Annotated in this window: 54 protein-coding genes, 1 rRNA gene and 3 pseudogenes (1 of these 58 running past the window's edge); 46 read left to right on the forward strand and 12 right to left on the reverse strand. The window is 47.9% G+C overall.

Going from position 1 to position 57,671, the window contains the following annotated elements:
- Window positions 1–102, forward strand: a 5S ribosomal RNA gene (gene rrf, locus LCF57_RS09855); the annotation flags it as partial.
- Between the two features lie 238 nt (window positions 103–340).
- Here rrf and LCF57_RS09860 read toward each other — a convergent pair.
- From LCF57_RS09860 to LCF57_RS09875, 4 genes are all read right to left on the reverse strand, one after another.
- Complete coding sequence (locus LCF57_RS09860) at window positions 341–1,441, reverse strand: CobW family GTP-binding protein (protein WP_226000529.1); 1,101 nt, start codon at window positions 1,439–1,441, stop codon at window positions 341–343.
- A 21-nt stretch (window positions 1,442–1,462) separates the two neighbouring features.
- Window positions 1,463–2,440 carry a TIGR03943 family putative permease subunit gene (locus LCF57_RS09865; protein WP_226000530.1) on the reverse strand — a complete coding sequence of 326 codons (978 nt, stop codon included), beginning with the start codon at window positions 2,438–2,440 and terminating at the stop codon, window positions 1,463–1,465.
- Between the two features lie 8 nt (window positions 2,441–2,448).
- Window positions 2,449–3,450: a permease gene (locus tag LCF57_RS09870; protein WP_226000531.1), complete on the reverse strand. Its 1,002-nt coding sequence runs from the start codon at window positions 3,448–3,450 to the stop codon at window positions 2,449–2,451.
- 230 nt (window positions 3,451–3,680) lie between these two features.
- Window positions 3,681–3,911 (reverse strand): GTP-binding protein, encoded by a 231-nt coding sequence (locus LCF57_RS09875; RefSeq protein WP_318840656.1) that lies wholly within the window; start codon window positions 3,909–3,911, stop codon window positions 3,681–3,683.
- Between the two features lie 62 nt (window positions 3,912–3,973).
- On the opposite strand from LCF57_RS09875, the gene LCF57_RS09880 reads away from it, so the two are divergent.
- The 7 genes from LCF57_RS09880 to LCF57_RS09910 all read left to right on the forward strand — a co-directional run bounded on the left by LCF57_RS09880 (window position 3,974) and on the right by LCF57_RS09910 (window position 10,755).
- Complete coding sequence (locus LCF57_RS09880; protein WP_226000532.1) at window positions 3,974–5,053, forward strand: CobW family GTP-binding protein; 1,080 nt, start codon at window positions 3,974–3,976, stop codon at window positions 5,051–5,053.
- Entirely contained in the window at window positions 5,050–6,162 is a 1,113-nt protein-coding gene (locus LCF57_RS09885; RefSeq protein WP_226000533.1) for a FecCD family ABC transporter permease, read from the forward strand. The genes LCF57_RS09880 and LCF57_RS09885 overlap by 4 nt, the downstream gene beginning before the upstream one ends.
- Window positions 6,159–6,947 carry an ABC transporter ATP-binding protein gene (locus tag LCF57_RS09890; protein WP_226000534.1) on the forward strand — a complete coding sequence of 263 codons (789 nt, stop codon included), beginning with the start codon at window positions 6,159–6,161 and terminating at the stop codon, window positions 6,945–6,947. Before LCF57_RS09885 ends, LCF57_RS09890 begins: the two co-directional genes overlap by 4 nt.
- A 42-nt stretch (window positions 6,948–6,989) precedes the next feature.
- On the forward strand, window positions 6,990–8,012 hold the full coding sequence (locus LCF57_RS09895; protein WP_226000535.1) for an ABC transporter substrate-binding protein: 1,023 nt from the start codon (window positions 6,990–6,992) through the stop codon (window positions 8,010–8,012).
- A 211-nt stretch (window positions 8,013–8,223) separates the two neighbouring features.
- Window positions 8,224–8,931 (forward strand): metal ABC transporter ATP-binding protein, encoded by a 708-nt coding sequence (locus LCF57_RS09900; RefSeq protein WP_226000635.1) that lies wholly within the window; start codon window positions 8,224–8,226, stop codon window positions 8,929–8,931.
- Complete coding sequence (locus tag LCF57_RS09905; protein WP_226000536.1) at window positions 8,877–9,734, forward strand: metal ABC transporter permease; 858 nt, start codon at window positions 8,877–8,879, stop codon at window positions 9,732–9,734. The genes LCF57_RS09900 and LCF57_RS09905 overlap by 55 nt, the downstream gene beginning before the upstream one ends.
- A 40-nt stretch (window positions 9,735–9,774) precedes the next feature.
- The gene (locus LCF57_RS09910) at window positions 9,775–10,755 is read left to right on the forward strand and encodes a metal ABC transporter substrate-binding protein (RefSeq protein WP_226000537.1); all 981 of its coding nucleotides are present in this window, start codon (window positions 9,775–9,777) and stop codon (window positions 10,753–10,755) included.
- 189 nt (window positions 10,756–10,944) lie between these two features.
- On the opposite strand, the gene LCF57_RS09915 is transcribed toward LCF57_RS09910, so the two are convergent.
- Complete coding sequence (locus tag LCF57_RS09915) at window positions 10,945–11,523, reverse strand: NAD(P)H oxidoreductase (RefSeq protein WP_226000538.1); 579 nt, start codon at window positions 11,521–11,523, stop codon at window positions 10,945–10,947.
- A 238-nt stretch (window positions 11,524–11,761) separates the two neighbouring features.
- Here LCF57_RS09915 and LCF57_RS09920 point away from each other — a divergent pair, with 238 nt between their 5' ends.
- Both LCF57_RS09920 and LCF57_RS09925 read left to right on the forward strand, forming a co-directional pair.
- Window positions 11,762–12,151 (forward strand): winged helix-turn-helix transcriptional regulator, encoded by a 390-nt coding sequence (locus tag LCF57_RS09920; protein ID WP_226000539.1) that lies wholly within the window; start codon window positions 11,762–11,764, stop codon window positions 12,149–12,151.
- 109 nt (window positions 12,152–12,260) lie between these two features.
- Window positions 12,261–12,948 (forward strand): annotated as a pseudogene (locus LCF57_RS09925) (transposase); the annotation flags it as partial.
- 215 nt (window positions 12,949–13,163) lie between these two features.
- Here LCF57_RS09925 and LCF57_RS09930 read toward each other — a convergent pair.
- Window positions 13,164–13,376 (reverse strand): helix-turn-helix domain-containing protein, encoded by a 213-nt coding sequence (locus LCF57_RS09930; protein WP_226000540.1) that lies wholly within the window; start codon window positions 13,374–13,376, stop codon window positions 13,164–13,166.
- Window positions 13,377–13,672: 296 nt separating this feature from the next.
- Between LCF57_RS09930 and LCF57_RS09935 the strand changes: the two genes are divergently transcribed.
- From LCF57_RS09935 to LCF57_RS09960, 6 genes are all read left to right on the forward strand, one after another.
- Window positions 13,673–14,035 carry a response regulator gene (locus LCF57_RS09935; RefSeq protein WP_264083565.1) on the forward strand — a complete coding sequence of 121 codons (363 nt, stop codon included), beginning with the start codon at window positions 13,673–13,675 and terminating at the stop codon, window positions 14,033–14,035.
- A gap of 82 nt (window positions 14,036–14,117) precedes the next feature.
- Window positions 14,118–14,606 (forward strand): hypothetical protein, encoded by a 489-nt coding sequence (locus tag LCF57_RS09940; protein ID WP_226000541.1) that lies wholly within the window; start codon window positions 14,118–14,120, stop codon window positions 14,604–14,606.
- A 63-nt stretch (window positions 14,607–14,669) separates the two neighbouring features.
- A complete protein-coding gene (locus LCF57_RS09945; RefSeq protein ID WP_226000542.1) occupies window positions 14,670–15,050 on the forward strand; it encodes a VOC family protein in 381 nt (126 codons plus the stop codon).
- A gap of 248 nt (window positions 15,051–15,298) precedes the next feature.
- Window positions 15,299–15,493, forward strand: coding sequence for a hypothetical protein (locus LCF57_RS09950; RefSeq protein WP_226000543.1), 195 nt, complete (start codon window positions 15,299–15,301; stop codon window positions 15,491–15,493).
- A 12-nt stretch (window positions 15,494–15,505) separates the two neighbouring features.
- Window positions 15,506–15,841, forward strand: a complete 336-nt coding sequence (locus LCF57_RS09955; RefSeq protein WP_226000544.1) for a YolD-like family protein — start codon at window positions 15,506–15,508, stop codon at window positions 15,839–15,841.
- Between the two features lie 76 nt (window positions 15,842–15,917).
- Window positions 15,918–16,262 carry a cupin domain-containing protein gene (locus tag LCF57_RS09960; RefSeq protein ID WP_226000545.1) on the forward strand — a complete coding sequence of 115 codons (345 nt, stop codon included), beginning with the start codon at window positions 15,918–15,920 and terminating at the stop codon, window positions 16,260–16,262.
- A gap of 98 nt (window positions 16,263–16,360) precedes the next feature.
- On the opposite strand, the gene LCF57_RS09965 is transcribed toward LCF57_RS09960, so the two are convergent.
- Window positions 16,361–17,230: an aminoglycoside 6-adenylyltransferase gene (locus tag LCF57_RS09965; RefSeq protein WP_226000637.1), complete on the reverse strand. Its 870-nt coding sequence runs from the start codon at window positions 17,228–17,230 to the stop codon at window positions 16,361–16,363.
- Window positions 17,231–17,401: 171 nt separating this feature from the next.
- Here LCF57_RS09965 and LCF57_RS09970 point away from each other — a divergent pair, with 171 nt between their 5' ends.
- The 15 genes and pseudogenes from LCF57_RS09970 to LCF57_RS10040 all read left to right on the forward strand — a co-directional run bounded on the left by LCF57_RS09970 (window position 17,402) and on the right by LCF57_RS10040 (window position 36,450).
- Complete coding sequence (locus LCF57_RS09970; RefSeq protein ID WP_226000546.1) at window positions 17,402–17,944, forward strand: GNAT family N-acetyltransferase; 543 nt, start codon at window positions 17,402–17,404, stop codon at window positions 17,942–17,944.
- 300 nt (window positions 17,945–18,244) lie between these two features.
- Window positions 18,245–19,619 (forward strand): annotated as a pseudogene (locus tag LCF57_RS09975) (diaminobutyrate--2-oxoglutarate transaminase).
- 12 nt (window positions 19,620–19,631) lie between these two features.
- A complete protein-coding gene (locus LCF57_RS09980) occupies window positions 19,632–21,101 on the forward strand; it encodes a DHA2 family efflux MFS transporter permease subunit (protein WP_226000547.1) in 1,470 nt (489 codons plus the stop codon).
- Window positions 21,102–21,126: 25 nt separating this feature from the next.
- Entirely contained in the window at window positions 21,127–23,103 is a 1,977-nt protein-coding gene (locus LCF57_RS09985; protein WP_226000548.1) for an IucA/IucC family protein, read from the forward strand.
- The gene (locus LCF57_RS09990; RefSeq protein WP_226000549.1) at window positions 23,100–24,950 is read left to right on the forward strand and encodes an IucA/IucC family protein; all 1,851 of its coding nucleotides are present in this window, start codon (window positions 23,100–23,102) and stop codon (window positions 24,948–24,950) included. Before LCF57_RS09985 ends, LCF57_RS09990 begins: the two co-directional genes overlap by 4 nt.
- Window positions 24,944–25,705, forward strand: a complete 762-nt coding sequence (locus LCF57_RS09995; protein ID WP_226000550.1) for an HpcH/HpaI aldolase family protein — start codon at window positions 24,944–24,946, stop codon at window positions 25,703–25,705. Before LCF57_RS09990 ends, LCF57_RS09995 begins: the two co-directional genes overlap by 7 nt.
- Before the next feature lie 139 nt (window positions 25,706–25,844).
- On the forward strand, window positions 25,845–27,014 hold the full coding sequence (locus LCF57_RS10000; protein ID WP_226000551.1) for a type III PLP-dependent enzyme: 1,170 nt from the start codon (window positions 25,845–25,847) through the stop codon (window positions 27,012–27,014).
- Window positions 27,011–29,086 (forward strand): IucA/IucC family protein, encoded by a 2,076-nt coding sequence (locus LCF57_RS10005; protein ID WP_226000552.1) that lies wholly within the window; start codon window positions 27,011–27,013, stop codon window positions 29,084–29,086. Before LCF57_RS10000 ends, LCF57_RS10005 begins: the two co-directional genes overlap by 4 nt.
- 106 nt (window positions 29,087–29,192) lie before the next feature.
- Window positions 29,193–30,809, forward strand: a complete 1,617-nt coding sequence (locus tag LCF57_RS10010) for an AraC family transcriptional regulator (protein WP_226000553.1) — start codon at window positions 29,193–29,195, stop codon at window positions 30,807–30,809.
- 97 nt (window positions 30,810–30,906) lie between these two features.
- The gene (locus LCF57_RS10015; RefSeq protein ID WP_226000554.1) at window positions 30,907–31,884 is read left to right on the forward strand and encodes an ABC transporter substrate-binding protein; all 978 of its coding nucleotides are present in this window, start codon (window positions 30,907–30,909) and stop codon (window positions 31,882–31,884) included.
- A gap of 110 nt (window positions 31,885–31,994) precedes the next feature.
- Window positions 31,995–32,993 (forward strand): FecCD family ABC transporter permease, encoded by a 999-nt coding sequence (locus LCF57_RS10020; protein ID WP_226000555.1) that lies wholly within the window; start codon window positions 31,995–31,997, stop codon window positions 32,991–32,993.
- 2 nt (window positions 32,994–32,995) lie between these two features.
- Window positions 32,996–34,087 (forward strand): FecCD family ABC transporter permease, encoded by a 1,092-nt coding sequence (locus LCF57_RS10025; protein ID WP_226000556.1) that lies wholly within the window; start codon window positions 32,996–32,998, stop codon window positions 34,085–34,087.
- Between the two features lie 45 nt (window positions 34,088–34,132).
- The gene (locus LCF57_RS10030; RefSeq protein WP_226000557.1) at window positions 34,133–34,948 is read left to right on the forward strand and encodes an ABC transporter ATP-binding protein; all 816 of its coding nucleotides are present in this window, start codon (window positions 34,133–34,135) and stop codon (window positions 34,946–34,948) included.
- On the forward strand, window positions 34,920–35,798 hold the full coding sequence (locus tag LCF57_RS10035) for an IucA/IucC family C-terminal-domain containing protein (RefSeq protein ID WP_226000558.1): 879 nt from the start codon (window positions 34,920–34,922) through the stop codon (window positions 35,796–35,798). Before LCF57_RS10030 ends, LCF57_RS10035 begins: the two co-directional genes overlap by 29 nt.
- A 19-nt stretch (window positions 35,799–35,817) precedes the next feature.
- Entirely contained in the window at window positions 35,818–36,450 is a 633-nt protein-coding gene (locus tag LCF57_RS10040; RefSeq protein WP_226000559.1) for an RraA family protein, read from the forward strand.
- A 78-nt stretch (window positions 36,451–36,528) separates the two neighbouring features.
- On the opposite strand, the gene LCF57_RS10045 is transcribed toward LCF57_RS10040, so the two are convergent.
- Window positions 36,529–37,359 (reverse strand): class I SAM-dependent methyltransferase, encoded by an 831-nt coding sequence (locus tag LCF57_RS10045; protein ID WP_226000560.1) that lies wholly within the window; start codon window positions 37,357–37,359, stop codon window positions 36,529–36,531.
- Between the two features lie 117 nt (window positions 37,360–37,476).
- On the opposite strand from LCF57_RS10045, the gene LCF57_RS10050 reads away from it, so the two are divergent.
- The 4 genes from LCF57_RS10050 (at window position 37,477) to LCF57_RS10065 (ending at window position 42,052) form a co-directional block, all read left to right on the forward strand.
- Window positions 37,477–38,205 carry a glycosyltransferase family 2 protein gene (locus LCF57_RS10050; RefSeq protein ID WP_179032329.1) on the forward strand — a complete coding sequence of 243 codons (729 nt, stop codon included), beginning with the start codon at window positions 37,477–37,479 and terminating at the stop codon, window positions 38,203–38,205.
- A 258-nt stretch (window positions 38,206–38,463) separates the two neighbouring features.
- Window positions 38,464–38,817: a hypothetical protein gene (locus tag LCF57_RS10055; RefSeq protein ID WP_226000561.1), complete on the forward strand. Its 354-nt coding sequence runs from the start codon at window positions 38,464–38,466 to the stop codon at window positions 38,815–38,817.
- A gap of 514 nt (window positions 38,818–39,331) precedes the next feature.
- On the forward strand, window positions 39,332–41,680 hold the full coding sequence (locus LCF57_RS10060) for a hypothetical protein (protein ID WP_226000562.1): 2,349 nt from the start codon (window positions 39,332–39,334) through the stop codon (window positions 41,678–41,680).
- A gap of 54 nt (window positions 41,681–41,734) precedes the next feature.
- Window positions 41,735–42,052 carry a hypothetical protein gene (locus LCF57_RS10065; protein WP_226000563.1) on the forward strand — a complete coding sequence of 106 codons (318 nt, stop codon included), beginning with the start codon at window positions 41,735–41,737 and terminating at the stop codon, window positions 42,050–42,052.
- A gap of 129 nt (window positions 42,053–42,181) precedes the next feature.
- On the opposite strand, the gene LCF57_RS10070 is transcribed toward LCF57_RS10065, so the two are convergent.
- Window positions 42,182–43,711, reverse strand: coding sequence for a glycosyltransferase (locus tag LCF57_RS10070; RefSeq protein WP_226000564.1), 1,530 nt, complete (start codon window positions 43,709–43,711; stop codon window positions 42,182–42,184).
- A gap of 239 nt (window positions 43,712–43,950) precedes the next feature.
- On the opposite strand from LCF57_RS10070, the gene LCF57_RS10075 reads away from it, so the two are divergent.
- The 7 genes from LCF57_RS10075 to LCF57_RS10105 all read left to right on the forward strand — a co-directional run bounded on the left by LCF57_RS10075 (window position 43,951) and on the right by LCF57_RS10105 (window position 52,930).
- Window positions 43,951–44,814, forward strand: coding sequence for a glycosyltransferase family 2 protein (locus tag LCF57_RS10075; protein ID WP_226000565.1), 864 nt, complete (start codon window positions 43,951–43,953; stop codon window positions 44,812–44,814).
- 42 nt (window positions 44,815–44,856) lie between these two features.
- Entirely contained in the window at window positions 44,857–45,999 is a 1,143-nt protein-coding gene (locus tag LCF57_RS10080) for a DegT/DnrJ/EryC1/StrS family aminotransferase (protein WP_226000566.1), read from the forward strand.
- Complete coding sequence (locus tag LCF57_RS10085) at window positions 45,996–46,637, forward strand: acetyltransferase (RefSeq protein WP_226000567.1); 642 nt, start codon at window positions 45,996–45,998, stop codon at window positions 46,635–46,637. Before LCF57_RS10080 ends, LCF57_RS10085 begins: the two co-directional genes overlap by 4 nt.
- 312 nt (window positions 46,638–46,949) lie before the next feature.
- Window positions 46,950–49,019: a bifunctional aldolase/short-chain dehydrogenase gene (locus tag LCF57_RS10090; protein WP_226000568.1), complete on the forward strand. Its 2,070-nt coding sequence runs from the start codon at window positions 46,950–46,952 to the stop codon at window positions 49,017–49,019.
- 439 nt (window positions 49,020–49,458) lie between these two features.
- The gene (gene rhaI, locus LCF57_RS10095; protein ID WP_226000569.1) at window positions 49,459–50,679 is read left to right on the forward strand and encodes an L-rhamnose isomerase; all 1,221 of its coding nucleotides are present in this window, start codon (window positions 49,459–49,461) and stop codon (window positions 50,677–50,679) included.
- Window positions 50,676–52,151, forward strand: a complete 1,476-nt coding sequence (gene rhaB, locus LCF57_RS10100; protein ID WP_226000570.1) for a rhamnulokinase — start codon at window positions 50,676–50,678, stop codon at window positions 52,149–52,151. The genes rhaI and rhaB overlap by 4 nt, the downstream gene beginning before the upstream one ends.
- Window positions 52,152–52,171: 20 nt before the next feature.
- Entirely contained in the window at window positions 52,172–52,930 is a 759-nt protein-coding gene (locus tag LCF57_RS10105; protein WP_226000638.1) for a DeoR/GlpR family DNA-binding transcription regulator, read from the forward strand.
- Between the two features lie 38 nt (window positions 52,931–52,968).
- Here the strand turns inward: LCF57_RS10105 and LCF57_RS10110 are convergent, their stop codons facing one another.
- Window positions 52,969–53,193, reverse strand: coding sequence for a hypothetical protein (locus LCF57_RS10110; protein WP_226000571.1), 225 nt, complete (start codon window positions 53,191–53,193; stop codon window positions 52,969–52,971).
- A gap of 67 nt (window positions 53,194–53,260) precedes the next feature.
- Here LCF57_RS10110 and LCF57_RS10115 point away from each other — a divergent pair, with 67 nt between their 5' ends.
- Genes LCF57_RS10115 through LCF57_RS10125 form a run of 3 tightly spaced genes read left to right on the forward strand, consistent with a single transcriptional unit; the run spans window position 53,261 to window position 56,254 of the window.
- Window positions 53,261–53,989 carry a (Fe-S)-binding protein gene (locus LCF57_RS10115; protein WP_226000572.1) on the forward strand — a complete coding sequence of 243 codons (729 nt, stop codon included), beginning with the start codon at window positions 53,261–53,263 and terminating at the stop codon, window positions 53,987–53,989.
- Window positions 53,986–55,506, forward strand: coding sequence for a LutB/LldF family L-lactate oxidation iron-sulfur protein (locus tag LCF57_RS10120; protein WP_226000573.1), 1,521 nt, complete (start codon window positions 53,986–53,988; stop codon window positions 55,504–55,506). The genes LCF57_RS10115 and LCF57_RS10120 overlap by 4 nt, the downstream gene beginning before the upstream one ends.
- Window positions 55,499–56,254 carry a LutC/YkgG family protein gene (locus tag LCF57_RS10125; protein ID WP_226000574.1) on the forward strand — a complete coding sequence of 252 codons (756 nt, stop codon included), beginning with the start codon at window positions 55,499–55,501 and terminating at the stop codon, window positions 56,252–56,254. Before LCF57_RS10120 ends, LCF57_RS10125 begins: the two co-directional genes overlap by 8 nt.
- 12 nt (window positions 56,255–56,266) lie before the next feature.
- On the opposite strand, the pseudogene LCF57_RS10130 reads toward LCF57_RS10125, so the two are convergent.
- Both LCF57_RS10130 and LCF57_RS10135 read right to left on the reverse strand, forming a co-directional pair.
- Window positions 56,267–56,578 (reverse strand): annotated as a pseudogene (locus LCF57_RS10130) (sensor histidine kinase); the annotation flags it as partial.
- A 162-nt stretch (window positions 56,579–56,740) separates the two neighbouring features.
- The gene (locus LCF57_RS10135) at window positions 56,741–57,166 is read right to left on the reverse strand and encodes a CHRD domain-containing protein (RefSeq protein WP_226000575.1); all 426 of its coding nucleotides are present in this window, start codon (window positions 57,164–57,166) and stop codon (window positions 56,741–56,743) included.
- A 169-nt stretch (window positions 57,167–57,335) separates the two neighbouring features.
- Between LCF57_RS10135 and LCF57_RS10140 the strand changes: the two genes are divergently transcribed.
- Window positions 57,336–57,671 carry the 5' portion of a hypothetical protein gene (locus LCF57_RS10140; RefSeq protein WP_226000576.1) on the forward strand. Its footprint extends 87 nt past the window's final position, so the window shows 336 of its 423 coding nt (coding positions 1–336); the start codon lies at window positions 57,336–57,338; its stop codon lies beyond the right edge, outside the window.

Consider the following 57,671-nt stretch of genomic DNA (forward strand, 5'->3'; position numbering starts at 1 on the left):
GGAGGGGTTCCACACGTACCCATCCCGAACACGACCGTTAAGCCCTCCAGCGCCGATGGTACTTGGACCGCAGGGTCCTGGGAGAGTAGGACGCCGCCAAGCAAAAATAGTATGACCCTACAGGGTCATATCAGGCTGTCGAGAAATCTCGATGGCCTTTTTTATTCCCACTTCATTCAATACAACACCTTTTATATTGTATAATATAATAATTCTCCGTTTAACCGCAGACTTAAAATTTATGCTAGTAATGACTTTTAGAGGTCAAAGGAACAGTCTTTTATAACGGATTTTGCAGATTCCAGTGAGACTCTTTTTACTCTCAAACCCATTCTGTCAGTTACAGTGAAACGAAGCATTGCTCCCATTGATCGGCAATAGATGCCTTGTCCAGTTGCTCCCCAATAAGCGTGACATACCCCTGACTTACCGGAAGAGCTGTAGGCTGCCATTCGAAGTGATTTCCCGAGTATTGCAAAAGCATTGTACCTTCCTCTGGAAGCACGCAATAGCCTTTCGCCCGAAGCAGTGAGGAGCCAAGCCCGGTCAGGAAATTTTCCAAACGCTGTTTTTCCAGCTGCTGTGGAGAATGTTGATGAAGGGTTAAGCTCTCCAGACGGGAAAACGAAGGCGATTGATGAAGATCATGGCTATGGCTGTGCGCAGAAATAACTTTGAATGCCGCACTTCTGGAAATACTGGCAGGTCGTCCAATCTCTTTGATCGTAGTGGGAATGGACGTGGCGACTGCATCGGTTGGCTGTGCCTGTACGGGGACGAGTTGAGGCACCTGCTTAGGTTTGGCAGCAACGGATAAAGGGGCCAGGGCAGGCTTCAGCAGTGGCTCAAGGTCAACCCGGCAATATGCAGTCGTTTGCAGCTTGGCGGTATCGTTGTGCTTGCGAATACTCTTGATGACCTTCGTCACTTCACGGCTACTTGCGGCATCCGTCTTGTTCACCACAATGAAGTCTGCGGTGCGAAGCTGCCCGTGCAGAGTCCGAACCAGCTCCTTGTCAGCGGTGAAGCGGCTGTTGTATTCATGAAAAAGCTTTGCGTCCACAACACTGATGCTTTGAACCAGATAGAGCCGATTGGCCAGCAGCGGGGAGCGCAGCTCTTCCAGCACTTGCTCAGGGTTGGCTACTCCCGTAGTTTCCATAAAAATCAAATCTGGCTCCTGGCTGAGGAGGGTATGCAGAGCACCTGCCAGTTCGCTTTTTTTGCTGCAACAAATGCAGCCCTCCAGCAATCCTTCCACAGTTACGTCAGGCATTTCTTCTGAAATGATGGCGCCGTCTACGTCAACTTCACCCATTTCATTCATTAATACCGCAGCACGAAGCGGAATTTGACGGGTATGGGCCAGTAGGCGCAGAAGCAGGGTCGTTTTGCCGCTACCGAGAAAACCGCTGATTAAAATCACAGGAACCTTGTTCATCTTTTATCCTCCTTGCTAGGGTTAGTGTGCTGCATTTAAGCGATCAAAAGCAGCTACCGAGTCTGCTTGGGTGTAGACATAAGGAGATTCCGGCTGCTTGACTTCGGTTATCTTGTCGGATCGAATTTCAAGTATAGGCGCATTGTCCTTTTGCGTGGCATGCAAGGTTCCTTCAATGGTCACCCAGGTATCCTTGTCAAAGGACGAGAGCTTGTGGGATTGAACAATGATCCCGAAGGGCATGGCATCAGCAGTACAACATATGACCAGGAACCTTCCTACTGCAAATAGACCTTTATCCCGCAGATTACTGTCTTTATAGACAAAGCCGGTCACCTGTACTTTTTTTCCTTCAAAAGCGTGCTTGTATAATTCGATGGCTCCGATGGTTTCAGAGAAAATTTCCGGCTTGATCTGTATGATGGGCTGCTGATATAGGCGTTTTGCCAGCTCGGCGAATTCAGTATTGTACTTGTCAGGCGGAACGAACAGCTTATCCAGCATTTCTTGATTCCACTTGCTCTTCGATGGATGCGAAGCGGACACAGAAGACGATGTTGATAAAATGCGGGATGCGGGGGCTTGGGTGGGCTGTAAATCTGTTTTGCGCCGGATATCCGGGTTAGGGTAGGTGAAGGACATTCCCTTTTTGGCCGCCATATCACTACCAAGCGCCTGATTGGGCAGCAGGGCGCCGAACAGCAGCGGAATGAGCAACATTCCATATACAAGCATTTTTTTGAACCAGCTTTGAGGTAACGGATGCTCGCAATCACACATATCCTCACCGTCTCGCTCCCCAACTATTCCATGCCATGCCATTGCCAAAGCGATGAACAACAATGGCACAGGGCAGAGCAGAAGCAACTTTTGCATGTGTGGCGCCAAGTAGTAATGAAGTGCGCTTGTGCGGCTTAATGTGATGATATATACAGCTAATCCGATCATGAGCAAGGAACGCATACCATACTGCCAGCGGATGCTAAAGGCTGTATTCACGCTAGTATTCACCTCCCGAATAACCATTCAGCAGCTATAGAGCCAACCAGGACAAGCGAAATAATGAGCAGACATAGGACGGCGACAAATTTGGTGCGGAAGGTGCTTAGCAGCATAAGTGTACCTTTGAAATCGAGCATCGGCCCGAGCACAAGAAAGGCTGCCAGCGGACCTAATGTAAAGGTATGCGAAAAAGCGGTAGCAACAAAGGCATCAGAGGTTGAGCACAGCGACAGTACATAGGCAAAGCCCATCATAAAGGCATAGGAGCCAGCCGCTCCACCGCTTAACGAAAGCATTTCATCGCGCGGGATGAAGGTTTGAATACAGGCTGTCAATAATGCGCCAATAATAAGATATTTGCTCATGTCCAAAAATTCATCACCAGCATGTACAAAAAAGCCTCGCATAGTGCGCTGATGCCGATGAGTTTGGTCGTTCTGCTTCTGCTGGTTAAAAGACAGCAATGACCGTTTGAGCGGGTGTACACGCACAAAGGTATATACAATTAGTCCAATAATTGCGGAAACGGCAAAGGCTAGCCCCATGCGAACGGCCGTGACTTCGGGATGGGAAGGGAACGCCATCATCGTTGCAGCCAGCACTACGGGATTGATAATGGGTCCGCTTAATATAAAGGTAATGCCCATATAGGCAGGCATTCCCTTGAGCATCAATTGACGAACGACAGGGATCATGCCGCATTCACAGATCGGAAACAGCAGCCCCAGCAAGGAGGCCAGCAGGACACCCGGTACAGGATGCGCAGGCGCCATTTTACGTATCCACGTTTCTGATACAAGCCATTGTAAAAGAGAGGAGACGAGGACGCCGATAAGTAGAAATGGCATGGCTTCCAGGAAAATGCCCATAAATACTGTTTTTAACGACTGCATCTGACTCATATCCAACGAGCGAAGCCACCGGGGAGATAGCATAATAAGCACTGGGATAAGAAAGGTGAATGGAATCATAAAAGGCAGCATCTTCAACAGCGTACTGTTTTTCATTAGACGTCTCCTCGGAAATAAGGGTTGTTGTCTACATCCTATGCCTGTTACAGGACAAACATGCCCGCTGAATAGCGTTTGGATTACTGTCTATATTGACAAGTCCGAGTGTGTTCATATATTTATGTTTATTAATCGTAAATATTACGATATGTAAAAAAGTACAAAAAACCTCCAAATCTCACGCTTCAGTAGGATTGGAGGTTCTTTGTGTTATATGGGAATGTGAGCTACACAGCTACACAGGAAGCAAAGTTGCTGCGGAACCACTGCTCGTCCAGATTTCGGCCGATAATGACGATTTCACTGCGGCGCGGCTCATTCTCTTTCCAGGCTCGGTCTGTCTGTGTGCCAAATAGCATATGAACGCCCTGAAAAATGACACGTTTGCTGACATTTTGTAAATTCAGAATGCCTTTATAATTATTAGTAATTATTACGATTAAAATCCGATAAATGATTGCAAGAAGGAAATTTTTACGGTACGATCCATATTAAATGTTGTAAAGACAAGGAGGATTTTATGATACCGATTGCTGTTTTATCTGGATTTTTGGGCAGTGGTAAAACAACTCTTCTTCAGCATGCACTGGCTTACTATAAAGGGCAGGGCCTCAAGCCGGCTATTTTGATGAATGAGTTGGGCGATGTTAATCTGGACGGCAGTTTGGTGAACGGTCAAGCTCCCATGAAGGAAATGCTTAGTGGTTGTATCTGCTGCACTATTCGCGGGGACCTGGGCGTTGAATTAATGAATCTTGCCGAAGAATATAAACCGGACGTGATTATCGTCGAATGTACCGGAGTAGCCAATCCAATGGAAATTGTAGATGCCGTGACAGATGCTTCTATGTATTCCACTATGGTTTTACAATCCGTTATTACGGTGATGGATGCGCGTCAATTTTTGGATTTTGCCTCAGGTAACGAGAGAAGCAAGTCGTTTCGTTTGATGCAGGATCAGCTTCGATGCGCTTCCAAGCTGATTATCAATAAGACTGATTTACTGGCCGCGGGAGAGTTGCAGAAAGTACAAGCCCTCGTCAAGGAATTAAATCCTTATGCCCTGACCGTAAATACACAACGGAGCGACGTAGACGCGGATGTATTTTTCTCCATTCAAAGAGAGGATCGTATAGATGCCTTGCATTCAAAGGAGTCCATAGCCGATAACGGGAATGATCATCATTCGGAAAGTCATCTGCACGCTCATGATGACCATGCAGATCATGACCATCATAATCATAATCACGACCACGACCATGACCATGGCCACGGCCACGGGGAGCATTATCATTCCTACGACCATGTTGTCGTACACACGCATTTCTTCGGGCAACCTGTGCCGCGATCCAAGTTTGAACAGCTGTTCCGCAGCTTGCCCGCTGAAATTTACCGTGCCAAAGGAATTGTACGTTTTCTCGAAACAGAGGGTCAGATGATGTTCCAGTTTGCTTACCGAGAGTTGGAAATTATTCCGATTCGTCCGCAAAAATCGGTGAATGATGTTGCGGTCCTTATGGGCGAAAATTTCTCTGCTTCTGAGATCGAAGAACGATTGAGAACGCTGGAAACGGCCGAAAAGCCATGGATTAGTTCATGACCTCAGGAACGAGTAGCGTTTATCCATCAAAACATAATTCTAACGCCCATATAGCTGGAAAATCTGCTATGGGATTTACTACAATTCTGCTGTTATTGGCAGCTGGGTTGGTGCTGTCGATTACAGTCGCAGTCATGCTCGGTCCTGTGGCTGTCGCGCCAGGAACGGTATGGCGAATTGCTCTGTCCCATCTTCCCTGGCTGGACCAGTGGATACCTGTGACATGGACCAGGCCGGAGCAATATATCGTCTGGGAAATCCGTTTTCCACGCGTGCTGCTGGGCGTTATCGTAGGGGCAGGGTTAGCCGTTACAGGGGCCGCTATTCAGGCCTTAATTCGTAATTCGTTAGCAGACCCCTATATTTTAGGAGTCTCGTCCGGGGCTTCAGTTACAGCGACCCTGGTTATTGTGTTTGGAGCCTTTGGTATCCTTGGACGGTTCGCGCTGCCTTTGTCTGCTTTTTTAGGCTCGCTGGCAGCGATGCTTATGGTGTTCGCATTAGCCCGTGTGGCCGGACGGATATCGACGACCCGATTACTGCTGGCAGGCGTGGCGGTGTCCATGATGCTGTCGGCTGTGACCAGCTTTATCGTTACGATGGCTCCTAATGAAAAGGGTATCCGCGACGCGATGTATTGGATGATGGGCAGTCTGGCAGGCGCACAGTGGGATACGCTTCTTATTCCGACCCTCATTATAGCTGGCGGGACGATGATCCTGCTGACTCAATACCGCTCACTGAACGCTCTGCTGACAGGCGAAGAGGCAGCAGTAACGCTCGGTGTGAACGTACAGACGTTTCGCGTGCTTCTCGTCATTATAGCCTCGCTTCTAACCGGGGCGGTTGTGGCGGTTAGTGGCTCAATTGGCTTTGTCGGGCTGATGATTCCGCATATCGTGAGACTGATGGTGGGATCGGATCATCGCCGTGTTCTGCCGGTCAGTCTGTTGGCGGGAGCTATCTTTGTTGTGTGGGCAGACGTATGTGCCCGGCTCGTGCTGGCTCCGCAAGAGCTGCCGATCGGCATTGTGACAGCCGTTTGCGGAGGACCCTTTTTTGTGTGGCTGCTGCGGCGCAGTTCCTATTCATTTGGAGGCGAAAAATGAATATAGAAGTCGAACACATCACCTTCAGTATTCACGATAAGCGGCTGATCGAAGACATCTGCCTTCAGGTCAAAAAGGGAGAGCTGGTCGGTCTGATTGGTCCGAACGGCAGTGGCAAATCAACGCTGCTCAAAAATATGTACCGTGTACTAAAGCCTGACAACGGATGGATAACACTGGATGGCAGGGATATGCTGCGCATGAAGTACAAGGAAACGGCCCGGCAAATGGCGGTGGTGAGTCAGGATGCACCTCAGACGTTTGATTTTTCAGTACGGGACATCGTCTTGATGGGCCGCCACCCGCATAAAAAGCTGTTGGAGGCGGATACCACTGTCGATTATGAATTGGTAGAACAGGCATTGGAACGGGTAGGCATGGACACTCAGGCCGATCAGAGCTTTGCAACCTTGTCCGGTGGTGAAAAACAACGGGTGCTGATCGCCAGAGCGCTGGCTGGACAGGCGAAATTTCTTATGCTGGATGAGCCGACGAATCATCTGGATATCCGGTATCAGCTGCAAATTCTTGATTTGGTCAAAGCGCTTCAGGTAACTACGCTTGCTGCACTGCATGATCTGAATTTGGCGGCTTTGTATTGTGACCGAATGTATGTATTACAAGAGGGCAAGGTGGTAGCCTCCGGTAAAACAGAGGACATACTTCAGTCGAATCTGCTGCGCAGTGTTTTTGGAGTGGAGACGGAAATCTGCATCCATCCGAAAACCGGTAAGCCGAATATTACCTTTTTACCGGATTCTCTTAGGAGAGAAGACCATTTTTGATCTAAACAGAATGCAGCTATTATAAGAGAGGGGGCAGTACATATGAAAAAATATAGCAAACGCGCAATATCATGGATTATGCTCGCTTTGGTGACGGTGCTGCTACTATCAGCTTGTGGAACAGGAAACACGGCTCAAACAACCGATTCAGCTACAAATGGACAACAGTCTGCCGCATCGCAATCGGCGACCAAAGAGACGCCGGTAAAGCTTGAGAATATGGGCGTTAAGATGATATTTCCCGAAGCTCCCAAACGCGCAATTACACTGAACCAGCACGCAACAGAGGTGATGCTGGCTCTTGGGCTGGAGTCCTCCATGGTAGGAACAGCGTATTTGGATGATCAGATTTTACCGGAGTATAAGGCTCAATATGACAAAATCCCGGTGCTGGCCAAGCAGTATCCGTCTAAAGAGGTATTTATGGCTGCTGCGCCGGATTTTGCTTATGCGGGCTGGAAGAGTGCCTTTAATGATAAAAATCTCGGTTCCCGTGAGGAGCTTGCGAAGCAGGGAGTGTCGACCTATGTACAGGAATCATCCAATAAGCCGGGTCCAACGTTAGAAGATGTATATCTGGATATACTAAATATTGGACGCATTTTCCGGGTTGAAGACCGGGCAGACAAGCTGGTAGGTGACATTCGTGGACAAGTGCAGTCCATTCAGACTCAAATTGGTAATGTAGAGAAGGCACCGAAGGTGTTTGTTTATGATAGCGGCGAAGATAAGCCTTTTACGGCTGCCAACAATTATCTGACCTCGTTGATTAAAAGTGTAAAGGCGAAAAATATTTTTGATGATATTAACAAAAGTTTTGCTGAGGTAAGCTGGGAAGAGGTTGTGAGCCGTAACCCTGACGTCATTGTAATTCTAGACTACGGAGACACCTCGCTGGAGGATAAAGAGAAGCTGCTTCTAAGCAAGCCTGCACTGGGAGGTGTGGAAGCGATCAAAAACAAACGGTTTGTGATGCTGCCTCTGTCCGCAGCGGCTGAAGGCATACGCGCACCGATTGCATTGAAAACCTTGGCTGTAGGTCTGTACCCGGACAAAGTGAAGTAAACAAAAGAGTTGTCAAAGCATTGACGAACCTTGCCTAAACTGTTAAACTTGCTAATGCGTAAAGGTTACGTTTATCGAACGCTTCTTTTTTTAATACCAAATCGTAATAATTACGGTAGATGGTTTAATGATCATAAACGACCTGGAGAATCTGCGCAATGATGATTGCTCAGTGGCTCCAGGCTTTTTAAAGGAAAGGGAGATTTGCGTCATGTTATTGGCCTCATTGGAACAAGTCACTTTTGGCTACGGAGACGTTCCTAACTTGGTGGATGCCAATGTTGAAATTTTTTCCGGAGAATTTGTGGCAATTACCGGACCGAATGGTGCTTCCAAATCAACAATGCTTAAACTGTTACTGGGTTTGCTTCAGCCTTGGCGGGGCAAGGTGTTTATGTCTGACCGCACAGGTGAAGGCAAGAAGCTCGTTGTTGGATTTGTATCGCAACAAATCGCTGCCTTCAATGGCGGATTTCCAAGTACGATTCTGGAATTTGTCCGTTCAGGAAGATACACGCATGGTTCCTGGTTGCGCCGTATGCGGCCTGAGGATCATGCCTTGACGGAGCAGGCGCTTCGTCAGGTAGGGATGTGGGAATTGCGTCATCGTAAGATTGGCGAATTGTCCGGTGGACAGAAGCAGCGCATTTGTGTTGCACGCGCGCTCGCTCAGGAATCGGATTTGCTTATTTTGGATGAGCCTACAACAGGTATGGATCAGGAAAGCCGCCATCATTTCTATGACTTGATGAATCAGCAGGTCAAGGAATATGGAAGAACGGTGGTCATGGTCACGCATGGACTATCGGAAGTGCAACATTATTTGGATCGTATTATTGAGCTTGAGAGGAAGGAAGATGGCGGATGGAAATGCTGCACTACGACTTCATGCAGCGGGCATTTTGTGCCGGTGGGGTAATTGCACTGCTGGCCTCGGTGCTTGGAGTGTACCTGATGCTGCGGCGTCAGGCTCTGATGGCGGACATGCTATCGCATGTATCGCTGGCAGGGGTAGCAGCGGGCGCCTATTTGGGCATGAACCCGACGATCACCGGTTTTATTGTAGCTGTGATCGGTGCGATTATCGTTGAATATGTCCGCAGGTCCTATAAAACATATAGTGAGATTTCTGTGGCTATTATTATGGTCGGCGGTTTATCGACGGCTGTTATTTTAATGAATCTGAATCAGAGCATTAATAAAGGGTTTTCTGCTTATTTGTTCGGTTCGGTGGTAGCGGTCAATCAGACAGAATTGATGTTGATGATCGTTGTGGCTGTGATCGGAGGCATTTTCTTTTTTGTCTTCCGACGCCCTTTGTACCAAATTACCTTTGATGAAGAAACAGCGAAGACAAACGGCCTTCCCGTCAAATCCATTTCATTTGCGTTTAGTATTTTGACGGGGATGATTGTAGCTGCTGCAATGCCGATTGTCGGTGTGCTGCTTGTCTCTTCACTAATCGTGCTCCCTGCTGCGCTGGCCATACGAATTGCACCGAGCTTTGCGGTAGCCATCTGGATATCTATGGTAACGGCTCTGATCGGCGTATTTACGGGTTTAACTGCCTCGTATGAACTGAGTACGCCCCCAGGGGGAACCATTGCTATGGTGCTATTATTATGCCTGATCTTGGGAGTGGGTATTCAAAAGCTGGTACGCAAGCTGAGTAAACAGCAGACTTCTCGACGGAAAAATGCGGTACGCAGTGAGAACAATTAAAAATAGCAACTAATAATAAACAGATAAAGGAGTTATGAACATGAATACATGGTTCAAAAAATCATTCGTATTGTCTGCGGGACTGGCACTTATTTTGTCCGGCTGTGGAGTCCAATCTGATCATACAGCTACAAAACCTTCCCAAACCGAGCCGGGTACGGAGCAAAGCGGTAAAAAGCTGAATGTGGTTACCACTTTTTATCCGATGTATGAATTTACAAGGCAAGTTGCCGGAGAGCATGCGAACGTAACGGCCCTGATTCCTGCCGGTGCTGAGCCACATGACTGGGAACCGAGCGCCAAGGATATGGCACAGATCAAGGACGCTGACGTATTTGTCTATAACGGTATCGTCGAAGGCTGGGCAGAGCAGGCTTTGAGCAGCGCAGCCAACGACAAGCGTTTTGTAGTTGAAGCGAGTAAAGGGCTGAACCTGATGGAAGGTACTGCTGAGGAGGAAGAAGCGCATGGAGAGGAAGGCCATGATCACGGTCATGTGCTCGACCCACATGTATGGCTTGATCCCGTATTGGCGCAAAAGGAAGTAGAGGCTATTGAAGCGGGGCTTGTAAATGCCGATCCTGCCAACAAAGCCGATTATGAAAAAAATGCAGATGCTTATATCGCCAAGCTGAAAGATCTGGATACAGCGTTCAAAACAGGTCTGAAGGATGTAAAACGCAAAGACTTTATTACACAGCATGCTGCTTTTAGCTATTTGGCCAAGCAATACGGTCTGACTCAAGTACCGATTGCCGGACTTTCTCCGGAGCAAGAGCCTACACCGGACAAACTGGCGGATATTATCAAATTTTCCAAAGCAAACAATGTAAAAACCATTTTCTTTGAAACCCTCGTAGATCCGAAGGTTGCTCAGACCGTTGCTACTGAAATCGGTGCAAAAACGGATGTTCTGAATCCGCTCGAAGGACTGACAGATGAAGACAAACAGAACAACCTCGACTACCTTGGGGTGATGAAAAACAATCTTGAGGCTTTGAAAAAAGCTTTGAATGAATAAAGTCTGTAAACTGACATCGGTATGACCACGGTGTCAGTTTTTTTATGTCTATATAAACTGGACTTAAAAGCTATTTATCGTGCCACTGCGCATCCGGATGGTGCTTCCCATCGCCACCGCCCCCGGATTTCTTGAATAAAGCCTTTAATCAGGGTATAAATCCGGGGAAGTGATGCTTCCGAAGCGAGCTTAATGATCCTTGGCATAATTCAAACCTAAGAGATAAGCTTGGTTCAGCAGCATTTCGTAATGACCGGGATTTGAATCCAGAGTCTCATATAAGAATTCAACCTTGGAATTGGAAACACCGCAATAATCTGCAATTCCCACATTCAGCAGATGAGTAATCATTTCATCATAGTTACGCTTTTTCATCTGTTCTTTCGAAACGCCAGCCAAACCAATCCACAAGACATGCTGATGATGAAGGTGGTTCGAACCGTACGCAAACCCATTGTTCCATACACGGTCAATATACCCCTTTAGCATAGCCGGCAAATGCCACCACCAAAGTGGAAAAATAAATGCCAAAGCATCATGCTCCTTCATCCGCCTTATTTCCATTTCTACTTCAGGGGAAAAGGACTGTTCCGCAACTGACCAATCGGGTTCATCTGCTCCTTTTAAAACAGGATCAAAACCAATCCCGTGCAAATCCAATATCTCATAGTCGTGGCCAGCCTCGGCAAGACCTTGTACGAAACGACCGGCCACCTCAAAGGTCAAGGAATCTTTTCTCGGGTGTGAAACAACGCTTAATACTTTCATGCTTGTATCTTCACTACCTTTCTCAACAGCTAATTTCTAGCCATGATCAATGGCTGATGCTATTATAAACAGTAGGAAAATGATCTGGAAGTACGCACTTTTAAGTTCTATAGGATGATACAGGTGCCATAGGAACATGGAAGTACCCTAGGTAGATTCCCTAGAAACTGACCTGAGTAAAGGATTGAAGTGATGGGTTGCTTTAAGCAAACGTAGCCTTTTAACGGAGGTTTAAGAGATGACTGAACAGATGAAAAATAGCGTTCAAAAGAAGTATCAAGTTGGAGTGGAAGCGGCTTTAGAAGTAATGGGAGGAAAATGGAAGCCTTTAATTATCTACCATTTGATGACAGGGCGGAAACGAACGTCTGAGCTTCGTCGGTTAATGCCTGGCATTACTCAAAAAATGCTGACCACTCAGCTCAGAGGCCTGGAAAAGGATGAGATCGTTACACGAAAGGTTTATAATGAGATCCCTCCTAAAGTGGAGTATGAGTTAACGCACTACGGCTGGGGATTAAAACCCGCGCTAGACCATTTATGCTATTGGGGAGAGGATCACCTGGAAAAGATTCATGGAGACAAATCCAAGGTTTTGGAAGAATTCCAAGGCTGCTGTATAGAGTAAATTTAAGTTACTACTATAAATGAGCAAATTCACTTTCAGTAAATTGCAAAAACAAAATAAATAGAGACAGAGCGATCGCCACCGCACGACGATTGGACTTATGGTCTATACCAAGATTGATCACGTATGCGACATGGCCGCGACGCTGCCTCTTCCCCCTCACGGTGGCTATGGCTGGTCGATACCTGGTTTACTTGTGCCCGCATGATCGACAGTTATGCTGCTGCAGGCTACCACCTGATCGACGGTCTGAAATGCAATCGTATTCTTTATCCGCAAGGCATCCGTATTTCTGTACAAGATTTTGCTGCCCACCTTCGCAAGGAAGACGTTCGCCTCGTGACCGTGAACGGAACTTCGTACTGGACGTACCGATATGAAGGTCCCTTAAACGATATTGAAAATGCTGTTGTCCTCCTGTGCTGGCCGGAGCAAGCGTTCGGAGAGCCCAAAGCACTGCGTGCGTTTTTGTGCACGGATGTCTCCTTGGATACGGAAACGATCTCGAGCTATTACAGCAAGAGATGGCCCATTGAGCTCTTTTTCGCCAGTCTAAGAATAACCTTGGCTTCGACAAGTACCAGGTTCGTTCAGTAACCGCTTTTGTCCGTCTTTGGGCGTTGCTTGCGTAAACGCATTTGTACTGCACCACTGGGTTGGGGCTGCTTTGCCGATTTGGCGATGGGTTGCGTACCGTCCGCAAGCAAGTCCAACTGGACCGGCTTCAGTTTGTTTACGATTGCGGTCATAAAGGCATTCCTTTCCACTTGGTTTGTAAACAGCTCAAGGGCGCTTAATGCCATTTGGTTGTTTATGGATCCGTTTTTGCTTATTTATAGGAATAAATACAAAAGAAAGGACTATCACAATTTGTAGGACTTGTTAGTCGTGTTTTACAACTTTATGATTATATTTACTTATTACTGTAAGCATTTTCTCTATATGCAGAGCATAAAAAAACGATCTATCTCCATTAGACAGGAGAGTGATCGTTTTTTTTCGTTGCATGGGATTATTCCAGAACATCGCTCAGGTTATGTCTCTGACCTGTAAGATTTTCTAATGTATCGAGAATAGGACTTAATGTTTCCAGATCTATGCGTTTGGTCTTACCATCGCACATATCGTAAATTAAGTTCGGTCGAACTTTTGCTTCGCGAGCCAAGGCATTTTTTGTGATTCCTGCTTTGCCCAATGTTTCTTCTAGCTTTATATTTATCGCCAAAGATCATCACCTCCTGCGAAGTGGCACGATTGATGACTTTTAAATTCAACTTACATAGTGCTAAGGTTTCACTGGATACCTAGTACTTTGTGATCTTCACCCTACAGGAATGAATTACGTCATTGTGAAACGTTTTTTTGAAAACTAATTCTGTGGTAGCTAGTTTCCAATTGCTTTTATAATTCAATGGTAGCGTTTTTGTTTTTACAGATTTTTTCTATTAATTATGCTCGTTTTTTCACCGATATTGAACTTTGGAGATGGATATAATCTTATAACAGATTGGAGCGATTATTTTGGCAACAGTTGTAATAGTGGATGATTCTTTATTTATGCGATCTGTGCTTAAAGATATTTTTCTGGATTTAGGTCACTCTGTTATTGCGGAGGCAGAGAATGGGTATGATGCTGTTTTGAAATATGCGCACTTTCGCCCAGACTTAATCACCATGGACATCAATATGCCTAAGATGGATGGACTTGAGGCTGTTAAAAAGATTGTAGAGCTTGATCCACAAGCCAATATTTTAATGTGTTCTGCTTTGGGTCAGCAAGAAGCGATTATCAAAGCATTTAAAGCAGGTGCCAAAGACTTTATTGTTAAGCCATTTGAGATGGAAAGGGTCGTAAATGCAGTCTCAAAAATGCTTGGTAGTTAATGAATCCAGATTCTAATACATAAATATTGCAATTTGAAATGAGAGATCCATGGTTATTTTCACGAATATGGAGATGAATAGGATGAGCAATCGGGTATTGTCTCAAAAGGTATTTATAGATGAACTGATCACTACGATCAGGAATGGTGGGCTTGTTCCTGTAAATTATGAACAGCTCATAAATGAACAAAGAGAAAGAATGGATGCTCTTAACAATGAGCTTACGGTACGTATAGAGGGATTAGAGACGGATTTGGTTCCTGCCTCGACGCATTCCGTTCCTTTTTCCAATGGTGAAATTATATTTCTGGCACGGTATATTGTACTCATGGGGGATCATACCGAGGGCTATTTTGTGTTCTATCGAGCAGAAGATTGTGAAAGTCCGGAAGAGGTTCAGTTTATAACAAGCTCTTATCAGCTTCCTCATTTGTTGCTTGAGCTGGCTCTTACTTTAAAAGAACATGGCACGAGCGAGCCGGTTGATATTCTGACTTATTGGAATGGACCTGTCTATCCGCTAAAAGATTTGAATAAAGAGGATATCAAGCTGTCCACCTATGAATTTTAAAGCTATAGTAAGGATTAGGTACATCGAGTTGGGTAATACTTATACAAGGGAGTGAAAAAGTCTATGATTAGTAAAGTTGGTCAAATTATGCTGTATGTAAATAACCAAGATGAGGCACTGGATTTTTGGACAAAAAAAGTAGGATTTAATGTAATTTCTGAAGAAAATAATGGTCAGGGAATGAGATGGATTGAAATTGCTCCTGCAAAGGGTGCAGAAACAAGCATCGTGCTCCATAATAAGGAATTAGTTGCTAAAATGTCACCTGAATTAAATCTCGGTGCACCTTCCTTAATGTTTTTTTCGGAAAATCTCGATCAATTATATGGCGACTTATCAAATAAAAATGTCAAAGTCGGAGAAATAGTAACTATGCCTTTCGGAAGAGTATTTAACTTTGCAGATCATGAAGAAAATTACTTTGCTGTAATGGAAAAAAAGTAAATAATAAAATTCAATATAAGTTGAACTCGAAAACATACATTAAAACGGAGTAGGCGGAATAGTGCTGTACAAGCGAAGCATTATCCGTCTGCGCAGTGACACGTTAGATAACTTTTAAGTTCAGAGCTTATATATTTATAAAAAATCCCTTGAGAGAGTCAAATCCCTCAGGGGATTTTTTTACATTGATAATCAAACGCATGTTCGCATATAATACAAACAAATGTTCTGATAAGGAGTGAAGGATCATGCTGGAGAAATACGTGGGGCAGACCGTGGAAATCGTGTATATGGACCGGAAGGGTAAACTGTCTCATCGGCGTATTGAGGTGCATCGTGTGCAAAATGGCTTGATACGGGCTACCTGTTTACAGACAGGCCAGCCACGCGTTTTTCGATTAGACCATGTACTGGCATGGCATCCTGTAACCAAAACAGCATAGGAGGCGTTTACGATGGGGAAAAAGCTTGAAGGGAACGGTATATGGGAAAGCTCGCGCATGATCCTACCTGAGCATCGGGATGCGTATCTAAGACTGATGAAGGATCAGGGCAGACGTAACAAGCCAACACTGGACGATCAGGAAATGCAGCAGATTGAACAGGCCCTTATCATTTCCTATAATGAACGGAAGTTTATTACGCTGCGGGTATTCAATCCGTTTGATGATGAGGAGTTGTGTGGGCTTGTAACGGTGATTAACACAAGTCGACGAGAAGTGAAGCTGTCCCGTGGAGAAGAGGATTTTAGCTGGATTAAGCTGGAGGAAATTATCGAGGCGAATATATAAACAACAATAGGATTGTAGCCGTAAGAACTCGGGTTTAAAATGAAGCAGTAGCTGCAAAAAGAAGGAGGAATTCAATTTGAAAGTAAGTAAAAACAATGCTGAACACTATATATGGGGAGATCAATGTGATGGTTGGCGTTTGGTGAATCATAAAGATTTGAGCGTTATTCATGAACGTATGCCTGGCAATACACACGAGGTTAGGCACTATCACCATCATGCTCGCCAATTTTTCTTTATTTTATCAGGTACAGCGATACTTGAAGTGGATGGCGAACGAATCCAATTGGGATCTCAGGAAGGCTGTGAGGTTCCTCCTTTGATCGCTCATCAGATGTTTAATGAAACGGATGAGGATGTTGAGTTTTTGGTTATCTCTCAGCCTGCGACTAGAGGTGACCGGGTCCTGGCCGAAAACTAATATTTTGGGGCAGATAACATAGAGCAGTATAATGTTAGGGTGTAAACAAACAGAACCAGTCAGGTACATATCAATTATGTGCTTGACTGGTCCTTTCATTAAAAGATATCCTTTGCATCTGCTGGAAGGATATGTACATGATGAAGATAGTTTGTAACACGTTGATCGTCCTGGGTGGGGTATTCGTAACCATAATAGTTTGCCACACCCAAGGCTACTTCTCTGAACAAATCTCCCATGATAAAAAGAGCTTGCCACATATGCTCATAATCTGCATCCGAAAACGTTTGAACATAGGCCGTCCAATGTTCAGGCTCAAGAAGCTTTTTAAAATATTTCCCCACCTTGCCCGGATTCGCGGCAAAGTCCGTTTGTATACCGATATGCCATTCCAGCATGAGGTGAAGCATATCCCGTACAGGTCGATCCAACATAAATTTGGCGTAAGGAAGCTCTCGTCGCCATAATCCTTTAGCTACATAGGTACTGACCCACCAGAACTCATTGCAGGAGTTTGCATAGATTTGGGCTGTTGGGGGTATCGTTTTATAATCTTGAAGGCTTGGCGTCGGAAAAGGCTCCACAAGTCCGTCCTTATCCAGCAGCAGTACACTTAAGCTGTCTCGGGGCCAATTGGCGATGTTATCCGCAGGGCAGAGTGTGAGATCAATACGGTTGCCGTCTGTGAATAGCATAAGGAAAGCAAAGCGATCACAAGACATCGAAGCAGGTTCCATAGGCTCATCGGGCGTTTGCATAATTATTAATTCTCCAAAGCTACTGATCCAGCGACGATCCCGAATAAGACTCTCCATAGAGGATACGAGAAAGACGATATCATAATCCTGAAAGATATCTCGTGGAGCATGGGGATTGGCACGTGAACCATTCATAATTACAGCACGCACCCGTTCGTCCTCTTGGGCAAATTGAAGAATGGTACGAAACATTTCATGTTCACTTCTCAGGAAAACCACCTCCTGTAGGTCCATTTTTTATCTAAAAAAAATGTCATGTCTTTACAATAGCTCATGAATGAGTGCTATTCAACTTCGCTCTAGGCAAAAAGGCTCGGGAATTATACGAGGATTGCAGGACAAAGTATTGCTGACGTCTAATTTTCTTTACAGACTAGCCACTTGACTGAAGGGGGAAGTCCAGACCATAAAGCCTTTTTCAAGGAAATCAATAGGTTCATTCAGGAGAGCCTGCTGCCGAAGTTTGCAACTGAGGGAAAACTAGACTATGTACTATGTTATCCGGCAGATGAAAAGTGGGAAGCTGCTCTTGAATTTGTGATGAAGGATGTACGATCTATGAAGAGTGGACGAATGACGTTTACTCAGCATTTGGACCGTATAGCTAGCCCGCTTGGAGAGGATATCGTTGCAATTGATCGTGATTTATTAAAGCAGCGGCATCTGACAGGGCTTGATGATATCATCGATGAGACACAGGGGAACTGGCCTTCTCTGGAGGCTTACGAAAACAATGGATTTGGATGCGCTGCCATTCAACATACGGAGGAAGGCCCGACTATTATCAGCTGGTGTTTAAGCGATTGGGTTGTGGGTCAGGAGTGTGAATTAGGCATTCAAACCGATGCGGCCTGCATGTTTTATTTGATTGGCGAGCAAGAACGCGCACGGCATTATTGTCAAAAGGCAGTCCAAAAGGGTTGATCGGCATCCATCAGCCACATTATCATGGATTTGTATATAGAGAGGCGAACAGCGGGCAGATTGCAAGTATTCTTGCTGAATCGCCTGAATAAAATCATAGAGTGAAAGTAAGTGCCAAAGAACCACAGTGAAAATGGTCGAAATGACGATTTTTATTGTGGTTTTTTATTCTATTTTAGGAATTAAAAATAGGTTTTGTCCAAATTCCGGTCTGAAATGTCCATGGAATCAGGATATTTATTCCATATAATAAGAAGGTGAATTGATTGAAAATGATTATCAATATCAAAGGTGATCGAGTTGTCAAAAGCTATAACTGCTATCTCGCAAAACACCCGTTACCTGGAAAGCCAGGCTGCACGGGAATCCAATGCCAGATCCTACCCCCGGCGTATCCCGATAGCCATTGCCGAAGCAGAAGGCATCTATGTCAAGGACATGGATGGAAAAAACTATATTGACTGCCTGGCCGGGGCCGGAACTTTGGCACTCGGTCATAATCATCCAGTGGTCTTAGAAGCGATCAGAGAGCTGCTGGATCAAAAACGCCCCCTGCATACGCTGGATTTGACCACGCCAGTGAAGGAGCAATTTGTAGAAGAACTATTCGCCAGTCTGCCTCGTAAATTTGCCCGTCAGGCCAAAATCCAATTTTGTGGTCCGACCGGAGGCGATGCGGTGGAAGCCGCGATCAAGCTGGTCAAAACGGCCACGGGTCGTCGAAGCATTTTTTCCTTCCAAGGCGGTTATCATGGTTCGACCCACGCTACGATGAGTCTCAGCGGTACTTTGGGACAAAAAGAGCGGGTGCAGGGCTTAATACCGGATGTTCATTTTATGCCCTATCCCTATGTGTATCGTTGCCCATTTGGTGTAGGTGGCGAGCAGACGCAGGCACTTAGCAGTTGTTATATTGAGAACCTGCTGGATGACCCCGAGAGTGGGATTGCTACGCCATGTGCTTTTATTCTGGAGGTTGTTCAAGGGGAAGGTGGCTCCATTCCTGCGCCTGTCGAGTGGATTCGGGAAATCCGCCGCATCACCAGGGAACGGAATATCCCGATGATTATTGATGAAGTCCAGACCGGACTTGGACGCACAGGTAAGCTGTTTGCTTTTGAGCATGCGGGCATTATCCCTGATGTGCTGGTCTTGTCGAAAGCGATTGGCGGTAGTCTTCCGCTGTCGGTGGTGATTTATAACGAAGCGTTGGATATCTGGAATCCGGGGGCGCATATTGGTACATTTCGTGGTAATCCAAATGGCCATGGCCGCCGGGCTTGCGACCCTGAAATATATAAAGCACAACCATATACCCGAACATGCCGCAGCCAGAGGCGAACAACTAATGAGCCGTCTGAATGTGCTGAAGCAGCAAACAGGTTGCATCGGAGATGTACGCGGCCTCGGGCTTATGATCGGGGTAGAGATTGTGGACGACCGGCAGTCAGTGGATCATTTGGGACATCATCCGGCCCACAAGAAGCTGGCTGCTCGAATACAGCAGGAATGCTTAAAACGTGGACTCATTTTGGAGGTTGGGGGAAGGCACTCTGCCGTGATCCGCTTTTTACCACCGCTGATTGTAACCGAGCGCCAAATCGACGACATATTTCTTATTTTCAATGAAGCGGTGCATGCAGCCTATGCCGGGTTGCAGCACGAATACGACTAAGCAGGCTCCAGGATGAAAATACATGCTACGGCCATTCAATGGAAGGTCGTCATCACGGTGATGCTCGGCACCTTTACGGTTTTGCTGAATAACAGTTCGCTGAATCCGGCGATTCCATCCTTCATTAAGGTGTTCGATACGAACGCTGTCACGGCGAGCTGGCTCATTACCATTTTTCTAATTACGATGGGGATGACCATGCCTTTAACCGGGTACTTGGCGGATCGCTTTGGAAAAAAGAAAATCTACCTGAGTGGACTTGCACTCTTTGTTGCAGGCTCCTTGCTCGGTTCGATATCGTGGGGGCTCACCGCTGTAATCATGTTTCGTGGACTGCAAGGAATGGCGGGCGGACTGATGATTCCGTTATCGCTGGCGCTGATTTTTGAAGCCTTCCCCAAGGAGGAACGCGGCAGGGTTACGGGAATATGGGGGATTGCGATTATGGCCGCTCCGATGCTCGGGCCTACAGTTGGAGGAGTCGTTCTGTCGCTCAGCAGCTGGCAGGTACTTTTCCTCATGAATGTGCCAACTGGACTGCTGGGATTGCTGCTGGGGATACGTTATTTGGCCTCTACGCGTAGCAATCCGTCGCGCACTTTTGATAGCAGCGGATTTATAACGATCACCCTGGGGGTAGGATTCATTCTGTTTGCGCTGGGCCGAACAAAGACGGCGGCAGATTTAGTTGATCCGCTGCATATTCTGCTGTTTCTTGCCGGAGCGATGTTGCTGGTGATGTTTGTACGGATGGAGCTGATAAAGGAACAGCCCTTGCTGAATGTGCACATTTTTAAAATACCTACCTACAGCTTCAGCGTGATCGTGGCGAGTGTACAGGCAATTGCGATGTTTGGCAGCATTTTTCTGGTCCCGATGCTTATTCAACATGTATATGGCTATGACACCATGATGACAGGACTTGTGTTTTTGCCTTCTGCCATATGCACAGGCTGGTTCGTTACCCTTGCAGGCAAGCAACTGGATCGCAAGGGTCCGAAAGGGATTATCAGCGCTGGACTTGTCCTCACATGCGCGGCTACGGCGATGCTCGGTATGCTCCAGCTCCATTCACCGCTCTGGGTCATTTTTGTCCTCATGATGCTGCGGGGAGTTGGATTGGGTTTGTCCAATATGCCTGCCACAACCGCCGGGCTGAATGCGATTCCTGATAAACTGGTAGCCCAAGGCTCGGCGATGAATAATGTAATGCGCAGACTAACCTCTTCGCTTGGAATGGTTGTCATTTCGATTTATTTTGAAGTCCGTAAGGCACAGCTTCTGGTGGCAGGCTATTCGGTGGAAACGGGAACGCTGCAAGCGATCCGGGAAGGCTTTATTGGAATGAGCATACTCATTTTACTCACGATCCCCGCCGCTTTTTTCCTCAAGTCGCCCGCATTCCTTCCTAAAAAAGGAGCGCGTCGTACAGCCGGTGATACCTCGGAAGTGAAAGCGCCTGCGTCTGCACCTAAGGCTTGAACAGGAAGGGAGAGAATGAATATACATGCTGACACAATCAAAAGAAGCTTCCGCTGCCGCTGGAGAACGGTCTGAGAGCAGAATATGGGCGGAACAAGCGACACTGCGGGCCTTGGTTAACAGCTATCTTCGAGAAACGCAACAATTTGACCCGAGAGTGGATGCGGAGGCACAGGAAATAAGGGTGATTCTGCCCCGGATTGGGCAACAGGTTAGAGGGACGCTGCTTCATTTTTCTGCAACAGGGCAACATGTGTATGGGCAAGAGTGGTACAAGGTAGAGGAAGAAGGAAGCGGCAGACGGCTTGAGATGGATGAGGTCATACGAAGGCTGCTGGACGAGATGGGCTGCCACGCCAATCCCGAGCAACGGGAAGCGGAGCAGCACAAGATGAAGCAGCGTATTCGTAATAGCCTGCACAAGATGACGCTTTTTATGGACAAGCATCTGAAGCTTGCAGGTGAGAGCAGATCCAAGTCCTCAAGTACAGAAGCCGAAGCCCATCTGACGTATGTACACTCAGAGCAGTCTTTGCTGCTCGGACATCCCTTTCATCCTTTTCCGAAAAGCACGGAAGGGTTTACCGATGATGAGCTTCCGTTATACAGTCCGGAGATGAGCGCGGTGTTCCAGCTGTATTATTTTGCAGTTCATGAGGATAACGTGCAGGAGGAATGGATTGGTGAAGAGTATCGCAGAAATGCTATCGACCCGTCCGTGCAAATCCATGCCCAGCGTCAATGGGGAAAGGAACTGGAGCACTATTGTATACTGCCTATGCATCCTTGGCAGGCTGAGCATGTGTTACAGCAACCCTATATTCAAAGTCTAATACGACAGCGGCTGCTGATTCCTATGGGAGAGCTAGGTCCTGTTTTTTATCCGACTTCTTCGATACGAACAGTGTGGAATTTAGAGACGGGAAACGGCTATAAGCTGCCGTTGCATGTTCGGATTACGAATCTAGTGCGCGATAATACGCAGGAACAGGCTCGACGTACATTGGATGCTGCGAAGGTCATCCATGATCTTTCAGCCGAATGGTCATCCCATATCCAATCCGAGGCCTTCAAGGTGCTAACAGAAACGGGATATAGCCGTGCATGCTTCAAGCCGAATAACGAGACGGAATGGGTGGGAAGTTCAAATGCAAAATATGACGCAGGACAGGAGTCTGAGTCTGGTCCATTGGTGATAAAAGATGGAACAGCAGCGGTTAACGAGCTGGAGCAGCTGTCTGACCAGTTTACGGTTCTTTACCGTCCGATGGACCTGAGCCCTGAATCGACCTATGTCATGGCTTCCTTGCTGGAGCCGCCGCCGGGCGAACAGGAGCCACGGCTGATTGGAGTCATTCGAGGCCGTTCTCCGGGCAAAGTTAGAGAGCAGACGAACCTGGCAGCCTGGCTGGAGCGGTATCTCCATGTATCCATGGTACCCATGCTGCGTTTGCTTGCGGTGAAAGGCATCGCCTTTGAAGCCCATGTGCAAAATTCGCTGCTGTCCCTACAGGACGGCTGGCCGGAGTGCTATTATGTACGGGATTTGGAGGGTGTGAGTATTGTGCGTGAACAGGCCGAGGCGGCTGGATGGGTTGGCTCACTGATTTCTGAGGATAGTCCTGTCTTATACGGTGCACAAGAACCATGGCTGCGTACCCGTTATTATTTTTTTGTGAATCATTTGGGTGCTTTGATTCATGCCCTTGCGGTTCATCAGCAGCATAGTGAGCAGGAGTATTGGGGAGTGGTTCGCAAAGTCCTGGAGCAATTACGGGAACAAGTAGAAGCACAGGATGAAATAGAAGTACAACAGGCGTTGGAAAAAGGCTCGAATGATTCAGATGCTCGTATCCGTCTAGCCACCTATATCCAGGATTTATTGACTAATCCTACACTGCCTGCCAAAGCCAATTTTATAAGCTGCTTTCAATCCAGAGGGGATACCCCCTCGTTTATCTCAATTCCTAATCCTATTCAGATTCATGAGGTGACTTTATGACTATTTCCGCAACTTCCTCTGGCATCGCTTTGACCACTCAGCGATTCATTCAAGCGCTTCGCTCAGATACCTTTACACAGGTGGAGCAACGCATCATCCGACAGCTGATTCAGGCATTGTTATATGAGGAAATTTTGCCCTATGACACTCGCAGCGATGCGGTGAAAGAGGACTGCCAGCATTTTATATTGTATGGCAAGGACACCACAGGGCAGCCCGTTCAATATCGTTCTGTCGGAAAACGAATGAATAGCTTTGGCCGCATTCGGCTGGTTCATATTCCGGTCATACGGGTCGGGACAGACGGAAGTGAAACGCTGGCCACGCTGGCTGATTTTGCGAACGAAGTCCTCAGCGCCGCACAGCAGGGAGAACGACTTCAACGCTTTATAGAAGAGCTTGAGCAGACTCTGCTCAAGGATGTACAGGCGCAAAGCTCTTTCACAGAATCATCTCTCGCAGATGACCAGCGCCGATATGATGAGCTGGAAGGCAATTTGGGAGACGGTCATCCGTATCATCCATGCTATAAATCCAGAATTGGATTCACGCTGACAGATAATGAGCGGTATGGTCCCGAGTTCAAGCAGCCGATTCGCCCTGTGTGGCTGGCTATTGCCAAAAGTCACACTCGGGCCGGACAATCGCAGGCGATTGATTATGAAGCATTTATTCGCCAGGAGCTGGGAGAAGGCGAATTCGCACGCTTTCAAGCCTTGTTGGCCAGCTACGGTCAGCAACCCGAGGCATATCGGCTCATGCCTGTCCATCCGTGGCAGTGGCAGCAGATCATTTTACCCCGCTTCCATCAAGAGCTGGCGAATCAGCAGATCATATGGCTCGGTGAGGCAAGTGATGTGTATCAGGCGCAGCAGTCGATTCGTACATTGTCCAACCGAACGACACCGGAGCGTGCTTATGTGAAGCTGTCGCTCAGTATTACGAACACCTCCACCAGCCGGATCATGGCTGGACATACCGTGCTGAATGGAGCGCTTATCACAGACTGGCTGCATGGGCTGCTGGAGCACGATGAATACGCTGCTCAACAGGGATTTTTTGTTTTGCGTGAGGTTCTGGGTATCACATTTGACTACGAGCAGCTACCCGAATACCGTCAGGCGAAAACGTACGGCTCGCTGGGGACAGTGTGGCGGGAAAGCATTCACGGCTATTTGCAACCGGATGAGGACGCGATACCTTTTAACGGATTATGTTATGTGCAAAAAAACGGGGTTCCCCTCATCGATCCATGGATACAGCAATTCGGCGTAGAGGAATGGACCCGCCGGGTGCTGGAGGCTACGGTATCACCGATTATTCATATGCTGTATGCGCATGGAATCGGTATGGAATCTCATGGTCAGAATTTGATTTTGATTCACCGCAATGGGCAACCGACACGGGTGGCCCTTAAGGATTTTCATGATGGTGTCCGGTTCTCCGTGAACCATCTGACAGAGCCGGACCAATGTCCTGATCTTCATCCTGAGCCGCCAAGTCATGCTCGTATTAACCGCAATTCGTTTATTAAAACGAGTAATCCGGATGATGTACGCGATTTTACTTACGATGCTTTTTTCTTTATTGCAGCCGCCGAGCTGGCGATGTTCCTTGCTGAGCATTATCAACTGGACGAGCAGCGTTTTTGGGAGATGTCTGCGCAGGTCATTCATGATTATCAGCGCCAGCATCCTCAGCATGAGGAACGATTCCGCCTGTTTGATTTGTTTGCCCCAACCGTACAGATTGAAAAATTGATGAAAAGACGACTGCTTGGGGATGAGGATCTTCACTTCAAGCCGGGGATTAATCCGTTATATGCACACCGGAAGCCTACATGCTAACGGTCAATCGGCTTCAGGAGAAGCTGCGGAAAGGGCAGGAGGTATTTGGACTGATTGCCTCCATCCCGGCTGCACTTACCGTCGAAATGATCGGACATGCCGGATATGACTTTGTCGTTATTGATATGGAGCATGTCATGATCAATCCCGAGACCGTGGAGCATATGATCCGCGCTGCGGAAGCTGCACACATCACGCCCTTGGTACGTGTGCCCGAGGTGGATACCAAGGTCATATTGCGGGTGCTGGACAGCGGAGCACAAGGAATTGTCGTTCCGCATGTGGAGAGCAGGGAGCAGATGGAGGAGCTTGTACAGGCTGCAAAATATAGCCCGGAGGGCAAGCGAAGCCTGAACAGTGGCAGACCTGCCGCATTTGGCAAAGGAAGTCTGGTGGACTACATGAAACAGGCCAATGATCAGATCATGCTGGTGCCGATGATTGAGAGCGGACTGGGCGTGGAGCGTATTGCAGATATTTTATCTGTACCGGGCCTTGGCATGGTGCTGGAAGGTGCAGCAGATTTATCACAATCGTACGGTGTGCCATGGCAGACCGATGCGGCGATTGTGCAGGAGGGGCTACAGCGGGTTTTTGAAGCTTCACGGGAAGTAAATATTCCGTACTGTGCCATTCCGCGAAAGACTGGAGAATACGGTGCATGGGTGGAGCAAGGGGTTCATGCCTTCGTGCTGGGTGATGAGCGGGGAATTGCTTTTCGCGCCCTGCAAGCAAGAAGGTGTGGCCTACGCTAGCTCGTAACATAAAGGAGGATGAACATGAGTCAGCTTGTTACAGCACTGTCTGAGGGGCAGGTCGTTTCGTATGTGGAAAAAATGATCCAGCAAACACGAGAACGAGAGCAGCAGCCTGTATGCGCCTAACCTGGACGCATTGAGAGAGCGGGCGCATCGTTGTGCGAACAGCTTGCCCGACGAATGCAGTTTGTTTTACGCGGTCAAAGCCAATCCCGATCCTCAATTGATCGCCAGTCTGCTTCCCATCGTAAAAGGCTTTGAAGCGGCATCGATTGGAGAAATTCGTATTATTCGTGAAGTGTCAGCTGACGTGCCGATTATATTTGGCGGTCCGGGCAAGAAGGATGCTGAAATTGAGGAAGCGCTGGAGCGGAATGTGATGCTGATTCATGCCGAAAGTCTACATGAATTGCAGCGTATCGGCTGGATTGCAGAACGCAGACAACAGCACGTATCAATTTTGCTGCGTGTTAATTTGCGGCGTACTTTGCCAGAGGCGAGCATTACAATGTCCGGTCGACCCACTCAATTTGGCATTGACGAAATTCAGGTACCGGAAGCGATCCGACTTGTCCAGAGCCTGCCGTTTGTGCAGCTAGAGGGCTTTCATATGCATTCCCTCTCCAACAACTTGGATGCCAGGCTACACGCACGCATGGTTGCTACGTATTTGCAATGCGTACAGGGCTGGATTCAGGAGCACTCCCTGTCCATCCGCTATCTGAATGCAGGCGGCGGCTTTGGCATTTCGTATACCGATCTGGAGCGCAGATTCGAATGGAATGATTTTATGGAGGAATTGCAGCAAGTGTGGAAGGACTATCGTATTCCCGGCATCCAGCTGATTTTTGAATCCGGGCGCTACATCGTGGCGCACTGCGGATATTATGCGGCTGAAGTCATCGACCTCAAAACAAATCATGATCAGCATTACGCCATTATTCGTGGGGGAACCCACCACTTTCGTTTGCCGGTATCGTGGCAGCATAATCAGCCTTTTGAGGTGATTGCTGTTGACGATTGGCCGTATCCTTTCCCGCGAACAGAGCGGCGACAAACAGCGGTGACCATTGCAGGAGAACTGTGTACACCCAAGGATGTGCTTGCACACGAGGTCTACGTAGAGCATTTGCGAATTTGGGATGTTCTGCTGTTCCACATTGCGGGGGCCTACGGCTGGACGATTTCGCATCATGATTTCCTCAGCCATCCCCATCCGCATTTCTACTATATAGATAGGGCAACGACCACGGAAGATACAAAAACGATGTGCAGCCGTAACCCAAGGAGGAATGAATCCGTATGAAGTCCACATTAAGCACGACCCCGGTGCTTTTATCCGAAGAAACAATGCGTCTGCAAAGGCAAAAACGGGCTGAAAGCCATGTTATGCAGGATCTGATGAATACACTGCTAGCGGAAGGGTTTTGGGAGCATGCTGACGTTGAGTTGTTGTCTATCCCGCAATGGCAGAGCTACTATACTAGCGTTCAGCCTGAATTAGGCGACTTGTTTTCTTTTAAGGATCATGAAGCTGCTGACCCCAATGGGGATACGGCTGCAAATGGCGGTCCGATTAGCATTTACCGCTGGTGGGTGGATCGAGAGCAGCAGCACAGTATCCTATTCCCAGTACAGGCTGCGGCGATTCAGCCCTATCGCTACCTGCGTTCAGGTGGAGTGTACGAAATTCGACGGCAGCCAGAGGGAGAAGAACTCCATGCCACAAGGCTTCACCCGGTGGCGCTGATGCAGCGCATAATTGAGGAATGTCTGGACGAGGAATATCGTCGCCAGGAAGGAGTAGGGCGGTTTGTCCAGCTTCTGGAGCAGACGATCCAGCAAACCGCATGGTCGCTGGATAGTGGATTGGAGGATGACAATATACTGGGAATATCGCCTACAGCGGCTTTTCAACGCCTGGAACAGCATTCCTCGTTGCGTGATCGCCCTTTTCACCCTGTATCCAAGGCTAAAACAGGCTTGAACGAGCAGGACTATCGAAAATATATCGCTGAATTTGGACAGGATATCACGCTAAGCTGGGTAGCACTTCGCAAGGACGCGATAATGACCGGAGTGGGCATCAAACAAGGGCCTCATTTTGCGGACACCAAAGCAGAAGCAAACGCAGCCGAAGCTAAACCGGACATGCAACTTCCATACGCTGGACAGCAGCCCGCCGACCTTCTTCTGTCCAGCTCTGAACGTCAGCTCGTAGAGCAGGAGATGCAGGAACGCGGGCTAACTGTCGACTATATCGCGATACCCGTTCATCCATGGCAGCTCACGCATATGCTGCCCCAACAACTGCATGCTGAGCAGGCAGACAACGTGTGGATTCCGCTGGATGTAAAGGCTGGAACGTTTCAGGCAACCTCGTCTGTACGCTCCTTGTCTCCGAAGGATGGAGGTCCGAATTATGTGAAGCTGCCCTTGAGTGTATTTTCACTGGGGGCATCCCGTTATTTGCCTGCTGTGAAGCTGATTAACGGGGATCGCGGACAAACCTTATTGCAGCAAGCCAAAGCACGGGACCCGCAGCTTCAGGAGCGATTATTTTTATGCGATGAAGGCTCGTGGTGGGCTTATATGCCGAAAAATGGCAGCCTGTATGACGATCCACCCCGGCACTTGGCTGCGATGGCGCGGATTTATCCGCACGAATTAATCCATGATCCTGCTGTTCGCCTCATTCCCATGTCTGCGTTGGCTGCAAGCCAGCATTATTTTTTCCGGGAATGGGCTGCTGAGCGCGGACTTCCTGACACGGCAGCTTCGGTACAACAGCTGTTCGGTGAAGTATGCCTGACGTTTTTTGAAATTATGCTGCGTCTGTACCGCATCGGGCTCATGCCTGAGATCCATGGACAAAACTGTGTGCTGGTTTGGAAAAAAGGAAAGATCGAACACATTTTGCTACGCGACCATGACTCCGTGCGTCTGCATCTGCCCTGGCTGACAGAGCAAGGGATTGCCGATCCTGAATACCAAATCCGCCCCGGCTATTCCAACAGCCTATACAATGAAACACCGAAGAAATTGCTGTTCTACCTGCAAACGCTGGGTATTCAAGTCAATCTGTACGCCATTATAGATACACTTTCTGATATGTACGGCATAGACGAACCGTCCCTGTGGTTTGTATTAAGGCAGCAATTGGAGAACGCGATCCACCGCGTGCCCTTCAAAGCGGATGTTCGTCGGGAAATCAAACAAATTGTATTTGAAAATCCGGAGTGGCCGCTCAAGCTACTGGTTAAGCCTTTGCTGGAGCAGTCCGGCGTACCTGGCAGCATGCCGTCGGGTCAAAGTCGCATACAGAACCCGTTTCATCATTTGAATGTTTCTCATTCCAAGAATTTAGAACCTTTATAAGCTTGAGCGCAATTCCATTTTGCAAAATCCGACTCAGTCTATATATAATGAAAAGAGTTCTCATAGAATCGAGAACAATTATCAATATATAGAAAGGCTGGGAGCCATGAATACGCAGGATCAATCTTTTTCTTCATTTCTTTATAAACTGCAAGATATTCAGCATGTATGCTCTGGTCGCTCTTCCTCCCGGCAAGAAACGTCTTTTCATACGTTGTTATTATTTAATGAAGGGGAAGGGGATATCGTCATTGATGGAATGACGCATCCTCTTTACCGTCAAAAGGGCTTTATGCTCGCCCCCGGCGCAGTCATGAAGCTCCATATGTTATCCGGCGCTCCGGCGGATTATTACGTCATCCGCTTTCTGGCATTACAGCCGTCCGGGGAGTCGGACTGTTACATACCTGCAGAGGCCATCGGACCACATGAATGGAACATTCCCCACTTTCGATTTGTAATGGATCGGGTGGAGGAAATCGAGAAAAAGCATCATTGTGATCGTATATGGGACCAAATGAAGGCCAATATTTTATTTCAGGAAATGCTGATGTCATTGTTTCAGCATGTGAGCCGTCATCAGAAGCCGGACGTGCAACAGGCGGTGACCTTGACGCTCCATTACATGGAGCAGCATTATGCTTCCGACATTACGCGTGACAAGCTGGCAGAACTGGCAGGAATGAGTGCTGATTATTATTCGCGTATGTTCAAAAAAATGATCGGCAAAAGTCCGATGGAATATTTGACAGACATCCGTATTAATCACGCGAAGCAAGCGCTGGTGCTCACGCGTGATTCTTTTCGTACCATTGCTCATGGTGCCGGCTTTAGCGATGAATTCTATTTTAGCCGTAAATTTAAAGCAGCCACTGGACGTTCCCCCTCAGCGTACGTCAACACCATTCGATATACAGATAAAATCGCTTCGCTTAAGCATCTGTTAACCGGACATTTGGTTGCACTGGGCATAGAGCCGTATGCAGCGGTGATGAATAAGGCTTACCCTGTCACCGAAGGCTTTTGCAATACGATATCAGTTGGAGAGGTTCAGCCCGATCTGGAAAGGCTGATGTCAGCCCGGCCTGAGCTGATTTTAACCTGTGAATTCAGGGATTTTGAAAAGTCAAAAAAAGAAAAAATGTACGAGCAGATTGCGCCCACCGTCACCGTGCCCTTTTTCCAAAGCTGGCGCACTCATTTTCAGTCGATTGCCCGTATTGTCGGCAAGGATGCGGAAGCGTTGGAATGGTTGGAGCGATATGAAACAAAAGCAGAACGGATTTCCCGAAAGGTCAGGCAAAAGCTCGGTGGGGAGAGCGTGCTGATCGTTGGGATCGGCAATCAAAAAATGTGTGTGTATGGACAGCGGAATGTGGGAACGGTTTTGTATGGAGATTTGAAGCTGGCGATGCCTGCGGGCGTGGAGAATATTGCCCATTACCGTGAGGTCGCGGTGAACGAGCTGAATGAATTTGATGCAGACCGCATCCTGCTGACGTGTTATCGCCATTATGGAAACGCCTGTGAAGAACAAACGATTCAGCAAGAGTGTCTGGCTCTATGGCGCTCTCCCGAATGGCAACAACTGAAGGCGGTACGGAACGGGGCTGTACACCATATGTGTGAAAGCCGACATCTGTATACATGCTATACATCGTTGTCTCACGATCTGTTATTGGACAAATCGTTAGAACTGTTGTTGTCTGATTCGTCCAAATAAAGGACGCTAACGTCCATGGTCATCATAAGACCCCTCCTTATAATTAATAATGAGAATCAATATCATTATTGGCGATCTAAATAGGGGGAATAGAGAAATGTTTCGAGCATCAAGCAAAGGGAGTATAAGGGCTGCGCTCATGGTTGTACTGCTGCTTTTATCAGGCTGCGGTGCTGGAGGCGCGGGTACGAGTGCGAATTCCGGTGAAGCGCCGGGGACTGCCTCAACCGACTCCGTACGTACCATTGAGCATGTCTTGGGAAAAACCGAAATTAAAGGTACACCCAAGCGGGTGGTAACGCTGTATAACGGAGCCAACGATGTTATGATCGCCTATGGTATCAAGCCTGTGGGGATTGTAGAGTCACATGGAACGGAGCCCGTGTATGACTATTTAAAAAAGGATCTCGCAGGCATTCCTACGGTCGGATTGGAAACACAACCGAATCTGGAGGAGATTTATAATCTCAAACCGGATGTCATCATTGCAACCCGCTTCCGCAACGAGGCGACGTACCAGCAATTATCGGAAATTGCGCCTACTGTGGCCGTTAATGAAGTGTATGAATGGAAGGAAACCGTAAAGCTGATCGGACAAGTGTTGAATCAGGAGGACAAAGGAACACAATTGCTGGCAGATTGGGATCGACGCGTAGCGGATTTCAGGACGAAAATGGATGACCGCCTGCCGATCAAGGCCTCCATTGTTAATTTCCGCGCAGATCATGCACGTATTTATTATATGGGCTATGCCGGGAAAATTCTGAAGGAGCTGGGCTTTACCCGCCCTCCTGCACAAGAAGGGGATAAGTGGGGAATCAAAGTCAACAGCAAGGAAAGCATACCGGATATGAATGCAGATACTTTATTTGTGTTTAACTCCGGCAAGGATCAAGCCGCGATTGAAAAAAATTATGAAGCCTGGACCCGCCATCCTTTATGGAAAAACCTTGATGCATACAAGAAAAATAGCATTTTTAAGGTCGACGAAGTGAACTGGAATTTGGCTGGAGGCTATCTGAGTGCGAATCGGATGCTGGATGATCTTTATAAAATTTATGATCTGAAATCATAAACCTACATGACAATAAGAACGACGGAAATACAGCAGAGGGGTGAGGGGGGTTATCTCTCATCCTTCTTTTGTGTTGTACGAGGCTGTTGGAAGAGTGAGGCTATGCAACGATGCTAACGACAAATGTAAGAAAATGGATTGGACTTGGTGTATGCCTGATTTTGTTGATAGGAGCTTTAGCTCTTGGCCTGCTGATGGGCAGAACGCTGATTCCCCCGGAATTTATGATATCTTCCCTACTGCATTATGATGCTCAAAATGTAGAGCATGTGCTGATATATACTGAACGTTTGCCGCGCACAGTCATTGCTGCTGTTGCAGGTGCGAGCTTGGCGATGGCTGGAGCCTTCATGCAGGCACTTACTCGCAACCCGTTGGCTTCGCCCAGTACGTTCGGTATCAATGCGGGGGCTTTGTTCTTCGTCTCTATTGCTGCGGTTGTGTTTTCGGTCGAGTCCATGATGGCTCTGATGGGCTTTGCCTTGATCGGCGCAGGGCTGGCGGCTGTATTGGTGTATATCATTGGATCATTAGGCAGGGATGGGTTGACGCCGATCAAGATTGTATTGTCCGGCTCTGCCATTCACGCCTTGTTTATGTCCATGATCCAGATTATTTTGGTGATGAATGAAACGGGGATGCAAAATGTGTTATTCTGGATGGCTGGCTCTGTCAGCGGACGTTCGCTGGAGATGCTGCAGCCTTTATTTCCTTTTATGCTGGTGGCGGGGATCTCGGCGATGTTTATGGGTAGAGCGGTGAATCTGCTCGTGACCGGGGAAGATGTAGCGAAGGGCCTGGGGCAAAATACGTTATGGGTAAAATGCGCGATGGGTCTCATTGTTGTGGTGCTAGCTGGATGTTCTGTTGCTATTGCGGGGGCGATTGGCTTTGTCGGTCTGGTCATTCCGCATGTGGCTCGTGCTTTGGTGGGTGCGGATTACCGCTGGATTACCCCTTTTTCGGCGGTATTAGGTGCTTTGCTATTAGTGTCGGCTGATACTGCCGCCAGAGTGCTGATTTCACCGCAGGAAATTCCGATTGGCGTCATTACAGCTTTGATCGGGGTTCCCTTGTTCATCTATATTGCTCGTAAAGGGGGAGCGTGAAAATGAAGCGTGTGAACGTGAAGCATGGTGTCAGTACAGGCAGGTTGAACATGAAGCGTTATGTGACACTGCGGAGCAGAAACGGCCAATTTCATATCCAGTTGGAAAAGAAAGCGTTATGGATGATGGGTGGATTGGCCTTGGCGCTTCTGATCATGGGGGTGATCAGTGTGGGCTGGGGGGATACCTATGTACATCCTTGGGAAGTTCTTCGAGCAATATGGGGACGCAGCTCAGGTGAACATGACTTTATTTTATACAGGCTGCGGTTCCCACGAGCGGTTACAGGGGTGCTGGTTGGCGCGGCTTTGGGCATCGCGGGAGCGGTGCTTCAGGGTATTATTCGCAATCCGCTGGCATCCCCGGATATCCTCGGCATTACAGGCGGGGCATCTGTAGCAGCGGTTACGTTCATTGCTTATGGAGGAGCTGTTTTGAGCTTTCAATGGCTGCCTGTGGCGGCTGTCGCTGGTGCACTGGTCGTATCACTGCTGGTGTATATGCTGGCCTGGAAGGATGGTGTAACGCCCATCCGATTGGTGTTGGTGGGAATTGGTTTGGCTTCTGCCATGAGTTCGGTTACGACGCTGATGTTGGTCATGAGCTCTTCCTTTACAGCCGGCAAGGCTTATATTTGGCTGACGGGCAGCGTGTATGGAGCGTCGTGGAGCAACGTATATACGATGTTGATTTCTATTGGGGTCTGTACACCTCTCGTTCTCTATTTTACGCGTAGTCTCAATACACAGGAGCTGGGGGACGATGTGGCTACCGGACTGGGTGTAGAGGTGCAGCGGCACCGTGTGCTGCTGCTACTGCTCAGTGTGATTCTCGTCGGAACTGCGGTAGCAGTCGCGGGAGCGATTGGTTTTGTTGGATTAATCGCACCCCATATTGCACGTCGATTGGTAGGCCGCTCTATCGGAGGGCTGACGCTGGTGTCAGCACTGGTAGGGGGATTGCTGGTATATCTCGCTGATTTGCTGGCCCGCACGGCCTTTTATCCCATTGATATTCCCGCAGGCATTTTTACAGCAGGAGTAGGGGCACCGTTTTTTCTGTATTTACTGCTTCAGCGACGGAATCGGCATTAAGGGCGGACTGAAATAGATGACTTTATGAAATGGGAGGGAAGCTGCATGGGTTTAGAGATGAAAGACCTGCAGATTAACTATGGGACAGACCCGATTATTCAAGAGCTGGACCTGCAAATTCCGGAGGGAAAGATTACGGTACTGGTAGGCAGTAATGGCTGTGGAAAATCGACGATTTTACGTGCCATGGCACGGCTGTTAAAGCCTGCGGCGGGGGCGGTGCTGCTGGATGGGCAGTCGATTGCCCAGCTCCCCTCCAAGCAAATTGCCAAAAGGCTGTCCATTTTGCCACAGGGACCCTCAGCACCGGAAGGACTAACGGTATATCAGTTGGTCAAGCAGGGCAGATATCCGCACCAAAGCTGGCTCAAGCAGTGGTCGGCAGAGGATGAGACACAGGTGCAAAATGCACTGCGAGCGACGCAATTAGAGGCTTTTGCAGACCGACCAGTGGATTCGTTATCGGGTGGACAGCGCCAGCGTGCGTGGATTTCCATGACTTTGGCGCAGGGGACGGACATGATTTTACTGGATGAACCGACGACTTATTTGGACATGACACATCAAATTGAGATTCTGGACCTGCTGTTTGACCTAAATGAACGCGAAGGACGGACCATTGTCATGGTGCTGCATGATCTGAATTTGGCTTGTCGTTATGCGCACCATATGGTTGCAGTACACGATAAGCGGATTTATGCGCAGGGAAAGCCGGAAGAAATCATGACCTCTGAGACGGTGGAAGCCGTATTCCAGCTGCGCTGTCAAGTTATTGCTGATCCGTTGTACGGAACACCGATGTTTATTCCTCATGGAAAGGGGAGGAAGATGGATGCCGTACGGCAAAAGGTCCTCGTTTGAGCCTACGGAGTGGTCGTATCTCACGGAAAAACTGCGAATAAGCAGCGATGTACAAGCACCAATGGGCCGATACGATCTACGCGCTGCCGATTTGCTGGATGCATCTTCATGTACCCTGTATCTGGATCGTCTGTCAGAACTGCATGATTTTTCTTCACGTAAGGTAACGGCCTCTGCCTTGGCAAAACGATACGGTTTTTTGATCGTATCCCCGGCTCTGTATGCGATGTCTGTGTATAACAAGACACTGGAGCTTGGGATTGCCGATTGTGCAATTCGCTCTGATTTTGTCAAGGATACATGGCTTCCGAGGCTGCATTTGAGCAGACTGCGAGTTACAGAATATGGTACGGAATATGGCGGTGAAACGGAACATGGGGACAGGGACAACGGTGATACAGCCCAGCATCAGCAACAGCGTCATGCTTGGCGTGATTACGTCATCGGGCAGGTATTTGCAGAGCATTTGGCCCCGATTTGGCACTCGGTTTCTGCTGTTGCTTCCATTCCGAGAACGGTATTATGGGAAAACACCGCCATCTATGTCTATGCGCTGTATGAGAACCGCATCCGGCAGGAGGTGAGTGGCGGGGAGCTGTTGCGGATAGAAGAGGATTTTAAATACTTGATCTGTGAAGCACCGGCTCATTTGTTTGGTGAACGACACAACCCGCTGGCTCGGTATGCGGACTCTGCTCGTACACAGCGTACCCCGATGACCTCAGTATCCACCGCATCTATGGATACGGTGCAAGCAGTACGTGTGCGCAAAACCTGCTGTTATTTTTATCAGATGAAGGACAAGGGCGGCTATTGCCCTACCTGTCCCAAAATACATGGTACGAGTTAAGTAGAAGGAGCTGGTATACATGTTTCGGATTCAACCTCGTGTTGAGGGTGTAATGAAGGAACTGCTGGAGCTTTATCAGCATATTAGTGCTTCCACGATAGGACATTTTACGGATTTTGGATGTATGCAGGGAGCACAACCACTGTTTCGTCCTATTCGTTTGTTGGGGAATGCAGTTACGGTGAGGCTTCCCCATCTGGATTCCACTGCGATACGCCATGCACTGGAATTGGCACAAGCGGGTGATGTGCTTGTCGTCGATATGTCTGGAGACGATGCCAGAGCCTGCTGGGGGGAATTCAGAGCCTATGTAGCGCTGAAAAAGCAGCTGGCGGGGGTGATTGTTTCCGGCTGTGTCACGGATGTTAGCGTGCTGAACCAACTGCAATTTCCCGTCTTTTCAAAAGGGATTAGCGCTTTGACTACACGCACACTGGAACTGGAAGGGGAGGTGAATATGCCGATAAGCCTGTTTGGGGTCAGCGTGCATCCGGGTGATCTTATTTTGGGTGATGATGACGGAGTATTTGTGATGAAGCCGGAGACAGCATGGGAACTGGGGGTAAAAGCAGTGGAAAAACAGCGCAAGGAGGAGCTTACCCGCCAGCAGTACGGATACGATCAGCTTTTGAACGCACGGCTGAACAGGTAAACATTCTACCCTTGCTGTGTTCATGTAAAGACACATAATATTCACGTAAAAGCTACCATTCACATAAAGGCATACCATTCACGATTTGGTACCAACCGCAAGCATATGCGGGCTCATACCGATGATGGATTCCTGCTCTTCCACCTGCCGTGCTATAGCTAACAAACGTCTGCGATGGTCAGGGACCGTCCACTTTTCTTTAACACCGGGGGCAATCCAGACAGGTCCCTCTACTCCGAAAATACGAGGCTCCTGTAATCCGGCCGCTTGCCAGTCGGCACGCAAGGCAGCGGGTGTATGAAAGTAGGAGCGAGCGATAAAAGAGGGATACGCGGAAGGACGCACATGCTGGCCATTCGTCAGCTCCTGTCTAACCATGTCCATGAATATGTCTTCTTCGACAATTGTATTCTGTTCACCGTATACAGATAATCCCCAAAGCAGTGAGCCAAACCTGGATATAGCTGAAGTGATCAGCGTTCCCCCCTTTTTTAAGACACGTGCCGCCTCTTGCAGTGCTTTTATTCGTTCATGCTGCTCTGTTAAATGATATAAAGGGCCCATTAATAGAACGATGTCTGCGCTTTCATCTTCACGGTCCACATTCCTGGCATCTGCGGTTTCGAGCTTGCTGATTATGGGTTTGTTTTGTTGTTGCTGACGAGCGAATTCAATGGCTTGGGGAGACAGATCAAACAAATGAACCTCATGCCCTAATTCCGCCAGCCAAAAGGAGTAAACCCCTACACCGCCACCAATATCATAAATGACTTGAGACGAACGGCTGACATAACGCGAAATGATTTCCTTCGATCGTTCCAGCTCTATTTTTCCGATTCCCCGTTCCAGTCTGCCTATTTCCGCGCCGCCATCGTAATAAGCCAGAATTTCTTGCTCATCTTTTTTCAAACATAGTACACCTCACCCAAAAGTTCGTCATCCACGACTTGAACCCCACAAATATAAGCTGCATATATTATCAAGCAAGTTGGTCCATAAGCTTTGAGTTTGAAAGGGGAAGAGCACGTGATAATACATGTATATGCTTTATGCTGGAATGAAGAAAAAATGCTCCCGTTTTTTTTTAAGCACTATGATAATATAGCGGATCAATACTATATTTTCGATAATGGCTCAACTGATAATTCTGTATCCATGTTAAGGGAAAATCCCAAAGTTGTTATAGATAGATTCGAAATAGAAGGTAATTCTCTCGTGAAATCAGCACAAGATAAATTCAATCAATTTTGGAAAGGAAGCAGAGGAAAGGCAGACTGGGTTATTGTCTGTGACGCAGATGAACATTTCTATCACCCTAACCTTAGAACATATCTGCAAGAATGCACCTCTAAAGGAATAACATTGATTGTCCCTGATGGTTATGAGATGGTTTCCGATTTTTTCCCGAGTAGCGATCAACCATTACATGAGACGGTAAGGAACGGTGTAAGAAGTCAAACGTACGATAAGCCTCAAATATTTAATCCAAATGCGATTCAAGAAATAAATTTCAGTCCTGGCAGGCATACTGCTTCACCTACAGGGGACGTTGTAAAGCCATCCAATAATGATGTTTTATTGCTACATTATAAATACTTAGGTTTTGACTATATAAATTCACGTTTCCCGGCTTTAAAACAAGGGCTACGCGAAGGGGACAAAGCAAATAGATGGGGATTTCATTATTTATGGGATGAGAAACAAAGGTTGGAACAATTCGAGGAATTAAAAAATAAATCTGTTAGAGTGTTGTAGATCTACAAGGATAAAGGTACCTTTTTTCTCAGGGGGCCTTTATCCTTTTTATTTTTAATAGGCAAACAAACAATCATATGCAACAAATTATTAATATGATACATAGAGCTGCATAATCCCTATTCTGTTCTATATAGATTGAACTGTAAAATAATATAGTGGATTTAAACCCAATTATATTTTTCAGTTCGATATATATAGTATTTTTATATAAATATGGATTTGTAGTTAATAAATAGAAAAGGAGAGATGAACTTAATGGCTGTATTATCAACTGGACCTATTGAGAATAGTCCTGTTAGTGGGATCAGGCCTATCCAGCAGGTTACCGTTAAAATAATTAACCGCGATTTAGTCAATTCTTCAATTGTTTTAATTCAAGGCTACATTTTAAATGGTTTACGAACATTATATGTACTAGAACAAATAGCTTTAGCCCCCAATGCAGTTGTTACGAGAAATTATCTAGCGAACTTCGACGCATATGAATTCGTTTTTACCACAAGCGGTTTAGCAGAAGAAAGTACTGATATTTCAGTTTGGGGAAAAAACGCGAGCGGTACAATCATTGATGTTCAGCGTATTGTTGCGGATGAGCAACTAGGGTCTTAAAACTCAACGTATGTATAGAGATAGAACCACAATCGCAGCAAATGGTTGAGACATAAAATAGAGGGAACAGGGTCTTGAGAAAGATCTCATTGTTCACAAAAAAAGCTTGCTTTTTACTAGAGAGGAGGGAGTACCTAAATGGCAGTATTATCAACTGGACCCATTGCAAACGATCCTGTTAACGGAGTCAGACCCACCCAACTGGTCACTATAAAAATAGATAACCGAGATTCTGTAAATTCTTCTACTGTTTTAATTGAGGGTTTTATTTTAAACGGCAGCAGAACATTATATGTACAACAACTAGTGGCAGTGGGGCCCAATGTGGTTTTAACTAGGAATTTCTTTGCAGGTTTCGACGCATTTGAATTCGTGTTTACCACAAGCGGGCCAGCAGAGGATGAAACTCAAATTTCTGTTTGGGGTAAAGATGCATTGGGGCAATTAGTACCTGCGCATCGGTTAGTATCTGATGAACTTTTAGGAACCGATCAAGGCGTCCAAGGACCTCAAGGTGTTCAAGGACCGCAAGGCGTTCAAGGACCGCAAGGCGTTCAAGGATCGCAAGGCGTTCAAGGATCGCAAGGCGTTCAAGGACCGCAAGGCGTTCAAGGGCCGCAAGGCGTTCAAGGACCGCAAGGCGTTCAAGGATCGCAAGGTGTTCAAGGACCGCAAGGTGTTCAAGGACCGCAAGGTGTCCAAGGACCGCAAGGCGACCAAGGACCTCAAGGTGTTCAAGGAGCCCAAGGCGACCAAGGACCTCAAGGTGTTCAAGGCGTACAAGGTGCTCAAGGACCTCAAGGAGTTCAAGGTGTACAAGGAGACCAAGGACCTCAAGGCGTTCAAGGCACACAAGGCGACCAAGGACCTCAAGGCGTTCAAGGAGCCCAAGGTGACCAAGGACCTCAGGGTGTTCAAGGCGTACAAGGTGACCAAGGACCTCAGGGAGTTCAAGGCGTACAAGGTGACCAAGGACCTCAAGGAGTCCAAGGAGCCCAGGGCGACCAAGGACCTCAGGGAGTTCAGGGCGTCCAAGGCGACCAAGGACCTCAGGGAGTTCAAGGTGATCAAGGACCTCAAGGAGTTCAAGGCGACCAAGGACCTCAGGGAGTTCAAGGTGACCAAGGACCTCAGGGCGTCCAAGGCGACCAAGGACCGCAAGGAGTTCAAGGCGACCAAGGACCTCAGGGTGTTCAAGGTGACCAAGGACCTCAAGGCGTACAAGGTGACCAAGGACCTCAGGGTGTTCAGGGAGACCAAGGGCCTCAGGGCGTACAAGGTGACCAAGGACCTCAGGGTGTTCAGGGAGACCAAGGACCTCAGGGAGTTCAAGGTGACCAAGGACCGCAAGGAGTTCAAGGTGACCAAGGACCTCAGGGAGTCCAAGGAGCACAAGGCGACCAAGGACCTCAAGGAGTTCAAGGTGACCAAGGACCTCAGGGTGTTCAAGGCGACCAAGGACCTCAAGGAGCCCAAGGCGACCAAGGACCTCAAGGAGTCCAAGGCGACCAAGGACCTCAGGGTGTTCAAGGCGTACAAGGCGATCAAGGACCTCAAGGCGACCAAGGACCTCAAGGAGTCCAAGGCGACCAAGGACCTCAAGGAGTCCAAGGCGATCAAGGACCTCAGGGAGTTCAAGGTGACCAAGGGCCTCAGGGTGTTCAAGGCGACCAAGGACCTCAAGGAGTCCAAGGCGACCAAGGACCTCAAGGCGACCAAGGACCTCAGGGCGTACAAGGCGACCAAGGACCTCAAGGAGTTCAAGGTGACCAAGGACCTCAAGGAGTTCAAGGCGTACAAGGTGATCAAGGACCTCAGGGCGTACAAGGCGACCAAGGACCTCAAGGTGTTCAAGGTGACCAAGGGCCTCAGGGTGTTCAAGGCGACCAAGGACCTCAAGGAGTCCAAGGCGATCAAGGACCTCAGGGAGTTCAAGGCGTCCAAGGCGACCAAGGACCTCAAGGCGTCCAAGGCGACCAAGGACCTCAAGGCGTACAAGGCGACCAAGGACCTCAGGGAGTTCAAGGAGTCCAAGGCGATCAAGGACCTCAAGGAGTCCAAGGCGATCAAGGACCTCAAGGAGTCCAAGGCGACCAAGGACCTCAAGGAGTTCAAGGTGACCAAGGACCTCAGGGAGTCCAAGGAGCACAAGGCGACCAAGGACCTCAAGGCGTACAAGGCGATCAAGGGCCTCAGGGAGTTCAAGGAGTCCAAGGCGACCAAGGACCTCAAGGCGTACAAGGCGATCAAGGACCTCAGGGAGTTCAAGGCGACCAAGGACCTCAAGGAGTCCAAGGCGAACAAGGACCTCAAGGAGTTCAAGGTGACCAAGGACCTCAGGGAGTTCAAGGCGACCAAGGACCTCAAGGAGTCCAAGGCGATCAAGGACCTCAGGGAGTTCAAGGCGTCCAAGGACCTCAAGGAGTCCAAGGCGACCAAGGACCTCAAGGAGTTCAAGGTGACCAAGGACCTCAGGGAGTTCAAGGCGACCAAGGACCTCAAGGAGTCCAAGGCGACCAAGGACCTCAAGGAGTTCAAGGTGACCAAGGACCTCAGGGAGTACAAGGCGACCAAGGACCTCAAGGAGTTCAAGGTGACCAAGGACCTCAGGGTGTTCAAGGCGACCAAGGACCTCAAGGAGTTCAAGGTGACCAAGGGCCTCAAGGAGTCCAAGGCGACCAAGGACCTCAAGGAGTTCAAGGTGACCAAGGACCTCAGGGAGTTCAAGGCGACCAAGGACCTCAAGGAGTCCAAGGCGATCAAGGACCTCAGGGAGTTCAAGGCGTACAAGGTGACCAAGGACCACAGGGCGTTCAAGGACCACAGGGCGTTCAAGGACCACAAGGTGCTCAAGGCCCTCTAGGTCCACAAGGTGTTCAAGGCCCTCTAGGTGCTCAAGGCCCTCTAGGTCCACAAGGTGCTGCAGGCCCTCAAGGAGTTCAAGGACCACAAGGCGATCAAGGACCTCAGGGAGTTCAAGGCGTACAAGGTGACCAAGGACCTCAGGGAGTTCAAGGCGACCAAGGACCTCAAGGAGTCCAAGGCGATCAAGGACCTCAGGGTGTTCAAGGCGACCAAGGACCTCAAGGAGTTCAAGGTGACCAAGGACCTCAAGGCGTACAAGGCGAGCAAGGACCTCAGGGACCTCAAGGCGAGCAAGGACCAGCTTAAGGTCAAGGTATATTTAGAGGACTCAAAAGTTATTTATAACTTTTGGGTCCTTTTTTTGTCTTAAGTTCATGTTTGCAGTTCTGCTGTAACAAAAAAACCTTTGTCGAAGCTTCATGGAAATAATTCCAGGAGACTTCGACAAAGGTATTAGAAAATAATTGTTGGCTAATATTCTGATCAGGCTTGTTGTAATTTAGGGCAATACAACCACTTTCTCTTTACAGGACGCAACAAATTTTGCATATTGAATACAAGTTTCCAATGAATCATTTGGCTCCATTGGCCACCATCGTATGGCTCCCCTGGGAGCTTTGGAGGCATAGGTTTCGATTTCTGATGGAATTCGACCTACAACCACAATTTCGATCTCCCTAAAGTTGTTTTCAATGCTCTTTTGGAGCGTCTTAATTAATTGGGTATGCTCTATTTCAGGACAGGAATGGGGAATAGGGAACAATATCGAGAATCTTGAGGTATCTTCTTGAATAACGTGAGCAGATTTCCGGGCGGGATCATCCGTAGAAGTCTCCCATATACGACGATAAGGCAATAGCTCTGGTAAATCGAGCTCTTTCAATCTCATTTGGATCCTTTGAAAATAGCATCTATATAGTTCCCTTACAAGAACCTGAATCTGCTTATTTCTGAGAAATGTAGTGTTATTTCCATGTTCGTTACGATATTGGATATATATCAAATCGGGGATGTTTACAAATTTAGTACAAAGAAACGTCCGGACCAGCATATCGTAATCATCTGCTACCAGTAGTTCATTGCGATGGCCTCCGATCAGATGGTAACAGTCCCTCGTCCACGCACGGGGATGATTGGGTAAACCGACCAAATGTCGAATGGTTTTGCCATTAATGGTCGTATGTTTTTGTACATTTTGCCATCTGTTCATTTCATGCAGCCAGACTCGATAATGAACACTGTAACCAAAGCCACAATCCCAGCCATACCAATGTGCATGATTGCTCTCTGCATACACTTCAGCACAATCCCCATAAACAAAGCCACAGTCAGGGTTTTGTTGAAATGCTTTGACGATTTTCTCCAGGCAGTCAGGTGTTAGCTCATCATCATGATCGACTTCTACTAAAATTTCCCCTGTACATAGACCTGCTGCAAACCTTTTGATAGCCCCTATATAGCCATTGCGGGAATCCTGGCGATATCTCCGCACACGGTGATCCTCTAAAGGGAGTAAATACTCTTTGTATGTCTCATCTTCATCACCGGAATCATCCACGATTACCCATTCCCAGTTCTTGTAGGTCTGCTTCAATAAAGATTGATAAGGTCGTTGAATTTTTTCCTTTGACCTGTAACTGGCAGTAAAGACGGATATTAAAGGTGTGTTTGAAGAAAAATGTGTTGGAGGAATCGTTCTATTCTCCGGAAGAGGATCTGTTGCCTTGAGCCAGCAGAAAAATAAATGCATAGGTTGAATTTCGTCTGGTGATTGGAAGTGCAACCAGCGTTTTTTTTCGTGACCAGGCAACGCTTTTAGTGCTGAAAATTCTCCCCACTCTTCTCCCAATGAAACGTAGACTCGCGGTTTGTGAACGTTGTTTTCTAATATGGGATCATCAGGCTGATACAAAGTTACTGTAATGTGATTTTCTTCCAACTTCTCTATTAATTCTATTACATCTTCCTTTAAAATCTTTTTGGATACAAATATATGGGCTGTCAATAGTGGAGTGAAATTCAGAGGCATGATCATTCTCCTTTACGGGTTTCGAACACCGACGAGACAGAGGTGTCGATGCAGACGAGAGTTTTTGTTAAACCGCTTCATTTTTAATCATCATTTTATTTTTCAGTAATATATATGTATGTGTATGTGAGCAAAAGGTTACCCAAGGTGAAATCAACGAAAAATCAGACTTTTTAGGTGTATATCTTGAGGCCTTCGTTAGTACTTCAAGAAAAAGCGCAAAAGAAAGGTGGAGGAACTTGGAATACCCATTAGTAAGTATAGTTATACCTGCATATAACCGTCCTCATACACTAAAAATCGCCCTCGAAAGTGCATTGGAACAAACTTACCCGAATACCGAGATCATTATCTGTGATGACAGCACAACTCCTGAAGTACAAGAGATGCTTGATCCTTTTTTAGATTCGTATCCCCAAATCCAATATTATAAAAATGAGAAGAATCTTTTTCTTGAAAATTGGCACAAATGTTTTGACTTAGCATCTGGGGAATATATCAATTACTTGATGGATGATGACGTTTTTCATAGAGAAAAAATAGAAAAAATGATCTATTTTTTTGAAAATTTCGAAAACATCACACTGGTTACCTCTTATCGACAAACCATTAATGAATCAGGGGCTTTGATCCCACCGAACTATGCAACGAAAAGGCTATACGAAGAAACAAGGATCATGGACGGAAAAATGTTGGGAAACATTGTGTTAAGTCGTTGCCTAAACGTAATTGGTGAACCCACAACAGTGTTATTTAAAAGAACAGATCTTGTCAATCCATTTGGAATATATAAAGGGAGACAGTATTCTCTTCTTAATGATTTAGCTTCTTGGTTGACTTTACTATCCAAAGGAAAAGCCGTTTATATTCCGGAAGAGCTAAGCTATTTTCGAATACATCCTAATCAAAATAATCAAACACTTGGTCCAAAGGCGTTCACGGAATGGTTGGATATTATGATTGCCTCAAGAGATGATGGATTTTTGGATACTAACGATTTGTTTAAAACTGCTCTTCGATCTTACCATGAACGTATAAAGGGTAGCCCACAATTTGTTGCAGATGTCGAGCGAATTGAAATGATATTAAAAACGTTAGACTAAACATTCTGCTTTACTCATCATTTGTGCGAAGGAGGCTGGATCATGTTTGATATTCCCTTCTTACGACCTAATTTAGTAAAAAAAGAAAAATTACTTTCCAATCTTGAAAAAATAGAAGAGACCCGGATTTACTCCAATTATGGTCCCCTAAATAAACTTTTTGAAGAGCGAGTTATTAGTCAAATGTTTGATGGAACCGGATCAGCAGTCACAGTGCATAACGCTACCATCGGGTTGATGTTGGCGATTTCTCAAAGCAAGCGACCAAAGGGTAGATATGCGGTTATGCCAAGCTTTACTTTTGCTGCAACCCCACTTGCTGCCGAGTGGTGCGGGCTTATTCCCTACTTCCTTGACATTGAACCTGAGAATTGGCAAATGAACAGGGAGCAGTTGGAGCAGACAATCAAGCTGCTGGGGGATGAGATTGCGGTAGTTGTCCCTTATGCCACTTTCGGCTCAGCCATTGATAAATCCGTTTATAACAGGCTGCTGGAGCAAGGTATTCCGGTAGTGATCGATGCCGCCGCCAGTTTCGGCACTATGACTTCGGAGGAAGAAGTCGCGCATTTTGGCAAAGGCTTCGGAGGAGCCGTCGTATACAGCTTTCATGCCACGAAATCCTTCGGTATTGGAGAGGGTGGCCTAGTATATAGTATGGACCAGGATCTCATAAAGCGGATTCGTCAGGCAGGAAATTTTGGTTTCTCCAGCAGCAGGGAGTCTGTCATCCAAGGTCTAAACAGTAAGATATCCGAGTATACCGCTGCTATCGCTTTAGCCACTCTCGATCATTTCAAGGCTGTACAGGAGAATAGAAAAACGATCTACCAATATTATCTTCAACAACTGCATCAAACAGGATTATTAGAACATGGATGGTCTATGCAAAAACTGCAAGGCACAGTAGTTCACCAATTTATATCCATCCTTAGTCCAGCCTCCCACAGCAATCAAGAAGTCGTTGAATTATTAGCCTCAAATTCCATAGAAGCCAGAACCTACTTTTCTCCAGCATGCCATCAGCAGAAGCAGTTCCAAAGCTATCCTCATTCTACGCTTGATGTTACCGAGCATATTGCCAAACATATTGTCAGCTTGCCCTTATGGGAGGAGCTGGATGAGAAAATCGTTCAAAGAATTGTAAAAGTTCTCGGAAGCTTAGGAAGAGAAAAAACGAGATGAGAAAAATTGTGATTTGGGGATCGGGCGGACATGCCAGGGAGATTAACTGGTTATGTGAAGATATGGGAGTTCAGGTGGTAGGCTTTTTAGACGAACGGCCTGAGACGAAAGGCCAGGTTGTAGATGGCGTTCCTGTATTGGGAACGTTGGCTGATATTGAAGTGTTAAAACAAGAGGTAGAGCTCCTATGCGCAGGAGTGGGTGACCCGGCATTAAAGAAGCGATTTGCCTATGCTACCATTCGCTCAGGATTTCGTATATCAGCCCCGCTAATACACCCCCATGTTCGCCTGTCTCGAAGAAATGTCATTGGAGAGGGGAGCATGATCTTTGAGGGGGCAGTCCTGTCGGGCAATATTAAGATTGGAAATCATGTAATTATCAATCGGAGTGTCAGTATCAGTCATGATGCGGTTATTGGTGATTATGTAACTATATCCCCAGGTGTGAATCTGGCAGGTAATGTAACCATAGATGATGGAGCCTATATTGGCATTGGGGCCTCGGTACGCGAGAAGCGTCACATCGGCTGTTGGTCAGTGATTGGTGGCGGAGCCTTTGTCAAAGACAATATACCCGAATTTACCATGGCTGCAGGTGTGCCTGCAGTCATTAAAAAACGATTAGCTGATGGGTAGCTAGTCAAATGAGTAAGGCCGTGCTGGAAAAGGTTCTTATACCCCCGATCCCGGCACGGCCTTATTGTATTTTAAAGCTTATCTCTCCTATGACGCCAAATTTATTAAAGCGCTTTCCTCCCAGTGTGGCAGTTGCCGTTTACAGAGGGGCTTATTCGTCTTACGGGTTATTAAAAATTAAAATTTATTTTTGATTATTTTTGTATTACATATTTTCAAATTAAAACAAAAGTGTTATAGTCTCCATAAACAAAAACAAACACTGTAACAAAGCATTTCAAAACTAAAACGGAATTTGGAGGTCTTTTTCCTATGGTACAAAGTCTGTGGAATTCTTCACAAGCAGCTGAGCAAAAAAGCACGCTGGAACAGCTCGTATACCGTTCTAACCTCATCGGCACGGACAGGAGTGTGTGCAACTGGGGAGGCGGCAATACTTCGGCCAAAACAACAATACAGGATTTCCGCGGGCGTGAAGTCGAAGTGATGTATGTCAAGGGCAGCGGTTCTGATCTCGCGACCATGAAAGCGCATAATTTCACAGGGCTTCGTATGGAGGATATCCGTCCTTTGTATGAGCGTGAAGATATGTCTGACGAGGATATGGTTGCGTATTTGGCGAATTGTATGATTGATGCCAAGCATCCTCGTGCCTCGATTGAGACGCTATTACACGCTTTTTTACCTTTTAGACATGTGGACCATACACACCCGGATGCGATTATCAGCTTATGCTGTGCGCATAATGGCAAGGAGATCGCAAAGGAAATTTTCGGTGACCGTTTTGTATGGGTGCCTTATATCCGACCTGGCTTTAAGCTGTCGAAAATGATTGCCCAAGGTGTACTGGATCATCCCCAAGCAGAGTTGGTATTGATGGAAAAGCACGGCCTAGTGACGTGGGGAGATACGTCCGAAGCAGCGTATGCGAAGACAATCGAAATCATTCAGGAAGCAGAAAGCTATATTAATGCACGTCAAGAGGGAAAACAGCCGTTTGGCGGCGTAAATTATAAAGCGCTTACTTCCAAGGAGCGCCGCAGCATTGCTTCCCAGGTCATGCCAGCCGTCCGGGGAGCGGTCAGTGATGAGAAAAAGATGATTCTCACCTTTGATGATGCGGAGGATGTGCTGGAGTTTGTGAACGGTCGGGAAGCTGCTGCTTTATCTCAGGTCGGGGCAGCATGCCCGGATCATCTGGTTCATACCAAGATGAAGCCGCTTTTTGTGGAATGGACACCGGATGTGGAGGATATAGAGGGCTTGAAGATCAAGCTTGCGGAGGGCATAGCAGCCTACAAGGAGCAATACCAAGCCTATTTTGAACGCAATTGTCATAAGGGAGACATTAGGTTCGAGGCTGCGCCACGTGTAATTTTGATTCCGGGTGTTGGTATGATAAATACAGGCAAAAGCTGGAGCAATGCGCAGGTGAGCGGTGCCTTGTATCATCGTGCTATCGCTGTTATGCGGGGGGCAACTGCGTTAGGCGAGTTTGTTTCGCTTAGTGAGAACGAATCGTATAACGTGGAGTACTGGCCTCTGGAGCTTTATAAGCTGTCACTCGCGCCGGCAGAAGCTGAATTTTCACGCAAAATTTCGCTCATTACGGGCGGAGCAGGTGGAATCGGCAGTGCAACTGCACGCCGCTTGGTGGAGGAAGGTGCGCATGTCGTGTTGGCAGACCTGAATCTGGAAGGTGCACAAAAGGTTGCCGCAGAGATAAATAGCAGCTACGGGGAAAACCGTGCCGTAGCTGTAAAAATGGATGTGACGCAGGAGGATCAAATCCAGGCCGCCTATGCACAAACTGCATTGACCTATGGCGGTGTTGATATCATCGTCAACAATGCAGGCCTGGCCACCTCCAGTCCATTCGATGAAACGTCATTAAAGGAATGGAATTTAAACGTGAACGTGCTGGGAACAGGTTATTTTCTGGTCGCGCGCGAAGCGTTCAAGCTGATGAAGGAGCAGACGCTTGGCGGCAGCATGGTATTCGTCGGCTCCAAAAACTCGGTCTACGCGGGTAAAAATGTAACGGCCTACAGCTCGGTCAAGGCACTGGAGGCGCATCTGGCCCGTTGTATTGCCGCAGAAGGCGGCGAATACGGCATTCGTGTGAACACGATTTTGCCGGACGCTATTCTGCAAGGCTCGGCGATCTGGAACTCCAACTGGCGCAACGAGCGTGCTGCCGCCTACGGAATTGACCCAGACCAGCTGGAGGAGCATTACCGCAAGCGGACAACCTTGCTGGTAAACATCTATCCGCAGGATATCGCGGAGGGCATAGCCTTTTTCGCCTCATCCAAGGCGGAAAAAACGACAGGCTGTATGCTGACCATCGACGGCGGCGTTCCCGCAGCCTTTACAAGGTAGAAAGCCTGGAGCAGTAGTCCATAGAGCTATACACCAGAAAAACAAGAGCTGTGTATGAGAGTAAGATGAAGCTCAGTAAAGTGATAAATCAATCTGAATGGTTGAGCTTCTTTGGATCACAACAAACTTATCATCGCACTAATTCAGACTACATGATCTTTTTAGATGAATAGAACACGCAAATAAGTTATATGACTTATTTGCGTGTTCGCATTCTTTATATACACACTGACACTTTAAAATAAAAGTGACTTTATGGGTGGTTAGCAGCGGAGCGGGCGGAATTGTTCTGAAGAAGCGTAGCGTTCGCCTTTATCTCCGGATTTTTACCTTTATATGTTCAATAAAAAAATCCGGAGATAACAGCGATCGGAAGAACAATCCGCACGCGAAGCGGCCTCACCCATAACTCACTTCATTTTTCCAAGGAGGAACCACGATGAGCGACAAAGCCTATGCCTTATTCGAGGAACAGCAGCAACAACGAGGTATTGATCTGGAGCAGGTAAAGACAAAGCTGAAAGCGCTTACCATAGAAACGCCATCCTGGGGCTACGGTGACTCAGGTACACGTTTTAAAGTCTTTCAGAAAACGGGCGTACCACGTGATCCGTTTGAAAAGTTGGAGGATGCTGCGCAGGTCCACGCAGTTACAGGCTTATGTCCATCAGTCGCCATTCATATCCCATGGGATAAGGTGGACAATTATGGCATGCTTCGCAATCATGCCGAAAGCCTCGGTCTGCGGATTGGGGCAGTGAATCCCAACCTATTTCAAGACGAGGACTACATGCTAGGCAGTGTCACCAATGTAGACCCGGCAATCCGCCGCAAGGCCACAAACCATTTACTGGAATGCGTGGATATTGCGAAGGAGACGGGCTCCAACGATTTTAGCCTATGGTTCGCAGATGGAACAAATTATCCGGGCCAGGGGGACATCCGCAAACGGAAAAATTGGATGCTGGAGGCACTCGGCGAAATGTATAAGGCGCTTACGCCTGATATGCGCATGTTAATTGAATACAAAGCGTTCGAGCCGGCCTTTTACCATACGGATATTGCTGATTGGGGGATGGCTTACAATTATGCGGCCAAGCTGGGGGCGCAGGCACAGGTGCTTGTAGATACAGGGCATCATCTGCCGGGAGCCAATGTAGAGCATATTGTTGCCTTTTTAATTGATGAAAAGCGACTGGGCGGCTTCCATTTTAACAGCTATAAATATGCGGATGATGATCTGATCGTAGGCTCCGCCAATCCGTATGAGCTATTTTTGATCTTTTATCAGATTTTGAACGCGGCTCAGGATGTGGATGCAGATATCCGCCACACCGTGGATAAAATTGCTTATTTGATCGACCAGTCGCACAATATCGAACCCAAAATTCCGGCCATGATTCGCTCGGTATTGAATGTGCAGACTCAATATGCGAAGGCCTTGCTGATTAATCATACGGAGGTGGAAGAGGCGGCAAACCGCCAGGATGTGCTGGGTGCGGAGGATGCCGTCCGTAAAGCGTTTGAGTTTGATGTGGCACCGCTGCTCAAAGCGATACGTGAAGAGCAGGGGCTACCTGCTGATCCAATGAAAGCCTACTTGGCGTCTGATTATGGTACGCAGATTTTGCAAAGAGGCAAGGGTGGTGCAAGCTGGTGAGCATCCTCGCTTATGATTTGGGGGCAAGCAGCGGCAGGGTCCTGCTCGGACGATTGACAGATTCACGTATAGAGGTGGAGGAAATCCATCGCTTTTCGAATGATCCGGTCAAGGTTGGCGAACGCCTGCACTGGGATATGTTGCGTCTGTACCACGAGGTTCAGCTAGGATTGCTCAAAGCCAAGCATATGGGGCTGAATCCGTCCAGTCTGGGGATTGACTCCTGGGCGGTCGATTTTGGACTGGTCGGAGGAACCGGAGAATTGCTTGGCAACCCTTATCATTATCGCGATTGGCATACTCACGGGGTGATGGAGGAAGTACAGGAACGGCTGGGAAAGGAGTTTATTTTTCAGCGTACAGGCATTCAGTTTTTGACGTTTAACACCATATATCAATTGGCTGCAATGCGAAAGATGAGCTCACCCTTGCTGGAGCAGGCAGAGCATTTCTTGATGATACCTGATCTGCTGCGGTATTTTCTGACAGGTGAAATGTATAACGAATTCTCTAATGCGACCAGCACGCAATTATATCATCCGTTGCAGCAAGAATGGGATCATGAGCTTTTGGCTGGAATCGACATTCCACGTTCCTGGTTTGGAAAGATGCTGGAGCCGGGAAGTGTCGCGGGAACCGTCCGCTCATCAGTCATGACCGATCTGGGCATTGAAGCGATTCCTGTGATTGCAGTAGCGGAGCACGATACGGGATCAGCTGTGGCTGCCGTGCCTGCGCTGGAGCGCTCGTTTGCGTACTTGAGCTGCGGAACATGGTCCCTGATGGGAACGGAAACCGCACAGCCTGTAATCAACGACGATACGCTTCGATATAATTTTACGAACGAAGGCGGGGTAGGGCGGACCTACAGGCTGCTGAAAAACATTATGGGACTGTGGATTTTACAGGAGGTGCGCAGAGAGTGGGAGCGGCAGGGAAGCTCCTATTCCTTTCCTGAATTGGTTCATATGGCGGAGCAGGCTCCGGCGTTCAACTGTTTGAATGACCCGGATGATGAACTGTTTCTGCATGCCGGGGATATGAAAACACGTATACGCCAATACTGCCGCAATACTGGGCAGCCCTTGCCAGAGACGCCGGGGGAGATCACACGCTGTATTTTGGAAAGTCTGGCCTTGAAGTACCGTTACGTTTTGGAACTCACGGAGCGTGTATCAGGGCAACGGTTTAACGGGCTGCATATGGTTGGGGGTGGCATTCAAAATCGGCTGTTGTGCCAGTGGACGGCCAATTCGATTCAAAAACCTGTGTGGGCGGGACCGGCAGAAGCGAGCGCAATCGGCAATCTTGCGGTACAATGGATGGCACAGGGAAAGTTCGCCGATATATGGGAAGCACGCCGGGTCATCGCGGATTCTATTACCGTCGAGGGTTATGAACCTGCCGATTCAGAGGCGTGGGAGGATGCCTACGGACAATTCCGGCAGGTGGCGAGACTTTTTGTACATTAAAGATGTGGAGTGAGATTGCCATGCTGGTCGCAGAAAGATATGAAATGATTGTACAGCTCGTTAATGAAAAAGGAAGCATACGGGTGTCGGAATTGAGCGAGCTGTGCAAAGTAACAGAGGAAACGATCCGTCGCGATCTGGACCGTCTGGAGCAGGCGGGACGATTGCGTCGTTCGCATGGGGGAGCCGTCAGCGTCAAAAACGAGCAGCCTGAAACACCCTATGCGGTACGAGAAATTATGAACGCAGAGGAAAAGCGCCGGATTGCCGAGGAAGCGGTCAAGCTGATTCAGCCGCATGATCGTATTTTGCTGGATGCCAGCACGACCGCCTGGTATATGGCATCCAGTCTGCCGGATATTCCGTTGACGATATTAACGAATTCGATTCGGGTCGCTACAGAGTTGGCGGGTAAGGAAAAAATCGAGATTATTTCCACGGGTGGGCAGTTGCTTCAACGCTCGCTATCGTTCGTAGGCCCGCTCGCGGAGCGTTCTTTAGAAACCTATTATGTGGATAAGCTGTTTTTTTCCAGCCAGGGGGTTCATCTGGATCGTGGCATTAGTGAATCGAATGAGCTGCAAGCTCGTCTCAAGCAGAAAATGGTCAGTATCGCTGACCGTGTGATTTTACTGGCAGATGCGAGCAAATTTGGACAGCAGGCGTTTACGCATGTTGTAAACCTGTCGCAAGTGTCCGAAATCATCACGGATTCGCGGTTGTCGGGCCCGATTCACAGTCAACTGGAGGAGCTGTCGATTCCGGTTACGGTTGTGTGAATTTAAAAATGCCAAGGTGGAGGGTGTCGCTCCGCGTTTCATTTGATCTTACGATCGCTGTTGCAGTGGGATTCTTTGATGATGTAAAACACATATAGGTGAGAATCCCACTGCAAAGGCGAACGCTGACGCTTCTCCAGATTCAAATGAACCGCTATGCTGGTATCCCCTGTAAATGAATTTTTATTGTAGTGAGTAAGTGTCGGTTCAACCCTAATGCCGACAGACCAGATCAGACGTTCCACAGGCAAATGGTCTAACATCAAAATAATTAGAAAACGTTTACTATCTAGAAAAATAGCTATTCCATGGACGGAAGGGGTGTCTCGTATGAAGGTATCTTTATTTATTACCTGTCTGAGTGATGCGATTTATCCCAAGGTGGGGGAAGCGATGGCACGTTTGCTTGCCAGATATGGTGCCCGGCTGGATTTTCCAAAGGTGCAGACATGCTGCGGCCAGCCGTCCTATAACAGCGGCTACTGGGATGAAACGAGGGCAGCGGCCAAAACGATTCTGAGAGCGTTTGATGACAGCGATTTTGTCGTATCTCCCTCCGGTTCCTGCACATATATGCTTCACCATTACCCCGAGCTGTTCAAGAATGAGCCCGAATGGCTGGACTCGGCGCGGAGGCTGGAGCAAAAGACGTATGAGTTTACGCAATTCATGGTACAGGTGCTTGGCGTGACCGATGTGGGCGCGTCTTTTCCGCATACCGTAACCTACCATCCGTCTTGTCACGGCACTCGATTGCTGGGCGTTAAGGAGGAACCGATGCAGTTGCTTGGCAGCGTAAAGGGCTTGCAATTGGTACCACTCCCTTTTGCCGAGGACTGCTGTGGCTTTGGGGGCACTTTTGCGGTGAAAATGCCGGATATTTCGGGAGCGATGGTAACGGAAAAGGTGGATCATATCAGGGAGACGGAGGCCGAGGTACTGGTCGGACTGGATATGGCCTGCTTAATGAATATTGCCGGGAATCTTCGCTATCGGGAAGAGCCGGTTCGGGTTATGCATTTGGCTGAACTGCTGTATGAAGGAGTGAAGCACGCATGACCGCTGTACATTCACATTCCATGAGTGAAAAGGTTCGAAAACGCGCGGACTTGGCCCTGAATGACGATTTTCTGCGCAAAGCTGTTCGTTTTACAACAGAGCGGCTGCGTAGCGGCAAGCAGGTGGCTTCCACGCAACATGGACACTGGGAGGAATGGCGTGAGCGAGGACGCCAAATTCGGCTGCATACCATTGCTCACTTGGATTATTACTTGAATCTATTCGTGGAAAATGCCCGTGCCAACGGGGTGCACATCCATTTTGCCGATACAGCAGCCGATGCCGTACGCATTACACTGGATATTGCTGCCCACAGTCAGGCCCGCTCCGTCGTCAAATCCAAGTCGATGGTGTCGGAGGAGCTGCATTTAAATCAGGCGCTGGAAGCGGCAGACATTGAGACGATTGAAAGTGACCTCGGTGAATATATTATTCAACTGACCGGGGAAGCCCCATCTCACATCGTTATTCCCGCGATTCACAAAAACCGCTATCAGATTGCCGAGCTGCTGTCCAAAGAAGCAGGGGAGGAACTGTCTGCAGATACAACGGTATTGGCGGGTTTTGTCCGCAAAAAGCTGCGTGAAAAGTTCCTGGAGGCGGATATTGGCATGACAGGCTGTAATTTTGCCATCGCGGAGACAGGTTCCATGGTCCTGTTTGAAAATGAAGGCAATGCGCGGATGGTATCGACCTTGCCCAAAACGCAGATTACACTGATGGGCATGGAGCGGATTATTCCATCCTGGACGGATTTGGAAGTGATGGCTACCTTGCTGCCACGATCGGCTACCGGACAGAAGCTGACTATGTACATGTCTTGTATTTCAGGCCCACGGCGCAGCCAGGATGCCGATGGACCGGAGGAAATGCACATCATCATCGTTGATAACGGACGTTCGCTTCAGCTAGGCAATCCCGAGTTTCAAGAGTTGCTGAACTGCATTCGCTGCGGGGCTTGCCTGAACGCCTGTCCGGTTTACCGACACATTGGCGGGCATGCGTATGGCGGGACATATAGTGGCCCTATCGGTGCGGTGCTTACGCCTGCTCTGCATGGCAACATTAAAGAGTGGAATGATATTGCGAGTGCGTCCAGTCTGTGTGGTGCGTGTTATGAAGCCTGTCCGGTCAAAATACCACTGCATGACATGCTGGTTTATTTGCGTAAACGCAAGGTGGAGGCGGGACAAGGAGATAAGCTGGAAACGGCAGGGATGAAAGGTTTTGCGACAGTGGTTTCCAGCTCGAAGCGATTCGCAGCAGCGATACGGCTGGGACAGATTGCCCAGAAAGCGGTCGTCCGTAAGGGCGAAATTACCCTTAAGCTGGGCCCATTAAAGGGCTGGAATACGTACCGTGTGGCTCCTTCTCTGGCGAAAAAATCCTTCCGTCAGCAATGGAATACACTCGAACGCGAGCTGGAGCAGGAACGCAACGTGATGCAGCCGGACATTCTTAGCCGAATGGAGACAATTTTGGCCGATAGAAGTAAAGGAGGGACGCAGCGTGAATGAACAGAGTAATCCTTCTGCGCAAGCAAAAGTGGCCCATGAAGTGTGGCTTCATCAAATGGAAGCAAAATCCCGTGCCAAGCAGGCACGCTTTATGGATGGCATTGCAACGCGGCTCAAGCGTCCGCGACAGACGGAGCCACCGATACAGCCGTTTCGCGGCGCACCTGCATTTTGGCACGAATTTGAATGGAGCGTGGAGCAGCGCATCGAGGAGTTTACCGCCAACTTTACAAGTGTTGGCGGGCATGTCGTACGTCTGCCGAGTCTGGAGCATTCGGCAGACTGGATCGCGCGCAAGGCGCAGGAACTGGGAGCGGCCTATATCGTTCGGCAGAATGAGCCGGACCTGGATACGCTCCAGCTGGAAGCCGCGCTGCCGGAAGTCCATCTATCGGTGTGGAACACCGATCCGGTCGAGGACTGGAAGGCTCGCGCCGCGGAGGCAGATATCGGCATCGTCATGGCCGATGAGGCCGCTGCCTACACCGGCTCGGTAGCGGTGCTATCCTCGCCGGCCAAGGGCCGCTCGGTCAGTTTGCTGCCGACCGTGCTGATCATTCTCCTGCCGGTGGAGCGTCTGCGAACGCGACTCGGCGAAATTTTAGTTCGTTTTGACGAAGCCGGGCGCGAGCAACTGCCCGCAGGTATTCATTTTATTACCGGACCCAGCCGTTCGTCGGATATTGAAAATGATCTGACCATCGGCGTGCATGGGCCGGGTATTGTTTATACGCTGTTGATCGGCTAGGGGGTACGCTGTTTAACGAGCATGATATAGCGGAAAACGGGTTTCAAAATCCGTTTGTCTGCGATTGCTTCTCACCGAAATGCGGCCATCGTGCAGCTCGGTAATGCTTTTTGTAATGGCAAGCCCCAGCCCGGTGCCTCCGGTTGCCTTGGAACGTGATTTGTCCACCCGGTAAAAGCGTTCAAACAAATGGGGGATATCTTCCACCGGAATGGGGGTGCCGCAATTGGTGCAGATCACTACCGCTTCATCGCCTTCACGTCCTACGGTAATATCGAGGCGCTTGCCATCTTTTCCATATCGAATAGCGTTGGAAATCTTATTGAACTTTCTCTATTAAAAGATAAAGTTCTTAACAATCCGAAAGGATAGGGCCTAAGAAACGCTTATCAACTTCTTAACATTTGTTAAGAAATAAGAAAAAGAACTACCATAGCCTCAATATGAGTGGCATGGAAGTTCTTTTTTAATACTCATGTCCATTTGTTATTTGCAACGTCTGGTTTGTTCACGTCTGATTTGTCCGCGAATGGCTCCGTTCGGATGACGAATGGTGTGAACATTGACATAAGCATTGCCCTCTCTGATTTGACATACCAAATCATAAATGGTTCTGCCTCTGAGCGGACCAGTGAGATCACACGCACGCAGCACGCCTCTAACAACGCCTCTTCTAACGGTTATCCCGAACTTCGAAGGGCCAAACAGTGTAGCAACAACAGGGCCATTTTCACCTCTGCGTCCTAGATGAATATGCGCTTGGGTTACCCGCGAGATATTGCGCACAGTCAGCTCGAAGCTTAATTGTTGGCTGGCAGGACGGTAACGAAATTCGGCAGTTCCTGTCGCATTTGTTCTGACCGGAGGTACTTCATTAGCTCCCTTTAAAATGGCTCTAAATTTATTAGACATTACACTCCTCCTTTCCCAGTATTGGTTTAGTGTATTCATAGAACCAGAGAAAGGGCCGCACATTCGCCTAATCATAAGAAGTTGTGTGTTTTACAAGTGATTTAGTCCAAGCATCCAAACGATCTTTTTCATAATCTATTAGTATCTGGTAGAGAGAGGGGGGAAAACTATGGGGACATTTATTGATGGAAAAACATCTCAAAACGCTTCATTTGCAAACTCCATTTTTATTCCGATCACTGTTGTGAATGCGCCTCAATTATTTGGACAGATCGGATTAAACACACTGGGAATTACAGGTACGCCACGGGTTCTGCTTAAAGGCACCGTTTCACTTCAACTTCCGCTTGCTTTACTAGGAATTACAATAACCATTGTAAGAGGCACGTTGCCAACCGATCCTCTCGTTTATTCGGCAACGTCTACGTTCAGCTTAAGTATACCGGCTCCACAGGTCATTACGTTCTCGGCTGATGACTTTAACCCGCCGATTACACCACAATTG

Origin of the sequence: Paenibacillus sp. BJ-4 (assembly GCF_020404765.1) — a bacterium.
Lineage (GTDB): Bacteria > Bacillota > Bacilli > Paenibacillales > Paenibacillaceae > Paenibacillus.

Bases quoted from the DNA above. Each gene is read 5' to 3' on its own strand.
- LCF57_RS09860 (WP_226000529.1), bottom strand. From the start codon at position 1,441: ATGAACAAGGTTCCTGTGATTTTAATCAGCGGTTTTCTCGGTAGCGGC.
- LCF57_RS09870 (WP_226000531.1), bottom strand. From the start codon at position 3,450: ATGAAAAACAGTACGCTGTTGAAGATGCTGCCTTTTATGATTCCATTC.
- LCF57_RS09880 (WP_226000532.1), top strand. From the start codon at position 3,974: ATGATACCGATTGCTGTTTTATCTGGATTTTTGGGCAGTGGTAAAACA.
- LCF57_RS09885 (WP_226000533.1), top strand. From the start codon at position 5,050: ATGACCTCAGGAACGAGTAGCGTTTATCCATCAAAACATAATTCTAAC.
- LCF57_RS09890 (WP_226000534.1), top strand. From the start codon at position 6,159: ATGAATATAGAAGTCGAACACATCACCTTCAGTATTCACGATAAGCGG.
- LCF57_RS09895 (WP_226000535.1), top strand. From the start codon at position 6,990: ATGAAAAAATATAGCAAACGCGCAATATCATGGATTATGCTCGCTTTG.
- LCF57_RS09900 (WP_226000635.1), top strand. From the start codon at position 8,224: ATGTTATTGGCCTCATTGGAACAAGTCACTTTTGGCTACGGAGACGTT.
- LCF57_RS09905 (WP_226000536.1), top strand. From the start codon at position 8,877: ATGGAAATGCTGCACTACGACTTCATGCAGCGGGCATTTTGTGCCGGT.
- LCF57_RS09910 (WP_226000537.1), top strand. From the start codon at position 9,775: ATGAATACATGGTTCAAAAAATCATTCGTATTGTCTGCGGGACTGGCA.
- LCF57_RS09915 (WP_226000538.1), bottom strand. From the start codon at position 11,523: ATGAAAGTATTAAGCGTTGTTTCACACCCGAGAAAAGATTCCTTGACC.
- LCF57_RS09920 (WP_226000539.1), top strand. From the start codon at position 11,762: ATGACTGAACAGATGAAAAATAGCGTTCAAAAGAAGTATCAAGTTGGA.
- LCF57_RS09940 (WP_226000541.1), top strand. From the start codon at position 14,118: ATGAGCAATCGGGTATTGTCTCAAAAGGTATTTATAGATGAACTGATC.
- LCF57_RS09945 (WP_226000542.1), top strand. From the start codon at position 14,670: ATGATTAGTAAAGTTGGTCAAATTATGCTGTATGTAAATAACCAAGAT.
- LCF57_RS09950 (WP_226000543.1), top strand. From the start codon at position 15,299: ATGCTGGAGAAATACGTGGGGCAGACCGTGGAAATCGTGTATATGGAC.
- LCF57_RS09955 (WP_226000544.1), top strand. From the start codon at position 15,506: ATGGGGAAAAAGCTTGAAGGGAACGGTATATGGGAAAGCTCGCGCATG.
- LCF57_RS09980 (WP_226000547.1), top strand. From the start codon at position 19,632: ATGAAAATACATGCTACGGCCATTCAATGGAAGGTCGTCATCACGGTG.
- LCF57_RS09985 (WP_226000548.1), top strand. From the start codon at position 21,127: ATGCTGACACAATCAAAAGAAGCTTCCGCTGCCGCTGGAGAACGGTCT.
- LCF57_RS09990 (WP_226000549.1), top strand. From the start codon at position 23,100: ATGACTATTTCCGCAACTTCCTCTGGCATCGCTTTGACCACTCAGCGA.
- LCF57_RS09995 (WP_226000550.1), top strand. From the start codon at position 24,944: ATGCTAACGGTCAATCGGCTTCAGGAGAAGCTGCGGAAAGGGCAGGAG.
- LCF57_RS10005 (WP_226000552.1), top strand. From the start codon at position 27,011: ATGAAGTCCACATTAAGCACGACCCCGGTGCTTTTATCCGAAGAAACA.
- LCF57_RS10010 (WP_226000553.1), top strand. From the start codon at position 29,193: ATGAATACGCAGGATCAATCTTTTTCTTCATTTCTTTATAAACTGCAA.
- LCF57_RS10015 (WP_226000554.1), top strand. From the start codon at position 30,907: ATGTTTCGAGCATCAAGCAAAGGGAGTATAAGGGCTGCGCTCATGGTT.
- LCF57_RS10020 (WP_226000555.1), top strand. From the start codon at position 31,995: ATGCTAACGACAAATGTAAGAAAATGGATTGGACTTGGTGTATGCCTG.
- LCF57_RS10025 (WP_226000556.1), top strand. From the start codon at position 32,996: ATGAAGCGTGTGAACGTGAAGCATGGTGTCAGTACAGGCAGGTTGAAC.
- LCF57_RS10030 (WP_226000557.1), top strand. From the start codon at position 34,133: ATGGGTTTAGAGATGAAAGACCTGCAGATTAACTATGGGACAGACCCG.
- LCF57_RS10035 (WP_226000558.1), top strand. From the start codon at position 34,920: ATGCCGTACGGCAAAAGGTCCTCGTTTGAGCCTACGGAGTGGTCGTAT.
- LCF57_RS10040 (WP_226000559.1), top strand. From the start codon at position 35,818: ATGTTTCGGATTCAACCTCGTGTTGAGGGTGTAATGAAGGAACTGCTG.
- LCF57_RS10055 (WP_226000561.1), top strand. From the start codon at position 38,464: ATGGCTGTATTATCAACTGGACCTATTGAGAATAGTCCTGTTAGTGGG.
- LCF57_RS10070 (WP_226000564.1), bottom strand. From the start codon at position 43,711: ATGCCTCTGAATTTCACTCCACTATTGACAGCCCATATATTTGTATCC.
- LCF57_RS10080 (WP_226000566.1), top strand. From the start codon at position 44,857: ATGTTTGATATTCCCTTCTTACGACCTAATTTAGTAAAAAAAGAAAAA.
- LCF57_RS10085 (WP_226000567.1), top strand. From the start codon at position 45,996: ATGAGAAAAATTGTGATTTGGGGATCGGGCGGACATGCCAGGGAGATT.
- LCF57_RS10090 (WP_226000568.1), top strand. From the start codon at position 46,950: ATGGTACAAAGTCTGTGGAATTCTTCACAAGCAGCTGAGCAAAAAAGC.
- rhaI (WP_226000569.1), top strand. From the start codon at position 49,459: ATGAGCGACAAAGCCTATGCCTTATTCGAGGAACAGCAGCAACAACGA.
- LCF57_RS10105 (WP_226000638.1), top strand. From the start codon at position 52,172: ATGCTGGTCGCAGAAAGATATGAAATGATTGTACAGCTCGTTAATGAA.
- LCF57_RS10110 (WP_226000571.1), bottom strand. From the start codon at position 53,193: ATGTTAGACCATTTGCCTGTGGAACGTCTGATCTGGTCTGTCGGCATT.
- LCF57_RS10115 (WP_226000572.1), top strand. From the start codon at position 53,261: ATGAAGGTATCTTTATTTATTACCTGTCTGAGTGATGCGATTTATCCC.
- LCF57_RS10120 (WP_226000573.1), top strand. From the start codon at position 53,986: ATGACCGCTGTACATTCACATTCCATGAGTGAAAAGGTTCGAAAACGC.
- LCF57_RS10135 (WP_226000575.1), bottom strand. From the start codon at position 57,166: ATGTCTAATAAATTTAGAGCCATTTTAAAGGGAGCTAATGAAGTACCT.